Here is a 57,244-nt window from a genome sequence, read left to right as displayed (position 1 = left end):
GGTGGACCGGCATGCCATCCCGGGGCGACTGCGGCACACGCTTGTCAGCCTCGCCGGCCCGGCGACGAACGTGCTGTTCACGCTGGTGTTGGTGGCGGCGGTACGGATCGGCACCCAGTCGGGTGGCCCGGTGGAGTTCTGGGCCGGGGTGGCGCTGCTCGCCTTCCTCCAGCTCACCGCGAGCGTGTTGAACCTGCTGCCGGTGCCCGGCCTGGACGGCGGCAACATGATCCAGCCGTGGCTCAACCCGCAGTGGCGCAAGATGTACGACCTGTTCGCGCCGTACGGTTTCCTGCTGCTCTTCGCGCTGTTGTGGAATCCGCGCATCAGCGGCTGGTTCTTCGACGCGGTCTTCGCGGTCGGTGACCTGCTCGGTCTGCCCTCATGGCTCTACGCCGTCGGTCTCGACCTGATCCGGTTCTGGCAGAGCTGACCGGCGACGGGCGGTGCCGACCGGCCCGGCGACGGGCGGTGGAGCCGACCTGACCGGTCCGGTCGGCGCGTGGGTGCGCCGACCGGACCGGACCGGCGTCAGGGACGCTGTGCGGGGGACTCGGTCTTCGCCGGGTCCCGCTCGGTGACCGGCTCGACGATCTCGTCGATCGCCTTGAGCAGCGCGGAGTCGAGCTTCACCCCGGCCGCCTTGACGTTGTCGTGCACCTGCTCGGGGCGGGACGCGCCGATGATCGCCGACGAGACGTTCGGGTTCTGCAGGACCCACGCCACGGCGAGCTGGGCCATGCTGAGCCCGGCCTGCTCCGCGAGGGGCTTGAGCCGCTGCACCCGGGTGAGCACGTCGTCGTTCATGAACCGGGAGATGAAGCTCGCACCCGACTTCTCGTCGGTGGCCCGGGAACCAGCCGGCGGCGGCTGCCCCGGCAGGTACTTGCCGGACAGCACACCCTGTGCCATCGGCGACCAGACGATCTGCCCGATGCCCAGCTCCTCGCTGGCCGGCACGACCTCAGCCTCGATGACCCGCCAGAGCATCGAATACTGCGGCTGGTTGGAGACCAGCGGGATGTGCAGCTCCCGGGCAAGCGGGTGGGCGGCACGGAGCTGCTCGGCGGTCCACTCGGAGACACCGATGTAGTGCGCCTTGCCGGAGTGCACGACGTCGGCGAACGCCTCCATCGTCTCTTCCAGCGGGGTGCTGCTGTCGTAGCGGTGGGCCTGGTAGAGGTCCACGTAGTCGGTGCGCAGCCGGCGCAGCGAGCCGTTGATCGACTCCATGATGTGCTTGCGGGACAGGCCCCGGTCGTTGCGGCCCGGCCCGGTCGGCCAGTAGACCTTGGTGAAGATCTCCAGGCCCTCGCGACGCTCGTTCTGCAACGCCCGGCCGAGCACGTCCTCGGCCCGGGTGCCGGCGTACACGTCGGCGGTGTCGAAGGTGGTGATCCCCGCGTCGAGGGCGGCCCGGACGCAGGCGAACGCCGCGTCCTCCTCGACCTGTGAACCGTGGGTGATCCAGTTGCCGTACGAGATTTCACTGACCAGCAGGCCTGAACGGCCCAGGTGTCGGAATTCCATGTACCGACCCTAGCCCCGGTGGATCACCAGCGTCGAGCGGCGCTCAGAGCACCGGGTTGGCGTCGGTGAGCAGCCGATCGATCTCCGCCAACACCTCGGCGCGATCGCGGTGCACGAGGTCGATCAGTGGTTCGCCGCGCCGGTCCAGCGCACCCCAGCGCCCGCCGCTGCCGACCAGGAACGCCACCGGGTGGATGACCAGCCTCGGGTGGGTCGGCGGGACCAGCACCGCGCCGGTGCGGTCCACCACCCCGCGCCGGCCGGCCACGTCGACCACGGCGAGCCCCTCGTCGGTGAAGCCGTCGACCTGCTGGCCGTCGGCCAACTCGGTGACGAACCCGTGGTAGCGGGTGGGCACGACGATCCGGCCGGTCCGGTCGACCGCCCCCCACCCCTCGCGCCGAACCGCCGCCAACCCGCGGCGGAACGGTCGTACCTCGGCGAAGTTGGGCGCGACCTGCACCGCGCCGGTCGCGTCGATGGCCGTCCAACCGCCCTCGCCGACCACCCAGGCCAGGCCGTCGTTGAAGGGGTGCGCCGCCCGGTACGACGGCGGGATCACCGTCGTGCCGAGCAGGTTGATCAGCGACCACCGGTCGGTGTCCGGCCGGCGAACCCAGGCCAGCCCGTCGTGGAACGGCTGCGCCTCGGCGTACCGGGCGGGGATGACCACGTCGCCGTCCTGGCCGGTGTAACCCCACAGCGGCCCGTCCCGCTCCGGCACCGGGGGCCGGTCCCGGTCGAGCACCTCGTCCCGACCCCGGCGGTACGGCCCGAAGCCGTCGGCCGCTGCCCGGACGGCGACCGCGTCGAGGGCCACCCGGACCCGGTCCAGCAGTTCCGCGTCGCCGGCACCGCGCAGGTCGAGCGCCTGCTCGAAGTGCTCGCAGGCCTCCATGAGCCGTCCCTGGTCGTAACACGACCGTCCGGCGTGCTCGTGCAGTGCGGCCCGCAGCCGGTCGGGTAGCTCGATCGAGTTGGCCTGGGCGAAGAGTTGGTCAGCCTCGGCGAAGTTGCCACGCCAGCGCAGGACGTGGGCCAGCCGGGCCTGGGCCAACGAGGTCCGGCGCAGCTCGCCGGTGGCCTCGGCGTAGGTGAGGGCGAGCCGACCATCGGCCAGCGCGTCGTCCAGGTCGCCGAGGATCCGCGAGGCCACCGCCCGGAGGCTGAGCAGCCGGGCCCGGGCGCGGTTGTCGACCGCCGAGCCCAGCTTCTCGGTCAGCCGCCGCCGGATGGCCCGCAGGTCGTCCGGCTCCGTCAGCTCCTCGCGCAGGGTGACCGGGTCCAACCGCCAGCGGTACGCGGCGAGGACCTGCTCCGGGTCGCCCGGGTCGGCCAGCGACGGGCGGGTCGGCGCCGGTGGAGCGTTGCCGGGTGGTGCGGAGACGGGCGCGTCCTGCCCGCGCGAGCCGGTCCTCGGGCCGGGAACGTCGGGGGCGGGTGGTGCGGACGTCGGCACCACCGACGCCGGTGGCGCGGAGACGGGCGGCGCGTAGGTGGGCTGTGTCGGTGCGGGTGGCGCGGAGGTGGGCGGCGCGTAGGTCTGCTGTGTCGGTGCGGGTGGCGCGGAGGTGGGCGGCGCGTAGGTGGGCTGTGTCGGTGCGGGTGGCGCGGAGGTGGGCGGCGCGTAGGTCTGCTGTGTCGGTGCGGGCGGCGCGGAGACGGGCGGCGCGGAGACGGGTGCTGCCGACGTGGGTGTTGGGGCGATCGGCGGGGCGGAGACGGGTGGCTCGTAAGCCGGCTCTGTCGACGCGGGTGGTGCGGAGACGGGCGCGGGGGCGATCGGCGGTGCGGACACGGGCGGAGGCACCGACGCGGGCGGCGCGGAGACCGGTGCTGCGGACAGCGGTGGCGCGGAGACCGGTGCGGCGGAGGCGGGCGGCGCGGAGACGGGTGCCGCGGCGACCGGGGGCGCGGGCGCTGGGGGTGCGAAAATGGGCGTCAGGGTCGGCGGCGTGGGATCGGCCGGGACCGGCGGGGCCGAGACCGGTGCTCCCGAGACGGGAGAATCGTTGTCATCAGACATTGCGGACGGGGCCGGTAGTGCGACGTCATCCGACCAGTCGTCGGCTCGCGAGCCGTCCGTCGACCCGGTGGTGTCCGGACCGCCCTCGGCGTCGGACGGCCAGCCGTACGGTTCGGCGTCGTCAGTGGAGTCGTACGCATCGGGATCGGCGTTCCCGACCAGGTCAGCGGTGACCAACTGCTGCTCGGCGTCGGCGACGACCTCGGCCTGCTGGTGCGGCGTCGCGGTGGCAGGCGCGCCGGAGACGGGCCGATCGTCGTGTGCCGGTGCCGGTCCGACAGGTGTCTGCGCCTCGTCCTGCGGGTCGTCGGCTTCGGCGTCGACGCTCGGGCGTGCGGGCGGCGCGGAGACGGGCTGCGGAGTATCGGCCGCTGTCGAGGGGCCTCCGTGCTCGTCACTCGGATCGGGACGGACGTCGGTGGTCGGCGCCCACGGCTCCCGGCCCGAAGTGGTCGACGCCGCGGACGGGTCGGATGTCGGTGTGGTGGACAGGTCGAGATCGTTTGCCGTCGACTCGTCACCGGCCAACTCGGACGACTGCCGGTCGTCAGCGGCCGACTCGGACGACTGCCGGTCCGGCGCAGGCTCGCCCGGATCCGGGTCGGCGGCCTGAGCGGGGCTGAACCACGCCTCCGGCCCGCGGGTGCCCGCAACCTCGTCCGGGTCGCGAACCTCGGCGAGCGGCTCTTCTGAGGGTGGCGGCGGTACGTAGCGGCGCGGCGTGCCAGGGGCGAGCGGAAGTGCCGCGCCGGCGTCCCGCACCGGGGGCTCCGGGGCCGCCGCTGTCGGGGCGGGCGTGGTCGCCGTCGGCTTGGGGACCTGCCAGGTGGGCGGCGGCGCGACCGCCGGGCGGGCGTCCGCCGTCGGAGCCGTCCGGTCCGGCGAGTCCGGGCGCTGCCCCGAAACCGTCCGGTCCGGAGAGTGCGGCCGGTCCGTGGAGTGCGGCCGGTCGGGAGAGTGCGGCCGGTCTGTGGAGTGCGGCCGGTCCGTGGAGTGCGGCCGGTCCGTGGAGTGCGGCCGGTCCGTGGAGTGCGTCCGGTCGGGGGAGTGCTGCCGGTCTGGGGAGGGTGGGCGCTGCCCCGAAACCGTCCGGTCGGGGGAGTGCGGCAGCGGGCGGTGGTCGGTCGGCGTGGTGCTGCCCGACGGGTCATCGAACCGGCGGCGGTCCGCGGTCGGCTCGCCGCCGTGCCGCTGGCCCGTCGGGCGGTCCGTGGAGTCCGGGCCGGGGTAACGCGGCGGTGCGGCGGGGTGTGCGCCGACGGGCGGCGGCGGTTCGGTCGGTGTCCGGCGCTCCGGCGGAGGTGGCACCTCCGAGCGCGGGTCGGAGGTCGGCGGGTCCACTGGCGCGGGCAGGTACTCCAGCCGGAGGCGTGCGGCGGGTGGGCCCGAGACGGGCACGGCGGAGGCGGGGGAAGCCGGAGCGGCCGAGACCGGAGCGGCCGAGACCGGTCGGTCCCGGTTGGGCGCAGCGGGGGACACAGGTGACGGCGGCGCCATCCGCTCCGGGGCGACCGGCGGGGCGTGACCGGCCGTCGACGGGGCGGTGGCGGCCGGGCGTACCTGTCGCTCCTCGTAGCGGGGTGGGGTGACCGCCGGCCGCTCGGGTCGCGCGTCCGGCCGCGACGGGACACCCGGCTCGACGCCGCGGTGTGGGTCCGCGGTGCGGTGCGGTTCGGTGCGCTGGCCGGGCTCCCGGGTGCGGTCCGGTCGGACCGGGCCCGGCGGCGGCCAGGGCAGGGTGCCGTCCGGCCGTTGGCCGGGCTGCGGCCGAGGCTCGCGGTAGGGGTTGTCGTGCGGCCGCTCCTCGCGGTACGTGTGCTCGCGATGTCCGTCCTGGCGGTACGCGTCCGGGCGGGCCTCCTCGCGGGGGCGCCGGTCCGGGTACGCCTCGGCGCGGGCCGCTGTCTCGCGGGGCTGCTGTCGGTGCGCGTCGCTGTCGGGCCGGCGCCGATCCTCGTCGCGGCGGGGATGGTCGGGCATCTCCGGCTCGGGCCGGTGCCGTCGTCCACCGTTGGGCGACGGCGGCGCGCCGGCCCCCTCGTCCGCGCGGTAGCGCCGCTCCGGGCGGCGAACGTCGTCGGCGGGCTGGTCCGGGTAACCGTCGGCGCGGTATCGGGTGCGGCCGTCGACGGGTGCCCACCTGTCGACTCCGTCGGCGACCCGGTCGTCGGCCAGCCGGCCGTCGTGGTCCCTTGTGGGTCGTGCGCCGTATCCGTCGACGGGGTGGCGGTCGTGACCGGCTGCCGGTCGCTCGTGCGTACCGCGCCGACGTGGTGCGTCGTCGGGCTCCGGCATCCAACCGGAATCGGAGCGGGGCGCGGGGGAGACCGGTGGCAGGCCAGGATGACCACGCTCCCGGTCGGTGGGCTCCGGCCGCTGGCGGCGGCTGTCGTACCGCTCGGACGGGGGCTGGTCCTGGTGCCAGGCGGCCTCCCGCGCGGGTCCTCGCTCCTCGACGGGGCGCCGGTCGGACCAGGCGGTACGCCGGTCCGACTCGGGGGAGCGGCGTTCGTCGCGCCGGGGCGGTTCGGGTAGTGGCCGACGGTACGGCTCGTGGTCGTAGGTGCGGGGGTTGGCGCTGTCGTTGCGGCCGTGGGTGGACGCGTCGGCGGAGCGCGCGTCGCTGCGGGGCCGGCCGTAGGTCGGTGTCTCGCCCGGCTCGTCATCCGGCCAGGAGCGGTTGTGGACCGCCGGTTCTTCCGGCGGTTCGTCGGCCCAGGACCGGCCGAGGTAGGTGCCGTCCGGGCGGGTGGGCGCGAGTGGTGGCACCTCGGCTCGGCCGGTCACCGTCGCCCGGCCACGCGGTGGCGGCTGGTGGACCACACCGATGTCGCCGGGGTAGCGCTGGCCGGGGAACTGGGGGTGCCACTCGGTGGTCGGTTCGACCACCCAGGACGGCTCGTTCGGGTCTGACCACCGGTCGGCGTAACGGCCGCTCATCGGCCGCGTCCGGCCACTCGGCCGACTCTCGCCGGAGGTGAGCGGTGCGCAGCCGTAGCCGGGTGATCGCCGGGCGTCCGGTCGCCGCCTGCCACGCCCCGGTGGCCGGCTCGCGTCCGCTCGCTCACGGCGTTGTCACCTCGTTGCAAATTGTCGTGCTGGGGCCTCACGTGCCGGTCAGGTCGCCTGCGCCGGCAGGCCGTGGCTGCGGATGGAGGGTAACGGCGTGGGCTCGCTCACCGCCACTGTGGTGCCGCCCACGGGTGCAAACGTTATCCCAATGGTTTCGGACATTTGGTCCTATAACCCAATCTGGTCTCCGACCCTACCCCATGGGACGGTCGGCTGGCTCGGGCCGATCGTCGCCCCGGGTCAGGGATGCTCCAGGATGAGGACGGCGAACGTGCCGGGAGCGAGCGCCTCGTAGCGGTGCGGGGCATCGCCGGGGAACGCCGCGTAGTCGCCGGGTCCGAGTTCGACAGGGGCCGTGTCGGGGCCGACGCGTAACCGGCCGGCGGCGACCACCACGTGTTCGGTGCTGCGCGGAGTGTGCCCGTCCGCGGCTCGGGCCGCGCCCGGCTCCAGCGCGATCAGGTAGACGTCCCGGCGCAGGTGTGCCGCCCCGGCGCTGAGCAGTGTGCCGGCGAAGTCGGCCTGCTCGGAGCGGACCTGGGGCCCGTCCCCGGCCCGGATCACCCGTACGGCGTGGTCGGCGGGCTCCACCAGCCGACTGAACGGCACGCCGAGCGCCACGCCCAGCGCCCAGAGCGTCTCCACGCTCGGGTTGCCGGTGCCCGACTCCAGTTGGGAGAGGGTCGACTTGGCGACCCCCGCCCGGCGGGCCAGCTCGGTGAGCGAGACGCCCACCCGTTCCCGCTCCCGGCGCAGGGCTGCGGCGATGGTGGCCAGCGGGGCGGCCGGTTCCGGAGGCATGCGTTCGCTCCATCGGGTCGGCGTTCGTTGTGGCGAACAGCGGCAGCCTGTCCAGCAGGATGAACCCTGCGTACGGTACAACGAACAGCGCCCGCTCCGAGGCCGCACGGCGGGCTTGCCCCCGGCCCGCCCACCAGCATCACCTCGGCAGTGCGCGGGTCGTCCAGCTACGGCGAAACCGCTGCCGCCGGGGACGCCGGGGACAGCGGTTCGCTGACGGTGCGGAGGTGGGAAGTCGGCGTCAGACCTTGTCGCCGAGCTTCACCTGCGGGGCCGGGGCGCGCATCCGCCGGAAGGTGATCGACCGCATGACCGCGTAGAGGTAGAGCGAGCCCATCCGCTGGTCGGTCTTCGGGAAGCGCTCCCGGACCAACCGGCTGATCTTGCGGCAGATCAACACCGAGTCGACGACCACGCCCAGGGCCAGCGCGCCCCAGAGCACGTTGGAGATCAACCGAACCAGCGGCGGCATGGCCGCGTTCGACCCGATCAGCACGATCAGCGCACCGCCGAAGAACCAGGTGCCGACGGTACGCCGGGAGTCGACCACGTTGCGGGCCAGCAGCCGCTCCGGACCCCGGTCGCGCGGGCCGCCCTCACGGCGGAACTCCGACGCGGCGTCGGCGCGCAGTTGGCGACGACGCTCCCGCTCCTCCTCCTTGGTGAGGGGGCGGCTGGGGCCGGCCGGGCGGCGACCCACGGTCGGCCGCTTCGGCGTCTCCCGACCCTTGGCCGGGGTGTAACCCCGGGCACGCTCGGCGGTCTCCTCGGTGGTCACCGAGGAGACGGCCTCGTCGACGAGGTCGGTGGACTTGCGGCGAAAGAGCGACGGCACGCGGCAAGGGTAGCCAACGACCAGCGCCCGGTGCACATCGCGGTGCACCGGGCGCTGGGAGGGGTGTTCGGGGTTACGGACGTTCGGCGTGCGCGCCCAGGTCGGCGAGCTTCGCCTCGAAGTCCTCGTAGCCCCGGTTGATCAGGTCGACGCCGTACACCCGGGAGGTGCCCTCGGCCGCGAGCGCCGCGATCAGGTGGCTGAACCCGGCCCGCAGGTCCGGGATGACCAGGTCGGCGGCGTGCAGCTTGCTCGGCCCGGCGATCACCGCGGAGTGCTTGAAGTTGCGTCGGCCGAAGCGGCACGGGGTGCCGCCGAGGCAGTCACGGTAGACCTGGATGTTGGCGCCCATCGAGTTCAGTGCCTCGGTGTAGCCCAGCCGCTGCTCGTAGACCGTCTCGTGGACGATCGACAGGCCGCGGGCCTGGGTGAGCGCGACGACGAGCGGCTGCTGCCAGTCGGTCATGAACCCGGGGTGCACGTCGGTCTCCAGCGCCACCGCGTTCAGCTCACCGCCCGGGTGCCAGAAGCGGATGCCGCCCTCCTGGCCCGGGTCGCCCAGCTTCGGCGCGCGCGCGTCGGTGACCTCGTACTCGCCGCCGACCGAGCGGAAGATGTTCAGGAAGGTCATCATGTCGGCCTGCTGCGCGCCGAGCACCTCGACGTGACCACGGGTGGCCAGGGCGGCGGCCGCCCAGCTCGCCGCCTCGATCCGGTCCGGGATGGGCCGGTGGGTGTAACCGTGCAGCTTCGGCACACCCTGGATCTCGATCACCCGGTCGGTGTGGACCTTGATGATCGCGCCCATCTTCTGCAGGATGCAGATCAGGTCGATGATCTCCGGCTCCACCGCGGCGTTGCGCAGCTCGGTGACACCCTCGGCCATGACCGCGGTCAGCAGCACCTGCTCGGTGGCGCCGACACTCGGGTACGGCAGGGCGAACTTGGTGCCGTGCAGCCCGTTCGGCGCGGACAGGTGCAGACCCTCCGGCCGCTTCTCCACCGTGGCACCGAACTCGCGCAGCGCCTGCAGGTGGAAGTCGATCGGGCGCGGGCCGATGTGGCAGCCGCCCAGGTCCGGGATGAACGCGTGCCCGAGCCGGTGCAGCAGCGGGCCGCAGAACAGGATCGGGATCCGGCTGGAACCGGCGTGCACGTTGATCTGGTCGGTGCTGGCGCTCTCCACGTTCGCGGGGTCGAAGACGAGCTCGCCGTCCTCGGCGCCGTCGGTGACCTTGACGCCGTGCAGGCCGAGCAGACCCCGGACCACCTCGACGTCGCGGATCTTCGGCACGTCGAACAACCGGCTCGGGCTGTCGCCGAGCAGCGCGGCGACCATCGCCTTCGAAACCAGGTTCTTCGCGCCGCGCACGCGGATCCGCCCTTCGAGCGGAGTGCCTCCGTGCACGACCAGGACGTCGTCGGTCAACGCAACCTCCAGCGCGTCGGTGCTGCCGTGTTGTTGGTGGGGAGCCTGAATGTTGTCGCTACCCCGAATGCGGCCAAGTTGAAACGGCCCGCGTATGTCGTCGCCCCGGCAGCATAGCCCTCGGTGACGAAAAAGGACTCGGTCAGATCGGCGTGTGTGGCATTAATCGGTGATCCGGCGCTTTTGCGTACCAAGGGCGCTACGGACCGTGATCAGGATGCCGCTGGCGGCGGGGTGTCCGCGCCGGGCAGGGCGAGCATCTGGTCCAGCGCCACCCGGGCGTGGTGAGCGGTGTCCGCGTCCACCGTGATCTGGTTGACGACCCGGCCCGCGACCAGCTCTTCGAGAGCCCAGACCAGGTGTGGCAGATCGATCCGGTTCATCGTCGAGCAGTAGCAGACGGCCTTGTCCAGGAACATGATCTGCTTGTCCGGGTGCGCCAGGGCGAGCCGGCGAACCAGGTTCAACTCGGTGCCCAGCGCCCACGCCGAACCGGCCGGAGCCGCCTCGACGGTCTTGATGATGTATTCGGTCGAACCCACGTAGTCGGCCGCGGTGACCACCTCGTGCCGGCACTCCGGGTGGACCAGCACGTTGACGCCCGGCACCCGCTCGCGGACGTCGTTGACGCTGTCGAGGGTGAACCGGCCGTGCACCGAGCAGTGCCCCCGCCAGAGGATCATCTTGGCGTCGCGTAGTTGCTCGGGGGTCAGCCCGCCACCGGGCTTGTGCGGGTCGTAGAGCACGCAGTCGTCGAGCGAGAGGCCCATCTCCAGCACCGCCGTGTTGCGGCCCAGGTGCTGATCGGGCAGGAAGAGCACCTTCGACCCCTGCTCGAAGGCCCAGTCCAGGGCCCGCTTGGCGTTGGACGAGGTGCAGACCACGCCGCCGTTGCGGCCGACGAAGCCCTTGATGTCGGCCGACGAGTTCATGTACGTCACCGGCACGGTCTGGTCAGCGATCCCCAGCTCGGTAAGCGTGTCCCACGCTGCCTCGACCTGGCCCAGCACCGCCATGTCCGCCATCGAGCAACCCGCCGCCAGGTCCGGCAGGATCACCCGCTGGGCGTCGGTGGTGAGGATGTCGGCGCTCTCGGCCATGAAGTGCACGCCGCAGAAGACGATGTACTCCGCGTCCGGACGGGCCGCTGCCTCCCGGGCCAACTTGAACGAGTCGCCTGTCACGTCGGCGAACTGGATCACCTCGTCGCGCTGGTAGTGGTGCCCCAGCACGAAGACCTTGCTGCCCAGCTTCGCCTTCGCGGCCGTGGCGCGGGCCACCAGATCCGGGTCGCTGGGCGCCGGCAGGTCGCCCGGACACTCGACGCCGCGCTCGGTGTCGGGGTCGCTGCCCCGGCCGAGCAGCAGCAGAGCCGTCGCGGTGTTGGAGGGTTCCAGCCAGGTCGAAGTCACGTAGCCCATGGTCCCACAGCGCGAGCGCGACGCAGCTTCCCTCGGTGTGGGCTGCCACACTGCTCGGCATGCGCGTGCTGCTCTGCCCGGACAAGTTCGCCGGCACCCTGTCCGCACCGGAGGTGGCCGCCGCGGTGGCCGACGGTTGGCGCACCGTCACCGACGGCGACGAGCTGCTGATCCGGCCGCTCGCCGACGGTGGGCCCGGCTTCGTGGAGGTGCTCGCCGAGGCCCTCGGCGGCCGGCGGTTGCCGGTGTCGACGGTCGACCCGCTGGGCCGGCCGGCCGCCGGTGAGATCCTGCTCACCACCGACGGCGCGACCGCCTATCTGGAGAGCGCCCAGGCCTGCGGGCTGCACCTGCTCAGCACCGCCGAACGTGACCCGAAGACCACCACCTCGTACGGGCTGGGCCTGCTGGTGGCAGCCGCGGTGGAGAGCGGCGCGCGGACGGTGGTGATCGGGCTCGGCGGCTCCGCCACCAACGACGCGGGAGCCGGAATGCTCGCCGCGCTGGGCGTGACCCCGCTCGACCCGGGCGGTGCCGCGCTGCCGTACGGCGGGGCGGCGTTGGCCCTGGTCGACGCCCTCGACGGCGTACCCCGGCTGCGTGGCGTCCGGCTGGTCGCGGCCACCGACGTGGACAACCCGCTGCTCGGGCTGCACGGCGCGAGCAACGTGTTCGGTCCGCAGAAGGGCGCCGACCGTGCGGACGTGCTGCTGCTCGACGCCGCGCTGGAACGGTTCGCGGAGGTGCTGGAGCGGGATCTGGCCGGCTGCCCGGCGGGGCTCGGCACGTTGCCCGGGGGCGGGGCCGCCGGTGGCATCGGCGCGGCCATCCTCGCCCTGGGCGGCGGCTGCGAGTCGGGAATCGGGCTGGTCACCCAGGCCACCCGCCTGGACGCCGCCCTGGACACCGTCGATTTGGTGATCACCGGTGAGGGGTCGTTCGACCACCAGTCGCTGCGCGGCAAGGTCGTCGCCGGGGTGGCCGGCGCCGCCCGCGACCGGGGGGTCCCCTGCGTGGTGCTGGCCGGGCAGGTGAGCACCGGCCGGCGGGAGGCCGCCTCGGCCGGGGTGACCGACGCGTACAGCCTGGTCGAGCACTTCGGTGGCGAGGAGCGCGGAGGGCTCGACGCCGCCCTGAGCCGGCCGGCGGCGGGGCTGCACGAGCTGGGCGCCCGGCTGGCCCGGCAGTGGAGCCGCTGAGGCCGTCGACAGCTCACCACCGGGGCCGACCTGCGGCGGCGATCACGCCACGCGGGTGAGCCCGGCCGGGGCGGCGTACGATCGGAACCGGACCACAACCGGGAATCACTGGACGGCGCACGGCGTTGGCCAGTGCGTCCGGACCCACACCGCGCAGGGAGACTTCCACGTGACCACGCCAGCGCAGACCGAGTCGACCGAGGCCCAGGCCCCTACTTCCGTCGTCCTCACCGACGTCGCGGCGCAGAAGGTCAAGGCCCTGATCGAGCAGGAGGGCCGCGACGACCTGCGGCTCCGCGTCGCCGTGCAGCCGGGCGGCTGCTCCGGCCTGCGGTACCAGCTCTTCTTCGACGAGCGTTCGCTCGACGGTGATGTCGTCACCGACTTCGGCGGTGTCGAGGTCGTCGTCGACCGGATGAGCGCCCCGTACCTGTCCGGCGCGACGATCGACTTCGCCGACCGGATCGACGCCCAGGGCTTCACCATCGACAACCCCAACGCGGGCAACTCGTGCGCCTGCGGTGACTCGTTCAACTGAGTCACAGCACACACACAAGCATCGGCGGGGCCGTCCTTCGGGACGGCCCCGCCGTCGTGCTGACTGGGAGCGGTCCCGAAGCGCCGCTGGCGGGCCGGTTACCGGGTGTCCGACCGACGGGACACAGGCACCGTCGGATTGCCGGGCCGGTAGGCTGACCGCGCCCTGCTCCCGACCCCGAGGGTTGACATGAAGATCGCCGTGACCGGCTCGATCGCCACCGATCACCTGATGAGCTTCCCCGGTCGCTTCGCCGACCAGCTCATCGCCGATCAACTGCACAAGGTGTCCCTCTCCTTCCTGGTTGACGATCTGGTGCTCCGTCGCGGCGGTGTGGCCGCCAACATCTCCTTCGGCATGGGGCAGTTGGGCCTCCGCCCGGTGCTGCTCGGCGCGGTGGGCGCGGACTTCGCCGACTACCGCTCCTGGCTGGAGCGCCACGGTGTCGACTGCGACTCCGTGCACATCAGCGAGGTGGCGCACACCGCCCGGTTCGTCTGCACCACCGACACCGACATGTGCCAGATCGCGTCGTTCTACGCCGGCGCGATGAGCGAGGCCCGCAACATCGAACTCGCCCCGGTCGCCGACCGGATCGGCGGACTGGACCTGGTGCTGGTGAGCGCCAACGACCCCGAGGCGATGCTGCGGCACTCGGCCGAGTGCCGCACCCGCGGGTACGCGTTCGCCGCCGACCCGTCGCAGCAGCTCGCCCGGATGCCCGGCGAGGACGTGGTGGCGCTGATCGAGGGCGCCGAGTACCTGATGACCAACGACTACGAGAAGTCGCTGTTGCAGAGCAAGGCCAAGCTGAGCGACGACCAGCTGCTCGACCTGGTCAAGGTGCGCGTCACCACGCTGGGCAAGCACGGTGTGGAGATCGCCGGGCGGGGGATCGACCCGATCCACGTACCGATCGCGCGGGAGATCCGGGCGGTCGACCCCACCGGTGTGGGTGACGGCTTCCGGGCCGGGTTCTTCACGGCGCTCTCCTGGGGGGTCGGCCTGGAACGGGCCGCCCAGGTCGGCTCGCTGCTGGCCACGCTCGTCCTGGAAACCGTCGGGACCCAGGAGTACGAGGTCCGCCGCGACCTGTTCGTCAAGCGCCTGGCCGAGTCCTACGGCGACGAGGCTGCCGACGAGATCCGCCCCCACCTCCTGCCCTAGCTGTTCAGCGCCGAGCAGCACCGACGTGCCGTGCTGCTCGGCGTCGAACGCCGGGACGCGGACGTCAGTGTGAGCGGCGGACGTCGTAGGCGGGGCCGTCGGGTCCGTCGACCGATCCGAGGAACTCCTGACCGCGCATCCGGCACCAGGCGGGGATGTCGACAGCCGCCGCCGGGTCGTCGGCGAGCACCCGGACCACCGTGCCGACCGGCACCTGCGGCAGCCGCCGGGCCGCCGCGATCACGGGCAGCGGGCAACGCTGCCCCCGACAGTCGATCACTTCGTCCGGCATCGTCACAGTCCCACCACCCCAGCCTCGGCTCGCAACTCGGCGACGATCCCGGGCAACTCGCCGAGGAACCGTTCGACGTCCGCCTCGGTCGTCTCCCGATGCAGGCTGACACGTACGTTGCCGTGCGAGAGCACCCCCATCGCCTCCAGCACGTGTGACGGCCGCAGCGTGGACGACGTGCAGGACGAACCGGACGACACGGCGAAGCCCCGCCGGTCCAGCGCGTGCAGCAGCGCCTCCCCGTCGACGTACAGGCACGAGAAGGTGACCAGGTGGGGGAGTCGGAGCACAGGGTCGCCGACCACCTCCACGTCGGGCACCTCCACCGCTACCCGCGTCCGGATCCGATCCACGAGCGCGGCCAGCCGGGTCGCCTCGGCCGCCGCGTCCGCAGCCGCCGCCCGCAGGCTCGCCGCCGCCGCGACCACCGCCGGCAGGTTCACCACCCCCGGGGTACGCCCACCCTCCCGCTCGTCGGCCGGCCAGGGGGACTCCCAGCGGGTGCCCTTGCGCACCACCAGCACCCCCACGCCGGGAGGGCCGCCCCACTTGTGGGCGCTCGCGCTGAGCACCGACCAGCCGGCGGGCACTGGCACCCGGCCGACCGACTGCGCGGCGTCCACGTAGAGCGGCACTCCCACCTCGGCGCAGGCGGCGGCCGCCTCGGCGACCGGTTGCACGGTCCCCACCTCGTGACTGGCGGTGATCAACGCGGCCAGCGCGACTCCGGGCGCGCGGACGGCGGCCGACCACGCGGTCAGGTCCAGCCGGCCCAACCGGTCGACCGGCACGCCGGTCGCGGTCCCACCCGCCGCCGCGTGTCGCTCCGCAGCGTGCAGCACCGCCGAATGCTCGATCGCCGAGTGCACGAGCGCCGACCCGACCCGGTGCCGGGCCGCCAGGCCGCCGAGCACCGCGCCGTGCGCCGCGGTCGTACCGCTGGGGGTGAAGGACACCTCGTCGGCGCGGACGCCGAGCGTCAGCGCGGTGGCCTCGCGGGCGGCGTCGAGCAACTGTCGGGCCCGGCGGGCCTGGGCGTAGAGCTTGCCCGGGTCGGCCCAGCCGTCGTCGAAGGCGGCCAGCAGCGCCTGCCGCGCGACCGGATGCATCGGCGCGGCGGTCGCCGCGTCCAGGTAGACCGGGGATGCGCTCACAGATCGACACGCTATCGCGGCGGTATGCCGATCATCCCCCCAATGGGGGGCGGACAGTGACCCCACCACGGCCGAGTCCGTCATGGTCGAGTAATCTGCGACCGTCGGTGACGCCTTTGCCGCCGGTGCTGACGAAAGACGCACCGCGGCGCGCTAGGGAGGCAGGACCAGGTGGTCGCAAGGAGTTCGGAGGTACGGCCGTCGGCCGTACGGCACAGCGCTTCGCCAGGGGTCGGTGGACGCCGGGGGCGTGGTGCTGGTCGGTTGGCCGGGCTCGGTCTCAGTGGCGTGGCGCTGCTGGTCCTGCTCACGGGCTGTGATGTGGGCCAGGCGTTTGACGGCTTCGGGTGGCCGCAGGGCGGCATCTCGGCGGAGTCCAAGCGGATGTACGACCTGTGGATCGCCTCCTGCATCGCCGCGCTCGCGGTCGGCGTCTTCGTGTGGGGCCTGATCTTCTGGTGCGTCGTGCGCTACCGCAAGCGTGGCAACGCGCTGCCGGTGCAGACCCGCTACAACCTGCCGATGGAGTTCCTCTACACCATCGCGCCGATCCTGATCGTCTCCGTGCTCTTCTACTACACGGCGATCGTGCAGACCGACGTCGACAAGCTGTCGAAGAACCCGGACGTCACGGTCGAGGTCGTCGCCTTCAAGTGGAACTGGCAGTTCAACTACCGCGACGGTCAGGGCACGGAGGCCCGCACCACGGCGTCGACGCTCGGCACCAGCGAGGTCATTCCGGTGCTGGTGCTCCCGACCGGCCGGTCCATCCGCTTCGAGGAGACCAGCCGCGACGTCATCCACTCGTTCTGGGTGCCGGAGCTGCTGTTCAAGCGGGACGTCATGCCGGGCAAGATCCGCAACGTGTTCGAGGTCTCCAGTCTGGACGCCGAGGGCGCCTACGTCGGGCGCTGCGCCGAACTGTGCGGCAGCTACCACGCGTTCATGAACTTCGAGCTGCGGGTGGTCTCGCCGGAGAAGTACGACCAGTTCCTGGCTGCCAAGCAGAGCGGCAAGTCGACCCAGGACGCGCTGGTCCAGATCGGCGAGGAGCCGTACGCGGAGACCACGCAGCCGTTCGACACCCGGCGGACGCAGGACAACTTCAACCCGGACAAAGTTCCGGCCCGCACGGGAAGCTGAGGCAGCCGCATGAAGACCGAGTGGCGTATCTTCCTGATCATCGCCGGGTTCCTCTTCGGTGCCACCATCCTCTACGGCACGTGGACCCACGGTGAGTCCGGCCGCGTCGAGTGGGTGGGCACCGTGGCCCTGCTGCTGTCGTTCCTGCTCTGCTCGATGTGCGGTGGCTTCTTCTGGTTCGTCTCCCGTCGCATCGACCTGCGCCCGGAGGACCGCCCGGACGCCGAGATCGCCGACGGCGCTGGTGAGGTCGGCTTCTTCAGCCCGGGCAGCTACTGGCCGTTCGGTCTGGCGCTGGCCGCCGCGATCGCCGCGCTCGGCCTGGTGTTCTGGCAGTTCTGGCTGATCGGCGCCGGTCTGGTGGCTGTCGTCTTCGCCGCCTGCGGGCTGCTGTTCGAGTACTACAGCGGCACCCGGCGCACCGCCGAACACTGATCCACCCGGTCGCCGTCGCGACCGACCCGTACGCCACGAAGGCCCGCGTCCCCCTGGGGAGCGGGCCTTCGTCGTGGCGCGACCCGGGCGCTGTCGGCGGTGCGGTGCGGGTACCGGGGGTGCCGGTCGGTGCCGGGGGTGCGGTGCGGGTACCGGGGGTGCCGGTCGGTGCCGGGGGTGCGGTGCCGGGGGTGCGGTGCCGGGGGTGCGGTGCCGGGGGTGCGGTGCCGGGGGTGCGGTGCCGGGTGCGGCGGTGCCGATGCCGTCCGGTGCGGCGAGTTTCAGGCGGCGTGGCGGTGGCTGGGCTGGTGGCGTCGGCGCTCGGCCAGCCGGGTGACCGGAGAGGTGAACGTGGCGATCACCACGGCGGCGCCGCAGCCGGTGCAGATCAGCTCGGGACAGTCGGTGTCGTGGCCGTCGACACAGGGCGGCACCTCGAACAGTGCCACGCTCTCGCAGACATCGCAGTAGAGCTCGCGGTGCGACACGGGTGTCTCCTTCTCACTCCGGATGAACCGCCCCCGGATGCGACAACGATGCACACCGGAAGCGGAGAACCACTCGCCTGTAGTTTTCCACCCGGGTCCGACAAATCTTCGCTGGGCGCTGGCCGGAGGCCCGCTGCCGGCTCGTCGCCGTCGCCGCCGTACGGGCCACGCTGCATGGTCCACTCGGCATCACTGAACTCGCGGTATCCAAGGCCGACGGACACCGCGGATTCAAGGATCCCGAGTCGATCATGGGCCGGAGACGGGGTTGGACGGCGGACGGGTTGGACGGCGGACGGGCGCGGGCACGGTCGGGGGGTGGCGGCCAGCGGAGGGTGACGCGTCAGACCGGTGCCGGTCCGAGGGCGGCGGCGGTCTTGATCCAACGGTCCAGGGTCGCGGCGGCCGCGCCGGAGTCGATCGACTCGGCCGCGCGGTCCATGCCGGCGCGGAGCGCCTCGGTCAGGTCGCCGTCGAGCGGCCCCTGGGTGGCAAGCGCCGCGGCGGCGTTGACGAGCACCGCGTCCCGGACCGGACCCGTCTCGCCGGCGAGCAGGCGACGGGCCACAGCGGCGTTGTACGGGGCGTCACCGCCCCGCAGGTCCTGGAGGGTGGACCGGGGCACTCCCAGGTCCGTCGCGTCCAGCACGGCCTCGCGTACGGTGCCGTCCTGCGCCACCCAGACGCGGGTCGGTGCGGCAGTGGTGAACTCGTCGAGGCCGTCCTCGCCGCGCATCACGATCGCCGAGTCGCCGCGGGCGGCGAACACGCTCGCCATCACCGGGGCCATCCGGGCGTCGAAGCAGCCGACCGCGCCGGAACGGGGGCGGGCCGGGTTGGTCAGCGGGCCGAGGAAGTTGAAGAAGGTGGGCACCCCCACCTCGCGGCGGATCGGGCCGGCGTGCCGCATACCGGGGTGGAACCGGGCCGCGAAGCAGAACCCGATGCCCGCCTCCTCGACGCAACGGGCCACCTGTTCGGGGCCGAGGTCCAGTGGGATGCCGAGGAACTCCAGCAGGTCGGCAGTGCCGCAGAGGGAGGAGGCGGCCCGGTTGCCGTGCTTCACCACGCGGACACCCGCGCCCGCGACCACGAGCGCGGTCATCGTGGAGATGTTCACCGTGTGGGCGAGGTCACCGCCGGTGCCGACCACGTCGAGCGCGGTGCGGCGAACCTCCTCGGGAAGCACCACCGGCACCGAACGACCAAGCATCGCCTCGACGAGACCGGCCAGCTCAGCCGGGGTCTCTCCCTTGGCCCGCAGGGCGATGGCGAAGCCCGCGATCCGCGCCGCGCTCGCCGAACCGGTCATGATCTCGTCCATCGCCCAGGCGGTGTCGGCGGTGGACAGCTCCTCGCCGTGCAGCAGCGAGTTGAGCAGGTGCGGCCAGGTCCGATCGCCCATGGCGGGCCTCCCGAGCGTGCGAAGTGCGGGTGGGCTGGAACGGGCGCCGGCGGATCCGGCGCCGCGACGGTGCCGGATAGCTGGGGGACGTCAGGCGGGTGCGTGCGTCCGCAGCAGCTCGGCCACCGTGCCGCCGGTGGTCACCGGGTCGAGCGGGTGCACAAGCGTGGCGTCGACCTCGGCGTACGCGGCGAGCCATCGGTCGGCGGCGCGGGCGATCACCAGGCAGGTCGGGGGAGCGTCGTCCCGGTCGTCCTTGATCTGCCGGGCGATGCCGATGCCGCCACCCGGGCTCGCCTCACCGTCGAGCAGCAGCAGGTCGATCTCGTAGTCGTCGACCAGCCGGATGGTCTCCGCGTAGGTCGACGCGTCGACGAACTCGATCTGCAGACCGGGCGCGGGCCGGGTGCCGACGGCCATCCGCATCCGATCACGGACCTGCGGGTCGTCGCTGTAGAGCAGAACGGTGCAAAGACGCTCACTCATGCCGGCACTCCGCTTTCACCTCGGTAGCTGCCCGCCGATCGTACCGGTCGGCGTGACGTAGCCGACATCCCGCCCGGCGTCACGGGTTGGGGCGTACCGTCCGGGCAGCTCAGGCGGGCGCGGCGTCGGCGGCGCGCTCGCGGGCCTCCTGGCGGTCCAGCTCGCGGTCCACCCGGCGGGCCTCCCGCTCGGACTGCTTGACCCACTGCACCACGAGCACCGCGAGCATCGTCACACTGACGAACTCACCACCGGCCCAGAGGATGCCGCCGGCGACCACCTGGTCCGCCCGGGGGTCGGACCAGCCCAGGTTGAGCGACGGGTACCAGTCGCCGCCGAAGAGTGTGGTGCTCTGCATGATGGTGAGGCCGAGCACTGTGTGGAACGGCACCGAGAGCAGCATCAGCAGCGCACGCGCCGGGTACGGCCAGCGGCCGGGCAGCGGGTCGAGGCCCAGCAGCGGCCAGAAGAACACGCAGCCGGTCATGATGAAGTGCGCGTGCACCAGCTCGTGTGCCCAGGCGTGTTCGAGGGTGAAGCGGTACAGATCACTGAAGTACAGCGCGAACGGGTTGACCACGAAGATGGCGAACGCCACAAGCGGGAAGCTGTAGACCCGGGCGACACGGCTGTGCACGATCGCCAGCAGGCGCTTTCGTGGCCCGACCGGCAGGGTGCGCAGGGCAAGCGTCATCGGCGCGCCGAGCGCCAGGAAGATCGGCGCCACCATGGACAGCACCATGTGCTGGATCATGTGCACGGACAGCAGCGCGGTGTCGTACGCGTGCAGCCCGCTGACCGTGACCAGCGCGATGCCGCCCAGGCCGGGGCCGAGGAAGAACACGGTGCGGGCGATCGGCCACCGGTCGCCCCGCAGGCGCAGCCGGTACACCCCGTAAAGGTAGAGGCCGGCGGCGAGCACCAGGCCGAGGGCCAGCCAGCTGTCCAGCCGGGTCTCGGTCAGCACCGCGCCGACGGTGAACGGCGGCGGGGCCGAGGTGGCGGCGAAGATCGGATCGACGTGCAGCACGCTTTTCAGGCTAGGCCAGGCGAACCGGACCCTGACGCTCGGGCCACGGAAGGCGCAGGTTTGCCACCCCGCTGATCGCCGGCCCCGGTCAGGGGCAATAATGACGGCGTGACTGCGGCCCCAGCCATTGACAAGAGCCGGATCCACTCTCTGACCCGACCGAACATGGTCAGCGTCGGGACGATCGTGTGGCTCTCCAGCGAACTCATGTTCTTCGCGGCGCTGTTCGCGATGTACTTCTCGATCCGCGCGGCTGCGCCGGAGCAGTGGGAGAAGCACACCGAGGCGCTGAACATCCCGTACGCGACCACCTTCACGGTGATCCTCGTGCTGTCCTCCGTGACCTGCCAGCTCGGCGTCTTCGCGGCGGAGAAGGGCGACGTGCACGCGCTGCGGCGCTGGTTCACCGTGACCTTCGTGATGGGCCTGATCTTCGTGCTCGGCCAGCTCAACGAGTACCGGCACCTGGTCGAGGACGGCATCAAGATCAACGGAGACGGGTACGGGTCGGTGTTCTACCTGACCACCGGCTTCCACGGCCTGCACGTGACCGGCGGTCTGATCGCCTTCATCATCTTCATGGTCCGTACGACCATGGGCCGGTTCACTCCGGCGCAGGCGACCTCGGCGATCGTCGTGTCGTACTACTGGCACTTCGTCGACGTCGTGTGGATCGGGCTGTACGCCATGATCTACTGGCTCCAGTGATCTTGCGCGTCACATTCTGCGCTGCTGCTCCGTCCCCTGAGACAGGTCCAACCGGTTAAGGACACCGCTCATGACTTCTGACAACGACCGCCGACGCGGTCTGCTCGCGCGGTTGCGCGAGCGGCCCGCCGCGCGCAGCAGGGGCCGCCGCCGGCTGGGCGCCGCGGTCCGGCTGATCGCCGCGCTGATGCTCGCCGGCGGCGCCTACACCGTCTTCGCCCCCGGTGCCCAGGCGCAGGACAACCCGCAGCTGACCGGCGCCGCCGCCGAGGGCAAGGCGCTGTTCGACGTGAGCTGTGTGACCTGTCACGGCCGCAACGCCCAGGGTGTCGAGGGTCGCGGGCCGAGCCTGATCGGCGTCGGCGCGGCCTCGGTCGAGTTCCAGGTCAGCTCCGGGCGGATGCCGCTGGCCCGCCAGGAGGCCCAGGCCCACCGCAAGCCCCCCGTCTTCACCGACGAGCAGACCCGTCAGCTCGCCCAGTACATCCAGGAGTTGGGCGGCGGCCCGGTCGTGCCCGCGGGCGACGACCTCCGCGAGGACGGCAACGTCGCCTCCGGCGGTGAGCTGTTCCGGATCAACTGCTCGCAGTGTCACGCGTTCGGTGGTGGCGGCGGCGCACTCTCCTCGGGCAAGTTCGCCCCGAGCCTGCACCCCGCGACCGACCGACAGATCTACGCGGCGATGTTGAGCGGCCCGCAGAACATGCCGGTGTTCGGCGACAACCAGCTTCGGCCGGAGCAGAAGGCCGACATCATCGCCTACATCCAGGAGACGCTGAAGCACGACCAGGACCCGGGCGGGTTCAACCTCGGGCGGTACGGCCCCTCCACCGAGGGCCTGGCGATCTTCCTGGTCGGCATCGTGGCGCTCGTGTTCGCCAGCCTGTGGATTGCGGGCAAGTCGTGACCGAGCGGATACTCCTAATCAGCGCTGTGGTGCCGCTTGGCGCCACCCGTAGCGAGGTGACGGCATGAGCACCCACACCGAGCACCAGGCCCCGCAGGGCCGGGAGCCGCTCGACGTGAACGACCCCAAGCTGACCCGGTTCGACATCGTTCGTGAGGGCGCGCGTCGGGACGACATCGAGATCGTCCACTACGAGCCGCAGGTGCTGCCCGGCACCAAGGCGGAGCGTCGGCTGACCCGGGTGGTCGCCGGCTTCTTCCTGCTCACCGGTCTGGCCGCGACCGCCTTCCTGGCCATCTACATCTGGTGGCCGTGGCAGTACGAGCCGGGCCGTGGCGGCGACAAGTGGTACACCCCGCTGCTGGGCGCCACCCTCGGCATCGCCCTGCTCGCCGTCGGCTTCGGCATCCTGACCTGGGGCAAGAAGTTGCTGCCCAAGGAGGTCTCGATCCAGGACCGGCACGAGGGGCAGGTCGACTCCGAGGGCCGCACCATCACCGGCCAGACCATGCTCTACATGGCGGACGAACTGGGCGTGAAGCGTCGCCCGCTGCTCGGCATCTCGGTGCTGGCCGGTCTCGCGCCGGTCGCCGCGGTCGCCGCCGCGCCGCTGGTCGGCGGTCTGATCTCCCAGCCGCACAAGAACAACCAGATGTTCACCACCGGGTTCGCCTCGGCCGAGGGCGGCGAGCGGATCCGCCTGGTGCGCGAGGACGGCCGGCCGGTCCGCCCGGCGGACATCAGCAGCGGTGGGCAGCTGACCGTCTTCCCCGGCATCGAGCACGGTGTGAGCAACCGACACGCGGACTCGCCGACGCTGCTGATCCACCTTCGGGACTCCGACGCGCAGGAGTCGCGTCGGGCCAACGAGCGGATCGGTCACGGCGACTACATGTGGGGCAACTACGCCGCGTTCTCCAAGGTCTGCACGCACGCCGGCTGCCCCGCCAGCCTGTTCGAGCAGCAGACCAACCGACTGCTCTGCCCGTGCCACCAGTCCCAGTTCCTGATCACCAACAACGCCAAGCCGGTCTTCGGCCCGGCCAGCCGGCGGTTGCCACAGTTGCCGATCGAGGTGGACTCCGAGGGCTTCTTCGTGGCGAAGTCCGACTACACCGAGACCATTGGGCCTGATTTCTGGGAGCGGCCATGAAGCGTCGAAAGTTCGACCTTGCGGCGACACCGGGCAAGGCCGCGGTGGGAGTGGACGACCGCTTCGCGGTTGCCACCCCGCTGCGCAAGCTGCTGAACAAGGTCTTCCCTGACCACTGGTCCTTCCTGCTCGGCGAGATCGCGCTGTTCTCGTTCATCGTGCTGCTGCTGACCGGTGTCTTCCTCACCTTCTTCTTCGAGCCGGCGATGACCGAGGTGGTCTACGACGGCAGCTACGCGCCGTTGCAGGGCACCCCGATGTCCGCCGCCTACGCCTCCAGCCTGGACATCTCGTTCGATGTCCGTGGCGGTCTGGTGATGCGGCAGATGCACCACTGGGCGGCGCTGCTGTTCATGGCCGCGATCGTCGTGCACATGCTGCGGGTGTTCTTCACCGGTGCCTTCCGCAAGCCGCGCGAGACCAACTGGATCATCGGTTCGCTGCTGTTCTGGGTCGGCTTCCTGGCCGGCTTCACCGGCTACTCGCTGCCGGACGACGGCCTGTCCGGCACCGGCCTGCGGATCGCCTCGGCGATCATGCTGTCCATCCCGGTGATCGGCTCCTGGGTCACCTCGTCGATCTTCGGTGGCGAGTTCCCGGGCACGATCATCATCAGCCGGTTCTTCATCGCCCACGTGCTGCTCATCCCGGGTCTGCTGGTGGCGCTGATCAGCGTCCACCTGGGCCTGGTCTTCAAGCAGAAGCACACCCAGTGGCCCGGCCCCGGCCGGACCAACAACAACGTGGTCGGCGAGCGGATGTTCCCGCGGTACGCGCTGAAGCAGGGCGGCTTCTTCATGGTCGTCTTCGGCGTCATCGCGCTGATGGGCGGTCTGTTCCAGATCAACCCGATCTGGCTGTTCGGCCCGTACGAGGCATGGGTGGTCTCGGCCGCCAGCCAGCCCGACTGGTACGTCATGTTCCTCGACGGGTCGACCCGACTGATGCCGGCCTGGGAGATCACCATCCCGCTCGGCGACCACTACGTCATCCCGCCGCTGTTCTGGCCGACTGTCGTACTGCCCGGCATCCTGGTGGGCCTGTCGACGATGTACCCGTTCCTGGAAGCCCGGCACCTCAAGGACCGCAAGAGCCACAACCTGCTCGAGCGGCCCCGCGACGCCCCGGCTCGCACCGCCGTGGGTGCCATGGCCGTCGCGTTCTACGTCGTGCTGACGCTCTCCGGCGCCAACGACGTGATCGCCGACAAGTTCCAGATCAGCTTGAACGCGATGACCTGGGCCGGCCGGATCGGTCTGCTGGTGGTCCCGCCGATCGCGTACTACGTGACGTACCGGCTCTGCCTGGGCCTTCAGCAGCACGACCGGGAGGTGCTGGCGCACGGCGTGGAGACCGGCATCATCCGGCGCCTGCCGGACGGTCGGTTCGTCGAGGTGCACCAGCCGCTCAGCGCGTCGAACGGGCACGCGGACGGCCACGGCCAGCTGGATTACGTCGGCTGGGTCGTGCCGAAGAAGATGAACCGGCTGGGGGCGCTCGGCCCGGCCATCCGGGGCTTCTTCTACCCGATCGAGAAGCCGGTCGAGGCGCCGGTCTCGCCGGGGCACCCGCCGGTCGAGGCCCGCCCCGAGCGCGAGGAGATCGGCAGCGGCGAGGGCCGCCGCTGACCGCCCGAACGCACCGTTACGTGGCGCCCGCCGGATCCCGGCGGGCGCCACGTCGTATGGGCACCCCCCGACCCATCCGGCCAGGAGTCGGACGGCCACGGCGGGACCGGTAGACCCCGCGCGACGGGCGATCGCAGGAATAACCCCGGTGAGCCGGGTATCCGTGCGGTCCAACGTCTCAAGGGGGGGAAGCATGTTGGGTATCAAACGCCTCGGCCTGTTGGCCGCACTGGTACTGGTCGGGGTCGCGCCGGCTGCGGCCGCGCAGGCCGCGGCACAGCCGTCGACGCAGGACACCCAGTACCTGCAGGCAATACACCAGGTCAACCTGTTCGAGATCACCGCCGGTGACCTGGCTCAGCAGAAGGGCCAGGACCAGGGGGTCAAGGACCTGGGCGCGATGCTGAAGACCGACCACACCCAGCTGGACCAGACGGTGCAGCAGACCGCGTCCCAGCTCGGGGTGGAACTGCCGAACGAGCCGAGCGCCGATCAGCAGGCGGTCATCGACAAGCTGAACAACGCAAGCGGTGCGGAGTTCGACCGGCTCTGGGTGACAAGTGAGCTGGCCGGCCACGTTCAGGCCATCCAGGCCACCCAGACGGAGATCTCGCAGGGCTCCGAGCAGTCGGTGGTCCAGTTGGCCCAGACGGCCCTGCCGACGCTGCAGGCGCACTACGACGAGCTGGTGCAGCTCGCCAACAAGCTGGGCATCCCGGTTCCGCAGACCAGCGCCAGCGGTACGCCCAGCCCGGGCGGCACCGGCACCGAGTCCCCGGCTCCGGGTGGCACCGGCACCGAGTCGCCGGCTCCGGGTGGCGGCACCGAGTCCCCGGCTCCGGGTGGCGGCACCACCGAAACGCCGGCTCCCAGCATGAGCTGACGTAGCGACAGCAGACGGCCGGTCCACCCGTGCGGGTGGACCGGCCGCCGCGCGTGCGCGCTGTCAGTCGGCGCTGGCGAGGCCGATCGCGAACGCCTCCTCCAGGTCGTGCTGGGAGTACGCCCGGAACGCGATGTGCGACTCGGTGTTGAGCACGCCCGGCACCTTGGAGATGCTGCCGGCGATGACCTGGGCGATCTGGTCGAACTCGCGGACCCGGACGATGGCGATGAGATCGACGTGCCCGGCCACCGAGTAGACCTCGCTGACGCCGGAGAGGCTGGCCAGGGTCTCCGCCACCTCGGGGATCGCGTCGGTGGCACAGTCGATCAGCACGATGGCGGTGATCACGGGACAATTCTCCGTTCGTCGGCGTCGTCGCCCATGCTAGATGTTCCCGGGTGGTCAGGCGTCCTGCCCCGTCCTCAGGGCCACTCAGCCGTTGGTGGCTGCCGCAACCGTGCGTCCGTCCCCAGTCCGGATCACGCCGCGGAGCTGCTCGCCGTCCGGCACGACGGCACCGGGCCACACCACGGTGCGGAACACGTCGCCGTCCACCCGCGCGCCCGCGCCGACCACCGACTCCACGCAGCGGCCGGTCACCGTGGCGGACGGGTCGACGAGGGCGCTGCCGCCCGCGGCGTGCAGGTTGGCCGCCAGGTAGTCGGCGGGGGTGCCGGTGTCGTAGAAGGTGCCCGGGTAGGGCATCACCTCCAGCGCACCCGCCGCCTCCGCCGGACGCCAGATGGCGCGGACCAGGTCGGAGAAGACGACAGGCAGATCACGGACCAGCCGCCAGGGCAGCAGCGAGAAGCCGGTGAAGCAGTGCCCGGCGAAGGTGCCCGGTGCCGCCGGGTCCGCGGCGGGCTGACCGAGCAGGCGTACGGTGTGCCCGTCCCACCCGTCGAGCAGAGCGGCCACGTCCGGGCCCGGCGAGGCAGCCGGGTCGGCGAGGTACGCGTCGGCGTTGCCGACCAGCACCGGCCGCCCGTCGATCCAGTCCCGCAGGTTGGCCACCCCGCCCGCGGTGCCCAGCGGGTCGCCCGGCTCGACGGACAGGTGTGCGCGGTCGCCGACGTGCGCGACCACCTGGTCGCCGAGATAGCAGGCGTTCACCGCGACCCGGGCGGGGCCGACCAGGCCGAGCCCCGCGACCCGGGCCAACGCCCGATCCAGCAGCGGAACGTTGCCCACCGGGCAGAGCGCCTTGGGCACCCGTTCGGTGAGCGGGCGCAACCGGGTGCCCTCACCGGCGGCGAGCACCACCGCGCACAGCTCCGCCGGCACGGAAGCCGTGCCGGTCATGGCAGGTCGTCGGGGATCGGGGGCGGGAACTGCCCGGCCAGCGGCCCGATGTCGTAGTAGGCGAGCAGCCGGGCGGTCGGCCAGGTCAGCTTGGGCAGGTCGTCCAGCGGGTGCCACGCGGCTTCGAAGACCTCCGCGCCGTCGACCGCCAGTGCGGTGTCGGACGCCGGCACCTCCGCCTCGAAGACCATGTCCACCCAGCCCTTGGCGTGCACGATCGCGTTCGGCACCGCCGGACGTAGCCGGGACGGCGGGAGTCGGATGCCGGATTCCTCGAACAGTTCGCGGGCCGCACCCACCACCGGGGCCTCGCCGCGGTCCAGGAGGCCGGCGGGCAGCGACCAGCCCTTGCCGGGCGGTTGGCGCAGCATCAGCAGCCGCCCCGCGCCCGGTGCCTCGGAATCGCGGACCAGGGTGACCGCACCGACGATGTACTTCGGCATCGCCAGCTTGACCAGGCGCCGCCGCACCGGCAGCGGCAGCCGGTAGAAAGCCTGGTAGAAGATGGCCCGACCGGTGGCGCGGGAACGGGGGATCATGACCCCAGGCTAGTGGTCACGAATGTCCCTCGGACGCGCCGGGCCGGCCCGGTCACTGCCGATGGTCGACCAGGTCGATGAGCTGGCGTACCACGGTGTCCGGTTCGATCACCCGGTCGAAGACCGCGACCAGCAGGGTCTCCAGGTCGGGATAGCCCAACTCCTCGGAGAGGCGCAACAGCGGCAGGTCACTGGCGAGGCCGCGGTTGTGCTGACGCAGGGTCAGCCCGATGGTGGCCCGACCGAGACGGACCTTGTCGCTGATCGTGATGCCCGGCTCGGTGTGCTCGGCGAACCACCTGTTGATCTGCATCTGCGCGTGCGGCGACTTGACGAAGCTCAACCACTCGCGGCGGGGGCCGCGCGAGGCGACACCGGCCTCGAACCCGTTGTCGCCGTCGTTCTCGGTGAAGATCTCCACCACGTCGCCCTCGTCCAGCTCCGAACTCAGCGGGGCCAGCCGACCGTTGATCCGTGCCGCAAGACATCGGTCGCCGCGTTCGTTGCCCAGCTCGTACGCGAGGTCGACAGGGGTCGCGCCGCCCGGCAACACGATCTGCCGCCCCTCGGCGAACACCTGGATCTGGCCCTCGGCGAGGTCGCAGCGCAACGACTCGAGGAACTGCGCCGGGTCGGCGGCGTCCGGCTCCCAGTCGAGGACCCGGCGCAACCAGTCCAACTGCTCGGCGCGGGCTGCGGCGCTGCTGCTTCCCGAGCGGGGGAAGCGGAAGTCGGCGGCGATGCCGTACTCGGCGGAGCGGTGCATCTCCTCGGTGCGGATCAACACCTCCACCGTGCGGTCCTGCGGGCCGCAGACGCTCGTGTGCAGCGAACGGTAGAGGTTGTTCTTCGGTGAGGCGATGAAGTCCTTGAAACGGCCGGGGATGGGTCGCCAGGTGCCGTGGATCGCGCCCAGCGCGGCGTAACAGTCGGTGGCCGGGCCGTCGACGACCACCACGATGCGGGGCAGGTCGAACGGCGCGGTGTGGCCGCCGGCGATGGTGTCCTTCCAGATCGAGTAGAGGTGCCGGGGGCGGGGGCTCACCTCGGCGTCGACCCGGCTGCGCTTCAGCGCGACCCGGGCACGGGTGACGACCGCGTCGAGGTACGTGTCCCAGCCCGGCCGGTCGTGCACGTGCCGGGCCAGCCGGGCGTGCTCGTCCGGCTCCAGGTGCAGCAGCACCACGTCGTCCAGCTCGCGCTTGAGGGTCTGGATGCCCAGTCGGTCACAGAGCGGGACCAGCACCTCCTGGGTCTTGCGGGCGATGCGCTCCCGCGACGACGCCGAGCGCACCCCGAGGGTGCGCATGTTGTGCAGCCGATCGGCCAGTTTGATGATCAGCACCCGGACGTCCTTGGCGGCCGCCACGATCATCTTGCGGATCGTCTCCGCCTCGGCGGCCTTGCCGTAGAACGCCTTGTCGAACTTGGTCACCCCGTCGACCAGGTGGGCCACCTCGCCGCCGAAATCCTCGGAGAGCGCCTGGAGGGTGTAGCGGGTGTCCTCCACGGTGTCGTGCAGCAGCGCCGCGACCAGGGTGGTGGTGTCCATGCCCAGCTCGGCGCAGATCTGCGCCACCGCGAGAGGGTGGGTGATGTACGGCTCACCGCTCTTGCGGAACTGCCCGCGGTGCATGTTTTCCGCGATCGTGTACGCCCGTCGCAGCACCGCGGGGTCGGTGCCGGCGTGGATGCCCCGGTGGGTGCGAACCAACTGGGTGACCGGGTCGGAGTCGGTGGTCGGCCAGCTCAGCAACGACCGTAGTCGGCGGGCGAGCGGCAGCTCACTCGGCTGTGTCGGCAGGGCGCCCCCCAGGGCGGCGCCGTGTCCGGCGTCGACGTCCACGAGGGACACCTCCTCACCCCGGCTCCGCGACGCCGTGACCCGGCGGCGGGAGCAGGCCCACGAATCGGGCAGGACTGCACTTCTCTAACAGCCTAAGCGAGTCGACGTAGTCCGATCGGTCAGTTGGTCATGAGCGTTCGGTCGAGAGTTGGTGGGACGCGCCGTTCTCGGCCTTCGCCAGCAGGTCACGGAACCGCCCCGCGCCGCCCACCGGGGAGGACCAACCGGAGGACATCTCGACCAGTCGGGTCTCCGGTCGCTCCAACCAGGACAGGATCCGCTCGGACTCCTCGGCGGTCGCCGCCGGCACCGGGCCGTGCCCGCCGGCCACCGTTTCGGCAGTGGCCCGGATCGCGGCCAGCGTGGGTCGTGGGTGCACGCCGGGCGGGGACACCCCCGCGCCGGCCAGCCGGCCGTGGCGCACCAGCGCCAACTCCCAGCCGCCCCGGGCGGTCGGACGGGCCGCCGCCAGCTCGACGATCCCGGTCAGCGCGGCCAGCCGCTGCATCCGCACGGTGGCCCGCAGCACCGCCGCCAGCCGGGACCGCACCACCGCGGCCTCCTCGTAGCGCTGGTCGGCCGAGAGCACGTCGATCCGGGCGAGCAGCGCGTCCACCACCGGCTGCGGGTCACTTGTCGTGGCGGTGCGGAAGGGCCGGGCCGCGCTGTCGTCGTACTCCTCGGGGGTGATCCTGTGCTCGCAGGGTGCCGGGCAGCGACCCAGCTCGGCCAGCGCGCAGGCCGGCGTGACGGTGCGCAGCGAGAGCCGGTGCGTGCACTGGCGCAGTGGCACCGCGTCGTGGAAACCGGCGGCCGCCAGCTCCGCGGCCCGCCGGGAGGTGAACGGCCCGAGGTACGCGGTGTCGGTGGGGGCGAGGTCCCGGACGATCGAGAGCCGAGGATAGGGGCCGTCGGTCAGCTTGAGCCAGACCATCCGCTCCGGGTATTTCGACCGCCGGTTGTACGGCGGGGCGTGCGCGGCGATCAGGCGCAGCTCGCGGACCTCCGCCTCCAACGAGTGGGCACACTCCACCGCCTCGACCCGCTCGGCCGCCGCGAGCATCTCGGAGATCCGCGCCCGCTTCTCGCCGGCGGTGAAGTAGCTGCGCACCCGGGTGGCGATGTCGACGGAGGTGCCCACGTAGAGCGGTCGGTCGTCGGCGGCCCGGAAGATGTAGACCCCGGGGACCTTGGGCAGCCCCTCGGCCAGGTGCCGTTTGCGACGTTGCGTCGGGGTGACCGCCCGGGCGAACTCGATGGCGTCGCCGACCGTGTCCACCCGGTGCCCGCCGAGCCGACCGATCAGCCCGTGCAGCACGTCGACGGTGGCCCTCGCGTCGTCCAGCGCCCGGTGCGTGGGTTGGGTGGCGGTGCGGAAGTAGGCGGCCAGGGTGCCCAGCTTGCGGTTGGGCACCTCGTCGCGGGTCAGCACCCGACGGGCCAACGCCGCCGTGTCCAGCACGCGGGGGTTGGGCCAGCGGTAGCCGTGCTTCACGCAGGCCGCCTTGAGAAAGCCCACGTCGTAGGGGGCGTTGTGGGCCACCAGCACCGCGTCGGCGATGAACTCCAGGAAGCTCGGCAGCACCTGCTCGATCGGCGGCGCCGGCACCAGCATCGCCTGGGTGATGCCGGTCAGCACGGTGATGAACGGTGGGATCGGCTGCCCCGGGTTGACCAGGGTGGCCAGCTCACCCAGTTGCTCACCACCGCGCACCCGGACCGCGCCGATCTCGGTGATGCCACCGCCGTCCGGCGCACCGCCGGTGGTCTCCAGGTCGACCACCACGAAGGTGGTCGCGTAGAGCGGCAGCGCCGGGTCCACCCCGCCCACCGCCGGGTCGAGACCGGCAAGTGACTCCTGGACGTACTCCGCCTGTGCCATCGCCGGCACGCTAGCGCGTCGGTCCGACACTCGCGTCGCAGCCGCCTCACCAGTCACCATGGGGCTAGGATGAGAGATCGGCTCACTCACCGGGCGGTGGGCCCGGTCGCGGTGGGAGACTTGCCACATGCCCCTCACCGAGCCGTCCGACGACCACCTCCCGCAGGAGGATCTGGTCGCGCTCGACGGTGCTGCGGGCAACCCGGACGACAACGTAGTCAGCGCGACATCCCACGCATCCGGCGCGACGGTGGCCGGCGACGGCGGGGCCGGCGAGCCGGAGCCGACGTTGCCCGAGCCGGTCCGGCAGCGGATCGTGACGCTTACCGCCACCGTGCTGCCCACCCTGCCCTCCGACGAGGTGCCGGTCCCGTTGCGTCGGGTGGCCAAGTTCGCCCCGAACCGGCGGGCCCGGCTCGGCGCACCGGCCATCGCCGCCCAGCTCACCGCCGACCCGCTGTTCCGGCAGCGGGTCACCGCCCGGGTCCTGGCCGACGCCGGCGACCTCGGGGCCGCCGTCGTCGAGGGCACCGCGCCCGCCGCCGCCGACCCGGTCGAGGTCGCCGCGCTGGCCTACCTGGCCCGCCCGCGCGGCTGGCGGGAGCTGATCGACGCCAGCGGTGCCGCCGTGCGTGCCGAGGCGGACAGCGCGGTCGTCGCCGAACTGGTCCGGGAGGCCGAGCAGCGGGCCACCCGCGCCGAACACGACCGGGCGGTGGCCCGGGTCGAGGCGGAGAAGCTACGCGACGAGCTGGCCCGCGTCCGGGAGGAGCTGGGTCAGCTCCGTGAGGAGTCCCGGCAGGTCGCCCGCACCCTCCGGGAGACCCAGGCCCGCGAGCGCAAGGCCACCGAACTGCTGGCCACCGAGCGTGGCCGGGCCGCGCGCGCCAGCGCCGACGTCGACGCCGAGCTGCGCCGCGCCCGCGCCCGACTGGCCGAGGCGGAGGCCGCCGCCGGGGTGGCCCGGGCCAGCGCCAAGGAGGCCCGCTCGGTCGACGACGCCCGGCTCTGGCTGCTGCTGGAGACCATCGGCCAGGCCGCCGTGGGCCTGCGCCGCGAGCTGGCGCTCGACCCGGTCGACAAACTCCCCGCCGACTTCGTCGCCGACGCGTTCGCCGAGCAGCCGGGCACCGCTCCGGCCAGCCCCGCCGCACGTGCCCGCGACACCGACGACCCGGCTCGGCTCGACCAGTTGCTCGCTCTGCCCCGGGCGCACCTGGTGGTGGACGGCTACAACGTCACCAAGCGCGGCTTCGGCGAGATGTCCCTGGAACAGCAGCGCAAACGCCTGATCACCGGGCTGGGCGGGATCGCCGCGCAGACCGGCGACGAGGTCACAGTGGTCTTCGACGGTGCCGAGCGGATGCACGGGCTGCCGCCCGCGCCGCGCGGCGTACGGGTGCTCTTCTCCCGCAAGGGCGAGACCGCCGACGAGCTGATCCGGCGGCTGGTCCGCGCCGAGCCCGCGGGTCGGCCGGTGGTGGTGGTCTCGTCCGACCGTGAGGTCGCCGACGGGGTGCGCCGGCACGGCGCCTACCCGCTGGGCGCCGACTCGCTGCTACGGCGGCTCGCCCGCTCCTGACGCCGTCCGCGGGCGCTGTGATCGACACGGGTTTCATGATGTCGGGGTGTCCAACCACTTGGGACGGTCGGATTTCCTGCAAATCGAGTCGATCTCGCCCTCGCCGACCGGTCGAACCGTCTTCCTGTCGTATCCGAGGGCTAGCGTGGCCGCCGTCGCCGATGGGAGGACGTTCGCCATGACCCAGGACAATGTCAAGGTCTTCGTCGACAGAGACCTGCGAGGTGCCCGGTTCAACAGGTCGACCTTGGCCGGTGCGGTGATGCGCGGCGTCGATGTGAACGGCCTGGACATCGACGCGCCGTGGCTCGCCGAGGGCACGCTCCTGGTCAACGGCGTCGATGTTGCGCCGCTTGTCGAGGCCGAGCTCAACCGACGATTCCCCGGGCGCGACCTCAGGCAGGCCACGGACCCGGAGGGCCTTCGTCTGGCGTGGGCGGCGCTCGAAGCGGCCTGGGCGTCCGCAGTCGACCGGGTCCGGTCCATGCCCCCGGGCGCGGTCGACGTCTCGGTCGACGGCGAGTGGTCGTTCGCGCAGACCCTGCGTCATCTCGCGTTCGCAGCCGACACCTGGCTGGGCAAGTCGATCCTGCGCCTGCCGCAGCCCTTCCACCCGCTCGGCCAGCCGAACGTCGAGTACGAGACCGACGGCTTCGACATGTCGATCTTCGCCGCCGAGCAGCCGACGTTCGCCGAGACCCTGGAACTGCGGGCCGAGCGGCAGGCGATGGTGCGCGACTTCGTCGCGGCCGTCACGCCGGACCTGCTCGCCGAGCCTCGGCCGGCCGCCTGGTGGCCCGAGCAGCAGGTGTCCGTCCTGCACTGCCTCCACGTGATCTTCGACGAGGAGTGGCAGCACCTCCGCTTCGCCCTGCGCGACCTCGACGCGCAGGACTGAGGCGGCGGCCACCGGGCCGGGTCGCGGCTGACCGCCCTCGGCTCCGGCTGGTTGCGGTGTCCGGGCACGCGAGATCGGGAATGTCGGGGTGTCCGACCGGTCGGGATACCCCGATATCGCTGATCTGGAGGGGGTCTCGCCCCCAAACGGATGGTCGGACGCGGTTTCTGTCGTACCCGGTGGTTAGCGTCGATGTGACCGACGGTGCTCGGACGGCGACGGCAGGGTGCGCCGACCGTGCGTCGCGAGCGATCAGGAGGCGTGATGCTCATCGACTGCGACGGGTGCGCGAGGCGGGACGCCGGCTGTTCCGGCTGCCCGCTCACCGCCCTGTTCGACGAGACGTCCCCGGCCGCCGGGCTGGTCGCCGCCGAGGTGGAGGCGATCGAGGTGCTCGCCCGTGCCGGTTTCGACGTGGAGGTGCTGGCCGCGCCCGCGCGTTCCGGTGCGGCTCGTGGCCGTGCCGTCCGCCGGATCGCCTGAGCGCGACACCGTGCCCGGGAGCGGGCTTCTCGCGGACCATAGGATGAGCGGTCACGGCGGGAGGAGCGGCGCAATGAGCGGGGTGGGACGGCACGACGGCGGGCTCGTCGGAGCCGCGCTCGTCGGCGCGGCCTGCGGCGGCGCTGTGTCAGGCGGCGCTGCGTGCGGTGGTTCTGCGCACCACGATTCGGTGTGCGGCAGCGGCGACACGGCGCGCCGCACGGCGGTGTCCCGTTGACCCCGCGCGGGTGGGCGCTGCTGACGCTCGCCGGGTTGACCATCGCGCTGGTCGTGGTCGCCGCGCTGGTCATCCCGTGGCACCGACCGCCGGCCCCGCGGGCCGACCAGCTCGCCGCGCTGCGTGACCTGCCGGCCGAGCAGGTGGTCAAGGGTCGGGAGTTCCGCGCCGCGCTGCGTCCCGGCGGTTACACAGCGCTCGCCGTGGGGCTGCTTGTCGCTCTCGCGCTCGGGCTGACCCCGCTGGGCAGCCGCCTGGTCGAGCTGGTGGGCCGGCCGTTCGGGGGGCACTGGGCCGCGCAGGCGGTGCTCGGCGGGCTGGCCGTGATGCTCGTCGCCGACCTGGTGACGCTCCCGTTCGCCGCCTGGCGCCAGAGCGTGCTCACCCGCTACGGGTTGAGCACCAACGGCTGGAGTGGCTGGGCGGTCGACCTGCTCAAGTCGTACGCGGTCAGTGCGGTGATCGGCGCGGTGGCGCTTGTCGGCTTCTACGCGGTGATCCGGTTCGCGCCGCGCTGGTGGTGGGCGTTCGGCGCGGGGGGTGCGGCTCTGCTCGTGGTGCTGCTGTCGTTCGTGCTGCCGGTGCTTGTGGAGCCGGTCTTCAACAAGTTCACCCCGATGGAGCAGGGTCCGCTGCGTACCGAGCTGATGAGCATGGCCGCCCGCGACGGGGTGCCGGTGCGCGACGTGCTGGTCGCCGACGCTTCCCGGCGCACCAGGGCGGTGAACGCGTACGTCTCCGGTCTCGGACCGACCCGGCGGGTGGTCGTCTACGACACGCTGCTGCGCGAGGCGACCCCGGCCGAGGTGACAGCCGTGGTGGCGCACGAGTTGGGGCACGCGAAGGACTCCGACGTGACGGTGGGCACGTTGACCGGGGCGCTGGGTGCCGCGGCCGCCGTGGTGGCGCTCTACCTGCTCGGCTCGTGGGCGCCGCTGCTGCGGCTGGCCGGCGTCGACTCGGTCGCCCAACCACGCGCCTTTCCGTTGCTGCTGGCACTCGTCACGGTGGCCGGGTTGGTCGCCACGCCGGTGCAGGCGCTGATGTCGCGACGGGTGGAGGCGCGGGCCGACGCGCACGCGCTCGCGCTGACCCGTGATCCGCAGGCGTTCGAGTCGATGCAGCGCCGGCTCGGATCGGTGAACCTCGGCGACCCCGATCCGCCGCGCTGGGAATACCTCTACTCGGCCTCGCATCCGTCCACCGTCGAGCGGATGGCCGCCGCCCGCGCGTACGCCCGGGAGGCTGGCCGATGAGCCGCACGCTGTTGATCACCAACGATTTTCCGCCCCGTCCGGGCGGCATCCAGTCCTTCGTGCACAACCTCGCGGTGCGGCAACCGGCCGGCTCCGTGGTCGTCTACGCGTCGAGCTGGCGTGGGGCCGCGAAGTTCGACGCCGACCAGCCGTTCGAGGTGATCCGGGAGCGCACCCGGGTGCTGCTGCCCACCCCGTTGATCGCCCGCAGGGCGGCGCGGTTGGCACGTGCCTACGACTGCGACACGGTGTGGTTCGGTGCGGCGGCCCCGTTGGGGTTGCTCGCCGCCGGCCTGCGTCGGCGGGCCGGCGTACACCGGGTGGTGGCGCAGACCCACGGCCACGAGGTTGGTTGGGCGGCGCTGCCGGCGGCCCGGCCGGCGCTGCGGCGCATCGGTCGGGGGGTGGATGTCACCACCTACCTCGGCGAGTACACCCGCAGCCGGTTGGCGCGCGTGCTGGACGGGGTGACCGAGCTGCGCCGGCTCGCCCCTGGGGTCGACGTGGACACCTACCACCCGACCGTGGACGGCGAGCAGGTCCGGGCCCGGCTCGGGCTGACCGACCGTCCGGTGGTGGTCTGTGTGTCCCGGCTGGTGCCGCGCAAGGGCCAGGACATGCTGATCCGGGCACTCCCGGAGATCCACCGCCGGGTGCCCGAAGCGGCACTGCTGATCGTCGGCGGTGGGCCGTACCGGGCGACCCTGGAGAAGCTGGCCCGGCAGACCGGTGTGGAGCGGGACGTGGTGTTCACCGGCTCGGTGCCGTCGGCCGAGTTGCCGGCGCACTACGCGGCGGGCGACGTCTACGCGATGCCGTGTCGCACCCGCAACCGTGGCCTCGACGTGGAGGGGCTGGGCATCGTCTACCTGGAGGCGTCCGCGACCGGCCTGCCGGTGGTGGCCGGCGACTCCGGGGGCGCACCGGACGCGGTCCGCGAGGGGGAGACCGGTTACGTCGTCCGCGGGCGGGATGTGGCGCAGCTCGCCGACCGGGTCGCCCGGCTGCTCGCCGATCGGGACCTGGCCCGCCAACTGGGTGCTGCCGGCCGGGCCTGGGTGGAGCGGGAGTGGCGCTGGGAGGCGCAGGCGGAACGGATGAGAGCGCTGCTCGCCGGCTGAGCGCCGCCCGCGTTCAGCTCTCCCGGGCCGGCGCGTAACTCGGCCGTGCTCAAGCCCTTCCACGTGGGGTCGCTGGCCCATCCGCAGTGCGGTACCGACGGTCAGCTTGGTGACGTTGTACAGCAGGGGCACGTGTCCCCGTAGCCGGCCGCTGTCCAGCAGGTCGTGGCGGAACATCAGCTCGAACATGCCGCGGTGGGCCGCCGCGAAGCCCAGGTACGTCCGGGCCAGCGCGGTCGATCGGGTACGAGGGCGACGTGGTCCAAATGGTCGACGTGCCCGTTCCCTTGTCGGTGAGCCTGCTCCGTGTCCTCGTCGGCCGTCCGGTTCAACCGCCGGCGTGTGGTGGCCTGCCGGGCATGGTCGGAATGAGGGTGATGCCTGTGAGTCATCAAGATGACTCACAGGCATCACCCTCAACGCAGTCTCCGAACGCCGGGCTCATCCCGTGCCGCGGGATGTCCCGGTGACCCCGAGCCCGGTGACCCGAGAGAGCTAGCGGGTGGCCGGGTGAGGTGGTGATGGGTGACTCCAACTACGGGCAGGCCAGTCCAAACGGACAACCCTTGCAATTCGGGATCGCCCGCTCGTGTGATCCACTCTGGCTTCGTGAAGTCGGGGTGTCCTGGCGCCAGGGATGCCCCGACTTCACGAACAACGAGTCGATCATTCTCGTCAGCCCCCGGTGGGCCAGGTGAAGCGGGCCGGGGCGGGCACGCGCCGAGGGTGTGCAGGGCCGGGGTGGGTGGTGGAGACCGGGAGGCTCAGCGGATGCGGGCCAGGATCCGGTCGGCGGGGGCCGGGCGGCCGAAATGCCAGCCCTGGCCGGCGTCGCAGCCGATCGCCCGTAGCCGCTCGGCCTGCCCGGCGGTCTCCACGCCCTCGGCGGTGACCGTCAGGTCCAACGCGTGCGCCAGCGAGACCAGCGAGGCGAGGATCCGCTCGTCGGTGCGACCGACCGAGGGCGAACGCAGACCGGCCACGAACTCCCCGGCGACCTTCAGTTCGGTCACCGGCAGGTCCCGGAGATAGGCCAGGTTGCTGTAGCCGGTGCCGAAGTCGTCGATGGCGATCCGGACCCCGAGGTCGGCCAGCACCCGCAGGGCGCGGACCGGTTCCTCGGCGGTGCTCATCATCGTGCTCTCGGTGATCTCCAGTTGGAGCCGCTCCGGCGGCAGGCCGGTCTGCCGCAGGAGCGCGCGGACCTCCTGCACCAGGCCCGGCCGATGCACCTGGCGTACCGCCAGGTTGACGCTGACGAACGGTGCGGCGACGCTACCGGCCGCCCAGGCTTCCGCCTCGCGGCAGGCCTCGGCCAGCACCCAGCCGCCCAACTGGATGATCAGGCCGGTCTCCTCGGCCAGCCCGATGAACTTGTCCGGACGCAGCACCCCCAACTCCGGGTGGCGCCAGCGGACCAGCGCCTCGACGCCGACCAGGCTGCCGTCGCGTAGTGAGGTCAGTGGCTGGTAGTCGAGGTAGAACTCGCCCCGCTCCAACGCCGCCGGGATGGCCGCGGAGAGCGCGTACCGGGCCAGTTCGCGTTGGTTGCGCTCGGCGTCGTAGAGCGCCCAGCGCGCACCGCCGGCGGACTTCGCCCAGTGCAGGGTGCTGTCCGCGGCGCGCATCAGGTCGGTGGGGTTGGCTCCGGCCACCTGACGCTCGACGATGCCGATGCTCGCCGAGATCTGCAACTCGTGCCCGTCGACAAGCGCCGGTGCCCGAACCGCGGCCAGCGCGGTCTCGGCCAACGCCACCATGTCGTCGGTGCCGCCGGTGCGTTGCACCAGGATGACGAACTCGTCCCCGCCGAGCCGGGCCACCAGGTGCTCACCCACCGCCTCGCACAGCCGCTCGGCCACCGTGACAAGCAGCCGGTCACCGACCTGGTGCCCCAGGGTGTCGTTGACGATCTTGAAGCGGTCCAGGTCCAGGAAGCACACCCCGACCCGCTGTGCGCCCCGGCCGGGTTCGTCGAGCGCCGCGGTGAGCCGCTCGGTGAACAGCGTCCGGTTGGGCAGGCCCGTGAGCGGGTCGTGGGTGGCCTGATGTCGGAACCGTGCCTCGCTGGCCCGCAGCGCCCGCTCGGCCTGCGTCCGCGCCCTCATCGCGGCCCGGCGGATGGCCTCCTGCTCGTCGAGGGTGCGGTCGCGCAGCGCGCGGGCGTAGCCGGTCGCCACGGCCGCCAGCAGCCGGGCCATCCGGTCCTCGACCTCCTCGGCCACCAACCCGAGGTCGCGCACCAACCGAAGCTGGATGACCTCGACGGTACGACCCAACCCCTCCGCGGAGGCGATGTGCGCGGCGACCAACTCGGCACCGACCCGGTGCCCGGCACGCAGGTCGAACGGCTCCGTGAGCAACGCGCCGGCCAGTTGCCCGGTGAGCCGGTCCAGCATGGTCTCCAGTTGGGCCTGGGTCATCGGCAGGTAGCTGGTGCCGGAGACCGCCTTCGCCCAGGCACGGGCGAACGTGCCCGGACGGGAGGCCGCCTCGGGCGGCTCAGCCACCGAGTCGCCCGACGCCGCCCATGAAGACCGCGCGTTCGGCGTCCTCCGCGCTCTCCGGGGTGTCCGGTCGCCACTGGGGCACCCACACCACGCCGGGGTCGAGCAGCTCGAATCCGTCGAAGAGCGCGGTCAGCTCAGCCCGATTACGTATCCACAGGGGATTGTCGGTGCGCTGGTAGACCCGCTCCGCCTCGGCGCGTTCGTCGTTGCTGCGCCCGTCGTCGCTGGCCTGCGACAGCACCAGATAGCTGCCGGGGGCCAGCGCGTCACGCAGGGTCCGCAGCAGCTCGGCCGGTCGGTCGTCGTCCGGGACGAAGTGCAGGACGGCCACGACCATCACGGCCACCGGTTGGCTCAGGTCGAGCAGCTTGCGAACATCCGGGTGGGCCAGGATCGCCTCCGGGTGCCGCAGGTCCTCCTGCACCACCACCGCCCGCTCGTTGCCGGCGAGGATCTCCCGGCTGTGCGCCACCGCCACCGGGTCGACGTCCACATAGACCACCCGTGACTGCGGGTCGAGCCGCTGGGCGATCTCGTGCACGTTGCCGACGGTCGGGATGCCCGAGCCGATGTCCAGGAACTGCCGGACCCCGGCCTCGGCAAGGTGGTGCACGGCCCGGCGCAGGAACGCACGGTTGGCCTGGGCCATCAGCGGCGCCTCCGGCACCGCCGCGACCATCGCCTGCGCCGCGGCGCGGTCCGCTGCGAAGTTGTGCGAGCCACCGAGGTAGTAGTCGTACATCCGCGCGACACTCGGGCGCTCGATGTCGATGGTGTCGGGTGCCCAGTCCGGCCGCTGCATGCGATTCACCCCTCGAGTCCGCGACGCGGGCGTCGTCGCCCGCGCGGGTATTGTGCACCCGCCACGCACGCCAGACCATAGCGTGCGAGAGGTTGCTCGCCGACGTTGGTCGATGCGCGACGGTCCGCGCTTGCCGAAGCTGGCGCGGACCGTCGGTCGTGATGTCCCGCTGTACGAGCGGGGGCCGGTCAGAACTTCGGCGCGTCCGGTGCTTCGAGCAGGCCGAGCCGCAGAGCGGTCATCAGCGCCTGGGCCCGGTTGGCCGCGCCGAGCTTCTCGTAGAGCTTGGAGATGTGCGTCTTGGCAGTGGACTCGCTGACGAACAGTTGCTTGGCGATGCCGGCCACGCTCATTCCGTCGGCGAGCAGCCGCAGCACCTGCCCCTCACGGGGCGACAACTGCGGACCGGACGGCGCGAGCCGGCGCTTCATCGCCTCGGCCAGGTCGGCGGCGGTGAACGCGCTGGGGGAGGAGGCGGCGTGCCGCGCGGCGGCCACCACCTCGTCGGCCGGGGCGGTCTTCGGCACGAAGGCGCTCGCACCGGCCTCCAGGGCACCGAAGAGCTGGTCGTCGCCCGCGTACATGGTCAGCACCACGATGCCCATCGACGCACTTGACTTGCGCAGCGCGCGGGTGGCCTCCAGGCCGCTGCCGTCGGGCAGCCGCAGGTCCATGATCACCACGTCCGGCTGTAGGGCGCCGGCCTGGCGTACCCCCTCTGCCGCCGTGGCGGCCTCACCGACGACCTCGAACTGCCGGTCGCGCTCGAAGGCGTGGCGCAGGCCCTTACGAATCAGGTCATGATCGTCAACAAGGAGGACCTTGGTGCGGGTCGCCGGTGTCGGACTTGTGGTCATCCTCGGGTTACTCCCCTTCTGGTGCTGCGCTGTCGCGCACGTTATCTCGGCGGGACGAGGTGCCGACAACCACGGCCACGGTCGTGCCACTGGGTTGCCGCGGCCTGATCTCCAACCGGCCCCGGATACGTTCCGCCCTCTCGGCCATGATCGCAAGACCGTACCGTCCGTCGGGGCGCTGGTCAGCCATCCCCTGACCGTCATCCGACACTTCTATTTGCGCGTACGGGGGGTCGACCTCGCACGTGACCCACAAATTCGAGGCACCGGCGTGCTTGCGCGCGTTCGTCACCGCCTCCTGGGCGATGCGCAGCAACTCGGCCTCGGTGGCGGCCGGCAGCCGGGCGGTGGACTCGTCAAGCGAGAGGTGCACCCGCAGCCCGCCGGACGCGCCGACGGTGCGCGCGTACTCGGCGATGGCCGCGGCCAGCCCGCCCTGCCGGTCCACCTCACTGCGCAGCTCGAAGAGGCTCAACCGCAGCTCGGTGATCACCCGGGTCACCTCGCCGCGCAGCGTGCGCAGGGCCTCGGCGGTCTCGTCGGCGTCGTCGAAGACGGTGGCCATGGCGTTGTCGATGCCGTAGCCGACCATCACCAACTCCTGCGCCACCCCGTCGTGGATCTCCCGGGCCAGTCGCTGCCGCTCCTCGTTGGTGGCCAGCGAGCGGACCTCGTCGAACAGCAGCGCCGCCTCCAGCCGCAGCGCGGCCGGCCGGGTCAGCCCGGTCACCCGGGACACCACCGGCGGCGGGTACGCCTGCGCGACGTCCGCCTCCAGCACCACCAGCCCCACCGTGCGCACCCCGGCGACCAGCGGGACGATGAGCGCCGACACGTCCCCGCCCCGGTGTGAGCGCGACTGCGAGCGGGCGGCCGTCGTGGCCTGCTGGCTGGCCCAGGCGTCGGCGATCGCCGAGTCCGCGTCCAGGGTCGTCTCCCAGTCCACCCGGTCCACGCCGGCCTGGGCGAGCACCACGAGCCGGCCCCCGCCGCTTGCCGACAGCACCGCGCCCCGGTCCGCCTGGGCCACCGTGCGCAGCTCCTCCAGCAGGTGCTCGGAGATGCCGCCCGGGTCCAGGGTCGCGCCGGGCAACTGTCGGGCCACCGTCCGAAGTTGGGTCAGCAGCCGGGTCGCCTCCGCGTACGGCTGGGGCTTGCCCTCCCCGCGGACGGCCATCACCCGGTGCAGGGTGCCGGCGGCGTAGAGCCCGAGCGCGGCGAGGATCAGCCACTGCGCGCAGACCGCGAGGTAGCCCGGCTGGCCGAGCTGGAGCCCGCCACCGACGGTGGTGAGCGCACCGCTTATCAGCAGGGTGGCGGCGGTGACCGCGAGCAGGGCGGCGCCTTCGCGGAAGCGGCGGCGCAGCGCGGTGACGGTAACCGGGACCGCCAGGTAGGGCAGCACCGCCGAGGCGCCGAGCCCGTCGACGGTGCCGATCGACGCCACCGCGGCCACCTGGCTCGCGGCCAGGCCCAGCACCACCACCTCGGCCACCCGACTCAGCGGGGCGACCAGCCGGTGCTGGGGGGCCAGCAGGGACGGGAGCCCGGCCACCGCCAGCAGCGCGATCCACCACAACTGGGTGACGTCGCGGGTGGCGAAGAGGGTCAGGACGGCGATGAGCGCCAGCATCACCAGGCGGGCGGCCGCGGCGAGGGGATGCGGGTGCGGTGCGGTGGCTGTGGATGCGGGCACGTGACGGATGGTAGTCAGCCTCGGTAGATGTCGGCGATGTCCGCCGCGTACGTCTTGTGGACGACCTGGCGCTTGACCTTGAGTGACGGGGTCAGCTCGCCGGTCGCCTCGGTGAAGTCGCGGGGCAGGACCCGGAACACCTTGATCGCCTCGGCCTTGGAGACGGCCTGGTTCGCGGTGTCGATCGCGGTCTGGATCTCCCTGCGCAGGGCCTCGTGCTCGCGGAGCTGCTCGACCGGGGTGTCGGCGGGCATCCCGGCGCCCTCCAGCCAGGCCGGCAGCGCCTCCTCGTCGACTGTGACGAGCGCCGCGATGAACGGCTTGCGGTCACCGACGACGACGCACTGGCTGATCAACGGGTGCGCCCGGACCAGGTCCTCAAGCACCGCCGGGGCGACGTTCTTGCCGCTCGCGGTGACGATCAGCTCCTTCTTGCGCCCGGTGATGCTCAGGTAGCCGTCGGCGTCGAGCTGGCCCAGGTCGCCGGTGCGGAACCACCCGTCGGTGCTGAGCGTCTCGGCGGTCGCGGTCTCGTTGCGCCAGTAGCCCTGGAAGACCAGGTCGCCGGAGATCAGGATCTCGCCGTCGTCGTCGATCCGCACGGTCACGCCGGGCAGTGGGCGCCCGACGGTGCCGATCCGGGTGCCGGCGGGCAGGTTCGCCGCGGCGGCGGGCGAGGTCTCGGTCAGGCCGTAGCCCTCCAGGACCGTCACGCCGATGCCCCGGAAGAAGTGACCGAGCCGGGCGCCGAGCGGGGCACCCCCGGAGATGGCGTCGCGGCACCGCCCACCGAGCGCGGCGCGCAGCTTGCCGTAGACCAGCCGGTCGAAGACCACGTGCTGGGCGCGCAACGCCAGACCCGGTCCGCCCGGGGTCTCCAGAGCCTCGCTGTACGCGATGGCGACCTGCTCGGCGCGGGCGAAGACGCCGCCCTTGCCGTCGGCCTCGGCCTTCTGCTTGGCCGCGTTGTAGACCTTCTCGAACACCCGGGGTACGGAGAGCACGAAGGTCGGCCGGAACGCCTGCAACTCGGCGACCAGGTTCCTGGTGTCGGCGCAGTGGGCCATGGTGGCCCGCGCCTGCACGACACCGATCTGGATCAGCCGGGCGAAGGCGTGTGCCAGCGGGAGGAAGAGCAGGGTGGACGCGCCGGCGTTGAACAGGTTCGGCAGCACCGGCACCGCGTTGGCGATGTCGGCGTACATGTTGCGGTGGGTGAGCACGCAGCCCTTGGGGCGGCCGGTGGTGCCGCTGGTGTAGATGATGGTGGCCAGGTCGTTGGCGCCGACCGCCTTGCGTCGCCGCTCCACCTCGGCCAGCTCGACAGTGGCGCCGCTCCGGACCAGCTCGTCGACCCCGCCGAGGTCGATCTGCCAGACGTGGTCCAGCTCGGGCAGCCGGTGTCGGACGCCGGCGATCAGGGCGGCGTGCGCGTCGGTCTCCACCACGACGGCTACCGCGTTGGAATCCTCGATGATCCAGGCGGCCTGTTCGGCGCTTGACGTCTCGTAGATCGGCACGGTGACCGCTCCGACGGTCCAGATCGCGTAGTCCAGCAGCGTCCACTCGTAGCGGGTGCGGCTCATCAGCCCGACCCGGACACCGGGTTCGATGCCGGCGGCGATCAGTCCACGGGCCACCGCGGCCACCTCGTCGCGGAACTGCCGGCAGGTCACCTCGGACCAGGTGGTGACGGTGCCTTCGGCGCCGGGGGTGGGGCGGGCGAACTGGACGGCGTCGGGCGCGATCTCGGCGTTGTCCCAGACCGGATCGGTGAGGTTGGCCGCGTCGCCAACGGTGATGATCGGCGGGACGGAGAACTCGCGCACCTGCACTCCTTCGTGCTCGCACTGGCCGGGCCGGCCACCGCCGACGGACGGTGGCTGTGTCGAAACCTACCCGGTGAGCACGGGCACACTGCCAACGCCCGGCGCTGTCCCGACCCGCCGTGGACCTCGGCGGCGCGGCGGGGGCGGCGCGGCGTGGAGGTGCGGCCCGCCGGGTAGCCTCCCCCCATGGCGGACTCCTCCACCCAGTCGATCATCATCGGTGCCGCACCGGACCGGGTGACGGCGGTCATCTGTGACTTCGCGGCCTACCCGGAGTGGACCGACGCGGTCCGCAGCGCCGAGGTCGTCGAGGAGTACGAGGACGGCTACGCCAGCCAGGTGCGCTTCACCATCGACGCCGGGGTGATGGCCGACGAGTACGTGCTCGCCTACGAGTACGCCGAGGACCTCTCCCGGATCGAGTGGCACCTCGTCGCTCCCTCGAAGATGCAGAAGTCCCAGCGGGGTTCGTACGACCTGGTGGGTAACCCGGACGGCAGCACGACGGTGACCTACACGCTGGAGGTCGACCTGTCGGTGGGGATGCTCGGGATGTTTCGCCGCAAGGCCGAGAAAATGATCATGGATACCGCGTTGAAGCAGCTCAAGCGCCGGGTAGAAGCAACCGGTGCGGCGCAGTGACGGGTCCGGTGGCACGGTAGAGGAGCCGAGGGTGGGCGGAACGGATCCGGGTTCGGCCCGGGAAGAGGCGGAGCGGCTGGTCGCCACCCTGCTCGCGGGGGCGCGGCTGGCCTCCGCCGGCTCGGCGGGCGGCGCGTTCGGCTCGCTGGGCGGGGTGTTGGCCGGTGTCCTCGGTCACAGTGTCGACCCGGACGGGCGTCCCGGCGCCGGCGGTGCTTTCGCCACCGGATCGGCCGAATGCTGCGTCTGCCCGGTCTGTCGGGGCATCGCCGCGTTACGCGACCCAAGTCCGGAATTCGCCGAACGGCTCGCGACCGGCGCCGGTGATCTCGCGGCGGGCGTGGCCAGCCTGCTCCGCGCGTTCTCCCCGGCGCAGCCGCCCCCGACGAACCCCTCCGGTTCGACAGCCGCACCTTCCGCCGCGACGCCGTCGGCACCCGCCGCGAACACCGACGATGTGCTCCCCGAGCAAGCCCCTGGCGACCCGTCGAGCGCGACCGGTGGCGAACACGTGTGGCGCGATGCCACCCGCAGCGGGCATGATTCTCAGCCGGCGCCGGAGCGGGATGTCTGGTCGGTCGCCACCCGGACGGCGGACCCACTCGCCCCGGCCGCCGTACCACCCGTCGACGACGCCGGGCCGGCGACCGTACCGGCACCGACCACTCATCCCGCGGTGCCCGCTTCGCGGGTGCCGGACGACACCGGAGCGCAAGCACCGGGCGACGGCGCCTGAGCGCGGGACATCCCGACCCGGACCGGCATGCCGCCGGGACACGGGCCGGACAGTAGAGGGGAGCGGCAGCGGTGACGCTGACCATCGGAGTCGACGTCGGTGGCACGAAGGTGGCTGGCGGTGTCGTGGACGACACCGGCACGGTCCTCGTGCAGACCCGACGGGACACCCCCGCCGATGACGTCGGCAAGACCCGCGACGTCATCATCGAGTTGGTCGGCGAGCTGGCGACCGGGCGGACGATCGAGGCCGTCGGCATCGGTGCGGCCGGCTGGATCGACGCCAGCCGCTCGACCGTGCTCTTCGCCCCCAACCTGGCCTGGCGGGACGAACCGCTGCGGGAGTACGTCAGCGAGGCCGTCGGCCTGCCGGTGATCGTGGAGAACGACGGGAACGTGGCCGCCTGGGCCGAGTTCCGCTACGGCGCGGCCCGCGACGCCGACGACTCCATGATCATGTTCACCATCGGCACCGGTGTGGGTGGCGGCATCGTCCTCGGCGGCGACCTGATGCGCGGCGCGCACGGCATCGCCGCGGAGCTGGGCCACATGCTGGCCGTGCCGGACGGGCACCAGTGCGGCTGCGGCCGGCTCGGCTGCATCGAGCAGTACGCCAGCGGCAGCGCCCTGGTGCGCTTCGCCCGAGCCGGCGCCCGGCAGGAACCCAACCGGGCCACCGCGCTGCTCGACCTGGCCGGCGGCGAGGCCGAGGCGATCACCGGCCCGATGGTGACCGCCGCCGCGCAGGGTGGCGACCCCGTCTCCGCCGAGGCGTTCGCGCAGATCGGCCGATGGTTGGGCACCAGCCTCGCCGACATGGCGCAGATCCTCGACCCGCAGACCCTGGTGGTTGGCGGCGGTGTGATCGACGCCGGTGACCTGCTGCTCGGCCCGACGCGCCGCTCGTACCTCGACGCGCTCGCCCAGCGTGGTCGCCTGCCGGTGGCCGAGGTGCTCCCGGCGGAGCTGGGCAACAGCGCCGGGGTGATCGGCGCCGCCGACCTGGCCCGCCGGATCTGAAGCGGGCGGTCCGGGATGGGTGTGCCGCTGCGCGTCGTGTCGTACAACATCCACAGCCAGCGCGACGACACGGCCGCGCTGGCGGCGGTGGTCCGGGCCGCGCGGCCGGACGTGGTGATCGTGCAGGAGGGGCCGCGCCGGTTCCGGTGGCGGCAGAAGTCCGCCACGCTTGCCGAGTCGTTCGGCCTGGTGGTGGCCGCCGGCGGGCTGCCCGCGCTCGGCAACCTGGTGCTGACCAGCCTGCGGGTGCAGGTGTTGGGCACCCGCTGCCAACGCTTCCCGCTGACCCCCGGCCGGCACCTGCGCGGCGCCGCGTACGCCGACTGCCGGGTCGGCGACGCCCGCTTCACCCTCGCCGGCTCACACCTGTCCACCGACCCGGCCGAGCGCCCCGGGCAGGCCGCCGAGTTCAAGCGCGGCCTGGACGCGGCCACCAGCCCGGTGGTGGCCGGTGCGGACCTCAACGAGGGCCCGGACGGGCCGGCGTGGGCCACCGTGTCGCGCGGGTTGACCGACACCGCGGTGGCCGCCGACCGCGCCGACCGGCTCACCTACTCCTGCGCCGACCCGCGGGGGCGCATCGACGCGCTCTTCGTCGACCCGCGGATCACCGTCGTCGACTACGACGTGGTGGACACGCCGCAGACCCGCCGGGCCAGCGACCACTTCCCGGTCCTGGTCGACCTGCTGCTGCCCACCACCGGCTGACCCCCGCCCCGGCTCGACAGTCGACGCGTCCGGCTCAGGACTGGACATCCGGCCCGGTTGTGGAGAGGATTTCGCGGCGACCGGCACGCCTGCCGTACCAAAAGGAGATGTCCCGGTGTCCACCTCCACCGACCACGGCCGGCCCGACCCGGAGGCGACCTCGCCCGCGCGCGGCGGCGACGGTCGCCCGGTCTCCGACCGGGGTGACACGGTCTGCGTCATCGGGGCCGGTGCCAGCGGCCTGACGGCCATCAAGAACCTGCGCGAGCACGGCTTCGGCGTGGACTGCTACGAACGGGAGACGGGCGTCGGCGGCGCCTGGAACTGGCGGCACGACCGCAGCCCGGTGTACGCCAGCACCCACCTGATCTCGTCGAAGCCGTTCACCCAGTTCCCGGACTTCCCGATGCCGGACTCCTGGCCGGACTACCCGCACCACAGTCAACTGCTGTCGTACTTCGAGCGGTACGCCGACCACTTCGACCTGCGCTCGCACATCTGGTTCGGCACCGAGGTCATCCGCGTCGAGCCCGCCGAGGGGGACCGGTGGGACGTGACCACCCGCTCCACCGGCGGGTACGGCCCGGAGCGCACCTCCCGGTACGCCGCCGTGGTGATCGCCAACGGCCACAACTGGTCGCCGAAGCTGCCCCGCTACGAGGGCCTGGAACAGTTCCGCGGCGAGATCATGCACGCCTCGTCCTACAAGGACCCGGCGCAACTGCGCGGCAAGCGGGTGCTCGTGGTCGGTGCCGGCAACACCGGCTGCGACATCGCCGTCGAGGCCGCCCAGCAGGCGTCGCGGTGCTGGCACTCCACCCGGCGCGGCTACTGGTACGCGCCGAAGTACGTGCTCGGCCGCCCCGCCGACCAGGTGAACGACAGCCTGCTGGCGCTGCGCGTGCCCCTGCGGGTGCGGCAGTGGCTCTACCACTGGACGCTGCGGTTGACCGTCGGCGACCTGACCCGGTTCGGCCTGCCCAAGCCCGACCACCGGGTGTACGAGACGCACCCGATCGCGAACAGTCAACTCGTCTACTACGTGGGCCACGGCGGGATCGGCCCGGTGCCGGACATCGCCCGGTTCCACCCCTACGCCGTGGAGCTGGCCGACGGCCGCGAGATCGACCCCGAGGTGGTCATCTTCGCCACCGGCTACCTGCCGCGCTTCGAGTTCCTGGACGCGTCGGTGTTCGGCGACAGCGCCGGGGCGGGCCGGCCCACGCTGTGGCTCAACGCGTTCACCCCGGGGCACCCGACCCTCGCCGTCGCCGGCCTGGTGCAGCCGGATTCCGGGTTGTTCACCCTGTCGCACTGGCAGACGGTGCTCTTCGCCCGACTGTTGCAGGCCCGCCGGGACCGACCGGAGCGGGCCGCCGCGTTCGCGTCCCGGGTGCGTGAGCGCGCCGGGGAGCGTTACTCCGGGCAGGTCAAGGAGAGCAGCCGGCACTGGTTCGAGGTCGGCCACGCCGACTACCTGCGCGCGGTCCAGCGCGCGCTTGTCGACCTGGAGGGCAAGTGAGCCGGCCCGGCAGTCGCGAACGGAAGGCAGACAAGTGACTGAGCTGCGGATCATGCGGGGCCGGGAGTGGTCGCGTCCGGTCCGACCGGCCCGGCGGGAGGTGCTCAGCGCCGTTCCCGAGGCGGAGGAGGGGCGACCTCCGCTGCTCTTCGTTCCCGGGTTCGGCCACGGTGCGTGGGCGTTCGCCGAGCACTGGTTGGGTCACGCCGCATCGCGGGGTTTCCCGGCGTACGCGCTGAGCCTGCGCGGGCACGGTGGCAGCGAGCCGGCGCCGGAGGCGACGCTGCGCGCGTACGCGCACGACGTGGTCCAGGTGGCCGCGGGCCTGCCGCGCCAGGCGGTGCTTGTGGGGCACGGTGCCGGGGCGCTGGTGGTGGCACACGCGTTGGCCCGTTATCCGGCCCGGGGGGCGGTGCTCGTGGCACCGGTCTTCGGCGGTTGGGGAGTGCTGGGCGCGGCGTTGCGCCGCAACCCGGCGGGCACGTTGCCTGCGGTGTTCGGTGGGCCGTTGCGGCTCAACCGTGGGCAGTTGTTCAGCCGTGACTTGCCCGACGAGGAGGCCCGGCGGTACGTCGGACGACTCGGCCGGGCGGGCCGGCGGGCGCAGTGGGCTCTGCTTGGTGAGCCGGAGGCCGAGCCGGCGGTGGGTACGCCGCCGGTGCTGGTGCTGGGCAGCCCCGACGACCGGGTGGTGCCGGCGTCGACGTTGACCCGGGTGGCCCGCCGGTACGGTTCGGCCCCGCTGCTCTTTCCCGGCATGGGCCACGACCTGATGCTTGACGTGCGGTGGGCGGAGCCGATCGACGCGATCCTGGACTGGCTGGAGAAGGAGCCCACGGCGGCGCACTGAGCACCCGGGTCGGCCGCGCTCGGCGACCAACCCGGGGACGCGGCTCAGCCGCTGGTCTGTCGGGTGACCGAGCTGGCGGTGGGGGTGGCGGGTCGCGGCACCCGAGCGTCGTCGGCGGAGGTGCCGGCGTCCGGGTCGGCGGCGCCGGGGTTGGTGTCGGTGCTGGTCAGGCGGCTGACCAGGGCGCCGCGCTCGTCAAGCGCGCTCAGGTAGGAGCGGGCCCAGGCCCGGATGTCGTGCTCCTCCAGGTGGGCACGCATGGCCCGCATCCGTTGCGTGGTGTCGGCCGGGCTGGCCCGCAGCGCGGCGCAGAGGCCCTGCTTGAGCCCCTCCAGGTCGTGCGGGTTGACCAGGTACGCCTGGGACAGTTCGGCGGCGGTGCCGGCGAACTCGCTGAGCAGCAGGGCGCCCGTGTCGTCCACCCGGGCGGCCACGTACTCCTTGGCGACGAGGTTCATCCCGTCGCGCAGCGGGGTCACCGCCATCACGTCGGCGACCCGGTAGAGCGCGGCCAGCTCGGCCCGGTCGAAGGGCTGGGTGAGGTAGTGGATCGCCGGCTCGCCGACCCGGCCGAACTCGCCGTTGATCCGGCCCACCTCGCGTTCGATCCGCTCACGCAGGATCTGGTACTGGCCGACACGTTCCCGGCTCGGCATCGCGACCTGCACCAACACCGTGTCGCGAACCTTGACGTCGCCGCTGGCGAGCAGTTCGCTGTACGCCTTGAGGCGCTGTTCGATGCCCTTGGTGTAGTCCATCCGGTCCACGCTGAGGATGACCTGCCGGGGGTCGCCGAGGTCCTGACGTAGTCGGCGGGCTCGGGCGGCCACGTCGGGGCGGGCGGCGAGCGCGCCCATCTCGGCGGTGTCGATGGAGACCGGGAACGCGCCGATGCGGACGACCCGGTCGTCGATGCCGATCCGCCGGTCGGTGGCCGGCAGATCCAGCACCCTGGTCACCAGTTGGGCGAAGTTGTGTGCCGCCTGCACCCGCTGGAAGCCGACCAGGTCGGCGCCGAGCATCCCGCGCAGCAACTCGGCCCGGCGCGGCAACTGCATGAAAAGCTCCGGCGGTGGGAACGGCACGTGCAGGAAGAAGCCGATGCGCAGGTCCGGACGGAGCGTGCGCAGCAGGCCGGGGACCAGTTGCAGGTGGTAATCCTGGACCCAGACCACCCCGCCCTGCTCGGTCACCGCGGCGGTCGCCTCGGCGAAGCGTTGGTTGACCCGCTGGTACGCCTCCCACCACCGCCGGTGATGCTGCGGCTGCTCGACGGCGTCGTGGTAGAGCGGCCAGAGGGTGGCGTTGGCGAACCCCTCGTAGTGGTCGCGCAGGTCTTCCGGGCTGAGCGCGACGGTGTGCATCCGGACACCGTCCACGTCCGGTAGTGCGGGGGCCGGCCCGGTGCCGCCCGCCCAGCCGACCCAGGTAGCGGGGGTGTGCCGCAGGAGGGGGTGCAGCGCGCTGACCAACCCACCTGGGCTGCGCCGCCACTCGCAGGCCCCGTCGGGCGCCTGACTGTCGTCGATGGGGAGGCGGTTGGCCACCACCACGAGGGAACTCTGTCGCATCTCGGGCATTCCGATCAGCAGAGGACTGACCGCCACGAGCAAGGGAAAACCGGTCAGTCAGCGGGGGAAGTGACGTACAGCGGTATTCCTACTGACAGTAAGTTACACCACTGTTACGCCCTCGGCGGGTCGGGCGTCGTCCCGGGATGCGGGCCAGGATCAGACGACGGCGCCGTTGTCCGGGTCGTCCTCGTCCTCGTCGCCGGGGCGCAGCCGCCAGATCAGCGTGACGAAACCGGCCAGGATGCCGGTGAACCCGAACAGGGTGACCGCCGAACGGTCCACCGGGAGCAGCGACGGGAAGAGGAAGAGCACGAACCCGACGACCACACCGAGCACACCGATCACCGCGTACTTGCTGACCCGGGGCAGCGGCGGCGGCGGGGGCGGGTGGTAACCCTCGTCGTCCTCGTCGTCGGGCAGGTCGGCCCCGAAGGTGTCCAACCCGTCAAGCAGCGACGGCTCGTCCGGCCGGGTGCCGCGCCCCACGGAGATCCCGGAGATGTCGGTGGCGGACGGCAGCCGGCGGGTGTCGGTGGCGGTCGGACCCGGCTCGTCGGTCCCCGAGCGGGCCAGCGGGCCGGTCGTCGGCTCGTCCCGGGCGTCCCGTTCGTCCACGTCCTCGGAGGCCGGCCACGGGTGGTCACCGACGGTGGAGGAGGTGTGGAAGCCGGCCACGATCCGCGCCCACTCGGCGTCGATGTCCGGTTCGTCGCGGGCGGGCGGCTGCTCCGGAGTGGTCTCGTCGGCGAGCTGGGTCAGATAGTCCCGTGCGGTGCTCAGGTGTGAACGGTCGACGTAGAGCCGGTCGACCGGCCGGGCCGGAACGGTGGTGGTGCGGGTGACCGGGTTGAGGTCGGCGGAGGGTTGCAGGTAGGCGGCGATCCCACCGGCGGCCAGCACGTCGAGCAGGTGCTCGCCGACGCGCGGATCGACGTCGCCGACGACGGCGTACTCGTTCGCGTCGAGCCCGTTGTCCCGCCGTCCCCGGCGGGCACCACCCGCTGACACCCGGACATCCCCCTTAAGCGCCTCGCGGCGCGACCCTCGACGCCCGTCCGCACGCCGTGCTCTGAATCGTGACACGTCAGGGCATGGTTCCGGGAGTGCGTTGTGTCGCGTCTTCCAAAGTCACGGCTGCCGCCGCAGGTCGCGACCGGGGTCCTTTGTCCGTTCTTGCGCGACAAGCGCCATCTCGGTGATCGTTGGCATTCGGGCGGCGGGTCGTGGCTCAGCACGCCACCGCCGGCCCGGTCGGGCTGATCGGCCGACCGGCCAGGGCGAGCAGGCCGGGGGTGTCGTTGCGCAGCGCGAAGGTACGTACCTCCGCGCGGGTCGCCCGTGCGCCTGCCGGGTCGCCGGCGCGGGTCAGCTCCGCCGCCGCGAGCGCCAGCGCCAACACCCGGTCGCTGACGTCCGGGATCCGCCCGTAGGTCTCGGCGGCGGCCAGGTGCAGCTCGGCGGAGCGCCGGTGGTCGCCGTCCGCCGCGGCCACGGCCGCCGTCACGGTCCGCAACGCCGCCTCCGACCAGGGCGTGCGGTGCCCGACCCGGCCCAGCATCGTGCGGACCCGCACCGCCGCGCTCCGGCCGCTCAGGGCCGCGGCGTACGCGGCCGCGGCGATCCACTCGCCACTGGCCAGGGCCGGCACCGCCGACCAGCACCTGTCCAACTCCTCGATCAGCTCCGCCGCCTCGGCGTCGCGCCCCTGCAACGCCCGACACAACGCGGCCATGCTCAGCATCGTCCAGAGCAGCCGGTGGAACCCGCTGCGCCGCGCGGTGTCCAACGCGTCGGTCAGGTCGTCCGGGTCCTCGTCGTCGCGCAGCACCAGCAGACAGCAGCGCAACCCGCGCACCTGCATGTCCCAACTCCCGGTGGGCGTGTCCACGAACGCCTCCGCCGCCGCGAGGAGCCGGCCGAAGTCGCCGTCGAACCAGGCGCGCATCGCCTCCGCCGAATAACTGGTGGTCAGGGTCTGACCGCTCGCGGTCCGCGCCGGCGCGGCCGAGAGCAGGGCGTCGGACCGCAGCCAGTCGCCCTCCTCCCGGATCGCCCAGGCGAGGTTCTGGGTGGCCCGGGGCAGCGCCAGCAGTTGACCGGTCCGGGCGAACTCGACGATCGCGTGCAACTCGTCCAGGCCGACCCGGTCCCCGGACTGGTAGCGGGCGGTGGCCGCGGTGATCCGGGCGTTGGTGCGGGTCTCGGTCAGGCCCAACTGCTCGGCGATCTCGGCCGCCGTGTTCGCCGCTGCCACGGCCGGGTCCCGCTCGTAGTTGAGCATGTGCAGCCGGCCCATTTCGGCGTACGCGTCCGCCTTCTGCGGAGTGTCCGGTAGTGGCTCGAACAGCTGCACCGCGCGGTCCAGGCAGGCCAACGCGTCGCCGCGGTCGGCCCGCAGCCAGGCGGCCTGGCCGAGCAGCGTCCACGCCCGGGCGGCGCAGGCGTTGTCGCCGTGCGACAGCAGCCGGTCGGCGAGCGTGTGCACCTGCTCCGGCCCGCCGCCGGAGAGGAATGCGTTGCCGTCCCGGTAGAACGAGATCTCCGTGCTCAGCAGCTCCAACTGGAGCCGGCCCACCGGGTCACTGTCGTCGGCCAGGCCGAGTGCCCGGCCCGCGTGGCTGGCCGCCGCGTCCAACCCGTGCAGCGCGTACGCCCGTCGGGCCGCCCGGTGCAGCGCCTGCCGCGCCGGCCCGGCGTAGCGCCGCACCTGCATGCCCAGTGAGCGGGCGATCTCGTGCGCCGCCCAGCGGTGGTGGGCGAGCACCTCGGCAAGGTCGGTGTCGCGGGAGTGTGACAGCGCGTCGAGCCAGTCGGCGGCCCGCTCGTGCCGGGCCACCCGCTCGGTGCGCGGCAACCGCTGGTAGCAGACGTCGCGGACCAGCACGTGGCGGAACCGGAACTCGGCCTGCCCGGCCATCGTCGACGCGACCTGCTCGTGGACGAAGTCGCGCTGTTCGAGTCGGCGCAGCGAACGCTCGACCGACTCGACCTGTTGCCCGAGCGCGGTGGCGACCGCGCCGGGCCAGAACTGCACCCCGACCACGGACGCGGCCAGCAGCACCGCGCGGTCCTTGGCGTCCAGCAGGTCCACCCGGTTGGCGATCACCGCGTGCACGCTCTCCGGCATGGTCAGCTCGAGCTGCTTGTCCAGCGACCACCCCCGCCCCGACTGGCGCAGCGCCCCCTGCTCGATAAGCATCCGGACGTACTCGTGCGCGTAGAGCGGGTTGCCGCCGGCCACCTCGATCAACGGGGTCAGCATGTCGGCGGAGAACGCCGCCTGGCCGAACAGGTGCGCGTACAGGGCGGCGATGCCGGTGTCGCGCAGTGGCGGCAGGGTGATCGTCACCGAGCCGGTGATCGTCCCGGCCCAGCTCGGGTCCCGGTCGACCAGTTCCGGGCGGGCGGTGCAGAGCAGCAGCAGCGGTACGTCGCGGGCCGCCGCCCCGAGCAGCTCCACGAAACGCAGCATCGCGTCGTCGGCCCAGTGCAGGTCCTCGAAGACCAGCACGGTGGGACGCTGGGCGGCCAGCGCCAGCAGAAAGCGACGCCACGCCGACTCCGCCTCCTCGGCCGGCAGCGGCGTGCCGGGTAGCCCGACGAGCGGGCGCAGCGCGTCCACCACCCGGTCCCGTTCGCCCGGGCCGATCAGCTCGCCCACGGCGGCGGCCAGCCGCTGCGCGGCGCTGGTGGCCGGGTCGGTGTCGAGGATGCCGGCCTCGGACTTCACGATGTCGGCGAGCGCGGCGAAGGTGACGTTCTCCCCGAACGGCGGGCAGCGCCCGGTGCGCCAGGTCAGCGGCTCGTCGACAAGCCGGCCGGTGTGCCGGTAGAGCTCCCGCAGCAGCCGGCTCTTGCCGATGCCGGCCCGACCGAAGATGGTGACCACCTGCGGTCGCCGGTCGCGCAGCGACCGGTGCAGGGCGTTGACGAGCATCCCCAGCTCGTGTTCCCGGTCGACAAGCGGTGTGGTGTCCGGCTCCCGGTCGGTGGGTTGGCGACGCAGCGGGGACAGGGCGAGCCACACCTCGGTCGGCGACGACCGGCCGCGCAGGGTGACCGGGGGCTGCTCCTCGTAGCGGATCGCGTCCGTGGTGAGCGCGTGGGTGGTGCCACAGACCAGCACCCCACCGGGTGGCGCGACCGACTGCATCCGGGAGGCCGTGTTCACCACGTCGCCGGCCACGATGGCCTGTCCGCCGTCGCGCGCGGCGGCCACGTCGACAAGTGCCTCGCCGGTGGCCACCCCGACCCGGAACCGCATCTCGGCACTGCCGGTCGGCGCGAACCGGGTGAGCACCCGTTGCAGCTCCAGACCGGCCCGTACGCAGCGCAGCGCGTCGGTCTCGGTGGCGATCGGGGCACCGAAGAGCGCCATCACCGCGTCTCCGATGTACTTCTCCACCACCCCGCCGTACTGGCCGACCACCCGGCGGGCGGCGGAGAAGAACCCGGTCTGCATGCCACGGACCTGCTCCGGGTCGGTGCGCTCGACGTACGGCGTGAAGTCGATCAGGTCCACGAAGAGCACGCTCACCCGGCGGCGGTCCTCCTGGGGGGTGACCGTGGCCGGTCGGTCCGCGCCCGGTCGGGGCGATCCGCAGGACGTGCAGAACGTGACGTCCGAGGCGAGTGGGCGCAGGCAGTGCGGGCACACGGCGCCCAGCTCGGCGCCGCAGCCACCGCAGAAGCGGTCCCCTTCGGCGGCCGTGCGTCCACAGCGTCCACACTGCGCGGCGATGACATCCCCCAGAGGTGAACGGGTCGACGCCGATGGCGCCCCCTGACCGGGATTATCGCCCCCGTCGACCGCTGTCAGGTAGCGGCCTGTTGGTTTGTGGACAGTCACCGAGGGTGCTGACCGACTAGATTCAGGCGGCCAGATATCGATCAGGGACCAGAGGGGGAGAGGTCAATGGTGTACGTCAAGCTGGAGAGCGACTGGACCGACGGCAACGGGGTCAGCCACTCCGCGGGCGACTCGGTGGACGTCGACGCCGCCACGCTCGCCACGTTGCAGGCCGAGGGCATCGTCAGCGAGCAGGTCCACGGCCCGGGTGGCGACGGCAAGGGCCCGGACAAGTGGGCCGGGCCGGGCAGCTCCGGGGTGTGACCCCACGCCGATGACGCCGAAACGGCCGGGTCGCCCGCTGGCGACCCGGCCGTTTCGTGCTGCTCGTGAGGTGTCAGCGGTCGTTCATGCCGGCGCGGCGCCGTAGCGCTGCCACGTCGGTCACCACGATCCGGCGGCCCTCCGTACGCAGCCAGCCGCGGCTGGCGAACGAACCGATCGCCTGGTTGACGCTCTGCCGGGAACCACCGGCCATCTCGGCCAGTTGACTCTGGTTGAGCTCGATCGTGATCATCGGCGCCTGGCTCTCGCCGGCCAACCGGACAAGTGTCTTGGCCACCCGACCCGGCAGGTCGAGGAAGACGTGATCGGCGTTCTGCTCGGTGAGCCGGCGGATCAGCCCGCCCAGCGACCGCATCACCGCGTCCAGGATGCGGGGGTTGGAGTGCACCAGCTCCATGAACGCGCCCCGGGAGAGCGCGAGCGCCGCGCAGTCCTCGATGGCCTCGGCCGAGGCCGACCGGGTGGACGCGTCGAGCAGGGAGACC

At 72.3% G+C, this 57,244-nt stretch carries 49 protein-coding genes (2 of these 49 only partly in view); 23 read left to right on the top strand and 26 right to left on the bottom strand.

The annotated features are described in order from the left end of the window. Window positions 1-433, top strand: the 3' portion of a protein-coding gene (locus AB0F61_RS20615) for a site-2 protease family protein (protein WP_357811970.1). Its footprint begins 365 nt before the window's first position; only the last 433 of its 798 coding nucleotides appear in the window; its start codon lies beyond the left edge, outside the window; its stop codon occupies window positions 431-433. 98 nt (window positions 434-531) lie between these two features. On the opposite strand, the gene AB0F61_RS20610 is transcribed toward AB0F61_RS20615, so the two are convergent. From AB0F61_RS20610 to nadA, 6 genes are all read right to left on the bottom strand, one after another. After that, the gene (locus AB0F61_RS20610; RefSeq protein ID WP_357811937.1) at window positions 532-1,530 is read right to left on the bottom strand and encodes an aldo/keto reductase family protein; all 999 of its coding nucleotides are present in this window, start codon (window positions 1,528-1,530) and stop codon (window positions 532-534) included. Window positions 1,531-1,573: 43 nt separating this feature from the next. Next, window positions 1,574-6,496, bottom strand: coding sequence for a WG repeat-containing protein (locus tag AB0F61_RS20605; protein ID WP_357811935.1), 4,923 nt, complete (start codon window positions 6,494-6,496; stop codon window positions 1,574-1,576). Window positions 6,497-6,868: 372 nt separating this feature from the next. Next, window positions 6,869-7,429: an XRE family transcriptional regulator gene (locus AB0F61_RS20600; RefSeq protein WP_357811933.1), complete on the bottom strand. Its 561-nt coding sequence runs from the start codon at window positions 7,427-7,429 to the stop codon at window positions 6,869-6,871. A gap of 241 nt (window positions 7,430-7,670) precedes the next feature. After that, window positions 7,671-8,264: a DUF3043 domain-containing protein gene (locus tag AB0F61_RS20595; protein ID WP_357811931.1), complete on the bottom strand. Its 594-nt coding sequence runs from the start codon at window positions 8,262-8,264 to the stop codon at window positions 7,671-7,673. Window positions 8,265-8,337: 73 nt separating this feature from the next. After that, window positions 8,338-9,693, bottom strand: a complete 1,356-nt coding sequence (gene murA, locus AB0F61_RS20590) for a UDP-N-acetylglucosamine 1-carboxyvinyltransferase (protein ID WP_124820727.1) — start codon at window positions 9,691-9,693, stop codon at window positions 8,338-8,340. A gap of 212 nt (window positions 9,694-9,905) precedes the next feature. After that, window positions 9,906-11,105 carry a quinolinate synthase NadA gene (nadA, locus tag AB0F61_RS20585; protein WP_357811928.1) on the bottom strand — a complete coding sequence of 400 codons (1,200 nt, stop codon included), beginning with the start codon at window positions 11,103-11,105 and terminating at the stop codon, window positions 9,906-9,908. Between the two features lie 68 nt (window positions 11,106-11,173). Between nadA and AB0F61_RS20580 the strand changes: the two genes are divergently transcribed. The 3 genes from AB0F61_RS20580 to AB0F61_RS20570 all read left to right on the top strand — a co-directional run bounded on the left by AB0F61_RS20580 (window position 11,174) and on the right by AB0F61_RS20570 (window position 14,018). Then, window positions 11,174-12,313, top strand: coding sequence for a glycerate kinase (locus AB0F61_RS20580; protein WP_357811967.1), 1,140 nt, complete (start codon window positions 11,174-11,176; stop codon window positions 12,311-12,313). Window positions 12,314-12,482: 169 nt separating this feature from the next. Then, on the top strand, window positions 12,483-12,851 hold the full coding sequence (gene erpA / locus AB0F61_RS20575; protein ID WP_007463211.1) for an iron-sulfur cluster insertion protein ErpA: 369 nt from the start codon (window positions 12,483-12,485) through the stop codon (window positions 12,849-12,851). Window positions 12,852-13,040: 189 nt separating this feature from the next. Next, a complete protein-coding gene (locus AB0F61_RS20570) occupies window positions 13,041-14,018 on the top strand; it encodes a carbohydrate kinase family protein (RefSeq protein ID WP_357811926.1) in 978 nt (325 codons plus the stop codon). A 64-nt stretch (window positions 14,019-14,082) separates the two neighbouring features. Here the strand turns inward: AB0F61_RS20570 and AB0F61_RS20565 are convergent, their stop codons facing one another. Together AB0F61_RS20565 and AB0F61_RS20560 are read right to left on the bottom strand one after the other, a co-directional pair. Then, the gene (locus AB0F61_RS20565) at window positions 14,083-14,316 is read right to left on the bottom strand and encodes a sulfurtransferase TusA family protein (protein ID WP_355032384.1); all 234 of its coding nucleotides are present in this window, start codon (window positions 14,314-14,316) and stop codon (window positions 14,083-14,085) included. Then, entirely contained in the window at window positions 14,313-15,464 is a 1,152-nt protein-coding gene (locus AB0F61_RS20560) for an aminotransferase class V-fold PLP-dependent enzyme (RefSeq protein WP_357811923.1), read from the bottom strand. The genes AB0F61_RS20565 and AB0F61_RS20560 overlap by 4 nt, the downstream gene beginning before the upstream one ends. A gap of 171 nt (window positions 15,465-15,635) precedes the next feature. On the opposite strand from AB0F61_RS20560, the gene coxB reads away from it, so the two are divergent. Both coxB and AB0F61_RS20550 read left to right on the top strand, forming a co-directional pair. Next, window positions 15,636-16,607 (top strand): cytochrome c oxidase subunit II, encoded by a 972-nt coding sequence (gene coxB / locus AB0F61_RS20555; RefSeq protein ID WP_357811921.1) that lies wholly within the window; start codon window positions 15,636-15,638, stop codon window positions 16,605-16,607. A gap of 9 nt (window positions 16,608-16,616) precedes the next feature. Beyond that, a complete protein-coding gene (locus AB0F61_RS20550) occupies window positions 16,617-17,042 on the top strand; it encodes a cytochrome c oxidase subunit 4 (protein WP_357811919.1) in 426 nt (141 codons plus the stop codon). 281 nt (window positions 17,043-17,323) lie between these two features. Here the strand turns inward: AB0F61_RS20550 and AB0F61_RS20545 are convergent, their stop codons facing one another. From AB0F61_RS20545 to AB0F61_RS20530, 4 genes are all read right to left on the bottom strand, one after another. Then, the gene (locus AB0F61_RS20545; RefSeq protein ID WP_357811917.1) at window positions 17,324-17,530 is read right to left on the bottom strand and encodes a hypothetical protein; all 207 of its coding nucleotides are present in this window, start codon (window positions 17,528-17,530) and stop codon (window positions 17,324-17,326) included. 343 nt (window positions 17,531-17,873) lie between these two features. Continuing rightward, a complete protein-coding gene (gene trpD, locus AB0F61_RS20540) occupies window positions 17,874-18,935 on the bottom strand; it encodes an anthranilate phosphoribosyltransferase (RefSeq protein ID WP_357811914.1) in 1,062 nt (353 codons plus the stop codon). Between the two features lie 90 nt (window positions 18,936-19,025). After that, window positions 19,026-19,421, bottom strand: coding sequence for a hypothetical protein (locus AB0F61_RS20535; protein ID WP_357811912.1), 396 nt, complete (start codon window positions 19,419-19,421; stop codon window positions 19,026-19,028). A 109-nt stretch (window positions 19,422-19,530) separates the two neighbouring features. Continuing rightward, window positions 19,531-20,460, bottom strand: a complete 930-nt coding sequence (locus AB0F61_RS20530; RefSeq protein WP_357811965.1) for a cytochrome c oxidase assembly protein — start codon at window positions 20,458-20,460, stop codon at window positions 19,531-19,533. Between the two features lie 99 nt (window positions 20,461-20,559). Between AB0F61_RS20530 and AB0F61_RS20525 the strand changes: the two genes are divergently transcribed. The 5 genes from AB0F61_RS20525 to AB0F61_RS20505 all read left to right on the top strand — a co-directional run bounded on the left by AB0F61_RS20525 (window position 20,560) and on the right by AB0F61_RS20505 (window position 25,730). After that, a complete protein-coding gene (locus AB0F61_RS20525) occupies window positions 20,560-21,159 on the top strand; it encodes a heme-copper oxidase subunit III (RefSeq protein ID WP_124820713.1) in 600 nt (199 codons plus the stop codon). Between the two features lie 70 nt (window positions 21,160-21,229). Next, complete coding sequence (locus AB0F61_RS20520; RefSeq protein ID WP_357811910.1) at window positions 21,230-22,066, top strand: cytochrome c; 837 nt, start codon at window positions 21,230-21,232, stop codon at window positions 22,064-22,066. A gap of 64 nt (window positions 22,067-22,130) precedes the next feature. Next, window positions 22,131-23,219: a Rieske 2Fe-2S domain-containing protein gene (locus AB0F61_RS20515; RefSeq protein ID WP_357811908.1), complete on the top strand. Its 1,089-nt coding sequence runs from the start codon at window positions 22,131-22,133 to the stop codon at window positions 23,217-23,219. Next, window positions 23,216-24,847 (top strand): cytochrome b N-terminal domain-containing protein, encoded by a 1,632-nt coding sequence (locus AB0F61_RS20510; RefSeq protein ID WP_357811906.1) that lies wholly within the window; start codon window positions 23,216-23,218, stop codon window positions 24,845-24,847. The genes AB0F61_RS20515 and AB0F61_RS20510 overlap by 4 nt, the downstream gene beginning before the upstream one ends. 193 nt (window positions 24,848-25,040) lie before the next feature. Then, complete coding sequence (locus AB0F61_RS20505) at window positions 25,041-25,730, top strand: DUF4142 domain-containing protein (RefSeq protein ID WP_357811904.1); 690 nt, start codon at window positions 25,041-25,043, stop codon at window positions 25,728-25,730. Window positions 25,731-25,793: 63 nt separating this feature from the next. Here the strand turns inward: AB0F61_RS20505 and AB0F61_RS20500 are convergent, their stop codons facing one another. The 5 genes from AB0F61_RS20500 to AB0F61_RS20480 all read right to left on the bottom strand — a co-directional run bounded on the left by AB0F61_RS20500 (window position 25,794) and on the right by AB0F61_RS20480 (window position 31,302). Then, window positions 25,794-26,081 carry an Lrp/AsnC ligand binding domain-containing protein gene (locus tag AB0F61_RS20500; RefSeq protein WP_357074810.1) on the bottom strand — a complete coding sequence of 96 codons (288 nt, stop codon included), beginning with the start codon at window positions 26,079-26,081 and terminating at the stop codon, window positions 25,794-25,796. Window positions 26,082-26,165: 84 nt separating this feature from the next. Next, the gene (locus AB0F61_RS20495; RefSeq protein ID WP_357811901.1) at window positions 26,166-27,035 is read right to left on the bottom strand and encodes a sugar phosphate nucleotidyltransferase; all 870 of its coding nucleotides are present in this window, start codon (window positions 27,033-27,035) and stop codon (window positions 26,166-26,168) included. After that, window positions 27,032-27,574, bottom strand: coding sequence for an NUDIX domain-containing protein (locus AB0F61_RS20490; RefSeq protein WP_357811899.1), 543 nt, complete (start codon window positions 27,572-27,574; stop codon window positions 27,032-27,034). The genes AB0F61_RS20495 and AB0F61_RS20490 overlap by 4 nt, the downstream gene beginning before the upstream one ends. Window positions 27,575-27,626: 52 nt before the next feature. Continuing rightward, entirely contained in the window at window positions 27,627-29,420 is a 1,794-nt protein-coding gene (locus AB0F61_RS20485; protein WP_357811963.1) for an HD domain-containing protein, read from the bottom strand. Window positions 29,421-29,547: 127 nt separating this feature from the next. Next, window positions 29,548-31,302 (bottom strand): DEDD exonuclease domain-containing protein, encoded by a 1,755-nt coding sequence (locus AB0F61_RS20480; protein WP_357811897.1) that lies wholly within the window; start codon window positions 31,300-31,302, stop codon window positions 29,548-29,550. Between the two features lie 127 nt (window positions 31,303-31,429). Between AB0F61_RS20480 and AB0F61_RS20475 the strand changes: the two genes are divergently transcribed. From AB0F61_RS20475 to AB0F61_RS20455, 5 genes are all read left to right on the top strand, one after another. Further along, window positions 31,430-32,884 carry an NYN domain-containing protein gene (locus AB0F61_RS20475; RefSeq protein WP_357811894.1) on the top strand — a complete coding sequence of 485 codons (1,455 nt, stop codon included), beginning with the start codon at window positions 31,430-31,432 and terminating at the stop codon, window positions 32,882-32,884. A gap of 178 nt (window positions 32,885-33,062) precedes the next feature. Continuing rightward, window positions 33,063-33,782, top strand: coding sequence for a DinB family protein (locus AB0F61_RS20470; protein ID WP_357811892.1), 720 nt, complete (start codon window positions 33,063-33,065; stop codon window positions 33,780-33,782). 264 nt (window positions 33,783-34,046) lie between these two features. Beyond that, window positions 34,047-34,265 (top strand): hypothetical protein, encoded by a 219-nt coding sequence (locus tag AB0F61_RS20465; RefSeq protein ID WP_357811890.1) that lies wholly within the window; start codon window positions 34,047-34,049, stop codon window positions 34,263-34,265. 234 nt (window positions 34,266-34,499) lie between these two features. Continuing rightward, on the top strand, window positions 34,500-35,759 hold the full coding sequence (locus AB0F61_RS20460) for a M48 family metallopeptidase (protein WP_357811961.1): 1,260 nt from the start codon (window positions 34,500-34,502) through the stop codon (window positions 35,757-35,759). After that, window positions 35,756-36,880 (top strand): glycosyltransferase family 4 protein, encoded by a 1,125-nt coding sequence (locus AB0F61_RS20455; protein ID WP_357811888.1) that lies wholly within the window; start codon window positions 35,756-35,758, stop codon window positions 36,878-36,880. The genes AB0F61_RS20460 and AB0F61_RS20455 overlap by 4 nt, the downstream gene beginning before the upstream one ends. Before the next feature lie 764 nt (window positions 36,881-37,644). On the opposite strand, the gene AB0F61_RS20450 is transcribed toward AB0F61_RS20455, so the two are convergent. The 5 genes from AB0F61_RS20450 to AB0F61_RS20430 form a co-directional block, all read right to left on the bottom strand. Continuing rightward, on the bottom strand, window positions 37,645-39,303 hold the full coding sequence (locus AB0F61_RS20450) for a bifunctional diguanylate cyclase/phosphodiesterase (protein WP_357811959.1): 1,659 nt from the start codon (window positions 39,301-39,303) through the stop codon (window positions 37,645-37,647). A 79-nt stretch (window positions 39,304-39,382) separates the two neighbouring features. Further along, a complete protein-coding gene (locus AB0F61_RS20445) occupies window positions 39,383-40,192 on the bottom strand; it encodes an SAM-dependent methyltransferase (protein ID WP_357811886.1) in 810 nt (269 codons plus the stop codon). Window positions 40,193-40,380: 188 nt separating this feature from the next. After that, window positions 40,381-41,049 (bottom strand): response regulator transcription factor, encoded by a 669-nt coding sequence (locus tag AB0F61_RS20440; protein ID WP_007072219.1) that lies wholly within the window; start codon window positions 41,047-41,049, stop codon window positions 40,381-40,383. 7 nt (window positions 41,050-41,056) lie between these two features. Then, window positions 41,057-42,745 (bottom strand): GAF domain-containing sensor histidine kinase, encoded by a 1,689-nt coding sequence (locus AB0F61_RS20435; RefSeq protein ID WP_357811884.1) that lies wholly within the window; start codon window positions 42,743-42,745, stop codon window positions 41,057-41,059. Between the two features lie 14 nt (window positions 42,746-42,759). Next, complete coding sequence (locus AB0F61_RS20430) at window positions 42,760-44,574, bottom strand: long-chain fatty acid--CoA ligase (protein WP_357811882.1); 1,815 nt, start codon at window positions 44,572-44,574, stop codon at window positions 42,760-42,762. Window positions 44,575-44,760: 186 nt separating this feature from the next. On the opposite strand from AB0F61_RS20430, the gene AB0F61_RS20425 reads away from it, so the two are divergent. The 6 genes from AB0F61_RS20425 to AB0F61_RS20400 all read left to right on the top strand — a co-directional run bounded on the left by AB0F61_RS20425 (window position 44,761) and on the right by AB0F61_RS20400 (window position 50,051). Next, window positions 44,761-45,216, top strand: a complete 456-nt coding sequence (locus AB0F61_RS20425; protein ID WP_357811880.1) for an SRPBCC family protein — start codon at window positions 44,761-44,763, stop codon at window positions 45,214-45,216. Window positions 45,217-45,247: 31 nt separating this feature from the next. Next, window positions 45,248-45,952 carry a hypothetical protein gene (locus AB0F61_RS20420; RefSeq protein WP_357811877.1) on the top strand — a complete coding sequence of 235 codons (705 nt, stop codon included), beginning with the start codon at window positions 45,248-45,250 and terminating at the stop codon, window positions 45,950-45,952. 71 nt (window positions 45,953-46,023) lie between these two features. After that, entirely contained in the window at window positions 46,024-46,971 is a 948-nt protein-coding gene (locus AB0F61_RS20415; RefSeq protein ID WP_357811875.1) for an ROK family glucokinase, read from the top strand. 15 nt (window positions 46,972-46,986) lie between these two features. Further along, complete coding sequence (locus AB0F61_RS20410) at window positions 46,987-47,679, top strand: endonuclease/exonuclease/phosphatase family protein (RefSeq protein WP_357811872.1); 693 nt, start codon at window positions 46,987-46,989, stop codon at window positions 47,677-47,679. Between the two features lie 115 nt (window positions 47,680-47,794). Then, on the top strand, window positions 47,795-49,201 hold the full coding sequence (locus tag AB0F61_RS20405) for an NAD(P)-binding domain-containing protein (RefSeq protein WP_357811870.1): 1,407 nt from the start codon (window positions 47,795-47,797) through the stop codon (window positions 49,199-49,201). 52 nt (window positions 49,202-49,253) lie between these two features. Continuing rightward, the gene (locus AB0F61_RS20400; protein WP_357811957.1) at window positions 49,254-50,051 is read left to right on the top strand and encodes an alpha/beta fold hydrolase; all 798 of its coding nucleotides are present in this window, start codon (window positions 49,254-49,256) and stop codon (window positions 50,049-50,051) included. Window positions 50,052-50,095: 44 nt separating this feature from the next. On the opposite strand, the gene AB0F61_RS20395 is transcribed toward AB0F61_RS20400, so the two are convergent. The 3 genes from AB0F61_RS20395 to AB0F61_RS20385 all read right to left on the bottom strand — a co-directional run bounded on the left by AB0F61_RS20395 (window position 50,096) and on the right by AB0F61_RS20385 (window position 56,366). Then, window positions 50,096-51,622: a trehalose-6-phosphate synthase gene (locus AB0F61_RS20395; RefSeq protein WP_357811955.1), complete on the bottom strand. Its 1,527-nt coding sequence runs from the start codon at window positions 51,620-51,622 to the stop codon at window positions 50,096-50,098. Between the two features lie 159 nt (window positions 51,623-51,781). Continuing rightward, window positions 51,782-52,633, bottom strand: a complete 852-nt coding sequence (locus tag AB0F61_RS20390; protein ID WP_357811868.1) for a DUF308 domain-containing protein — start codon at window positions 52,631-52,633, stop codon at window positions 51,782-51,784. A 220-nt stretch (window positions 52,634-52,853) separates the two neighbouring features. Next, complete coding sequence (locus AB0F61_RS20385; protein WP_357811953.1) at window positions 52,854-56,366, bottom strand: adenylate/guanylate cyclase domain-containing protein; 3,513 nt, start codon at window positions 56,364-56,366, stop codon at window positions 52,854-52,856. A gap of 174 nt (window positions 56,367-56,540) precedes the next feature. Between AB0F61_RS20385 and AB0F61_RS20380 the strand changes: the two genes are divergently transcribed. Continuing rightward, on the top strand, window positions 56,541-56,738 hold the full coding sequence (locus AB0F61_RS20380; protein WP_357811866.1) for a hypothetical protein: 198 nt from the start codon (window positions 56,541-56,543) through the stop codon (window positions 56,736-56,738). A gap of 73 nt (window positions 56,739-56,811) precedes the next feature. On the opposite strand, the gene AB0F61_RS20375 is transcribed toward AB0F61_RS20380, so the two are convergent. After that, window positions 56,812-57,244, bottom strand: partial view of a Crp/Fnr family transcriptional regulator gene (locus AB0F61_RS20375; RefSeq protein WP_007463121.1) — the 3' portion only. Its footprint extends 260 nt past the window's final position; only the last 433 of its 693 coding nucleotides appear in the window; its start codon lies off the right edge, out of view; its stop codon occupies window positions 56,812-56,814.

The sequence above is a fragment of the Micromonospora sp. NPDC023888 genome (assembly GCF_040639415.1).
Lineage (GTDB): Bacteria > Actinomycetota > Actinomycetes > Mycobacteriales > Micromonosporaceae > Micromonospora.
The sequence above is the reverse complement of the archived record's forward strand: the minus strand, read 5'-3'. Positions and strand labels throughout refer to the sequence as shown.

Excerpts from the sequence above, each read along its gene's own strand:
- AB0F61_RS20610 (WP_357811937.1), bottom strand. The coding sequence starts at position 1,530 with ATGGAATTCCGACACCTGGGCCGTTCAGGCCTGCTGGTCAGTGAAATC.
- AB0F61_RS20605 (WP_357811935.1), bottom strand. The coding sequence starts at position 6,496 with ATGAGCGGCCGTTACGCCGACCGGTGGTCAGACCCGAACGAGCCGTCC.
- AB0F61_RS20600 (WP_357811933.1), bottom strand. The coding sequence starts at position 7,429 with ATGCCTCCGGAACCGGCCGCCCCGCTGGCCACCATCGCCGCAGCCCTG.
- AB0F61_RS20580 (WP_357811967.1), top strand. The coding sequence starts at position 11,174 with ATGCGCGTGCTGCTCTGCCCGGACAAGTTCGCCGGCACCCTGTCCGCA.
- AB0F61_RS20570 (WP_357811926.1), top strand. The coding sequence starts at position 13,041 with ATGAAGATCGCCGTGACCGGCTCGATCGCCACCGATCACCTGATGAGC.
- AB0F61_RS20550 (WP_357811919.1), top strand. The coding sequence starts at position 16,617 with ATGAAGACCGAGTGGCGTATCTTCCTGATCATCGCCGGGTTCCTCTTC.
- trpD (WP_357811914.1), bottom strand. The coding sequence starts at position 18,935 with ATGGGCGATCGGACCTGGCCGCACCTGCTCAACTCGCTGCTGCACGGC.
- AB0F61_RS20535 (WP_357811912.1), bottom strand. The coding sequence starts at position 19,421 with ATGAGTGAGCGTCTTTGCACCGTTCTGCTCTACAGCGACGACCCGCAG.
- AB0F61_RS20520 (WP_357811910.1), top strand. The coding sequence starts at position 21,230 with ATGACTTCTGACAACGACCGCCGACGCGGTCTGCTCGCGCGGTTGCGC.
- AB0F61_RS20515 (WP_357811908.1), top strand. The coding sequence starts at position 22,131 with ATGAGCACCCACACCGAGCACCAGGCCCCGCAGGGCCGGGAGCCGCTC.
- AB0F61_RS20510 (WP_357811906.1), top strand. The coding sequence starts at position 23,216 with ATGAAGCGTCGAAAGTTCGACCTTGCGGCGACACCGGGCAAGGCCGCG.
- AB0F61_RS20505 (WP_357811904.1), top strand. The coding sequence starts at position 25,041 with ATGTTGGGTATCAAACGCCTCGGCCTGTTGGCCGCACTGGTACTGGTC.
- AB0F61_RS20495 (WP_357811901.1), bottom strand. The coding sequence starts at position 27,035 with ATGACCGGCACGGCTTCCGTGCCGGCGGAGCTGTGCGCGGTGGTGCTC.
- AB0F61_RS20490 (WP_357811899.1), bottom strand. The coding sequence starts at position 27,574 with ATGATCCCCCGTTCCCGCGCCACCGGTCGGGCCATCTTCTACCAGGCT.
- AB0F61_RS20480 (WP_357811897.1), bottom strand. The coding sequence starts at position 31,302 with ATGGCACAGGCGGAGTACGTCCAGGAGTCACTTGCCGGTCTCGACCCG.
- AB0F61_RS20475 (WP_357811894.1), top strand. The coding sequence starts at position 31,430 with ATGCCCCTCACCGAGCCGTCCGACGACCACCTCCCGCAGGAGGATCTG.
- AB0F61_RS20470 (WP_357811892.1), top strand. The coding sequence starts at position 33,063 with ATGACCCAGGACAATGTCAAGGTCTTCGTCGACAGAGACCTGCGAGGT.
- AB0F61_RS20465 (WP_357811890.1), top strand. The coding sequence starts at position 34,047 with ATGCTCATCGACTGCGACGGGTGCGCGAGGCGGGACGCCGGCTGTTCC.
- AB0F61_RS20455 (WP_357811888.1), top strand. The coding sequence starts at position 35,756 with ATGAGCCGCACGCTGTTGATCACCAACGATTTTCCGCCCCGTCCGGGC.
- AB0F61_RS20450 (WP_357811959.1), bottom strand. The coding sequence starts at position 39,303 with ATGACCCAGGCCCAACTGGAGACCATGCTGGACCGGCTCACCGGGCAA.
- AB0F61_RS20445 (WP_357811886.1), bottom strand. The coding sequence starts at position 40,192 with ATGCAGCGGCCGGACTGGGCACCCGACACCATCGACATCGAGCGCCCG.
- AB0F61_RS20440 (WP_007072219.1), bottom strand. The coding sequence starts at position 41,049 with ATGACCACAAGTCCGACACCGGCGACCCGCACCAAGGTCCTCCTTGTT.
- AB0F61_RS20425 (WP_357811880.1), top strand. The coding sequence starts at position 44,761 with ATGGCGGACTCCTCCACCCAGTCGATCATCATCGGTGCCGCACCGGAC.
- AB0F61_RS20410 (WP_357811872.1), top strand. The coding sequence starts at position 46,987 with ATGGGTGTGCCGCTGCGCGTCGTGTCGTACAACATCCACAGCCAGCGC.
- AB0F61_RS20400 (WP_357811957.1), top strand. The coding sequence starts at position 49,254 with ATGCGGGGCCGGGAGTGGTCGCGTCCGGTCCGACCGGCCCGGCGGGAG.
- AB0F61_RS20395 (WP_357811955.1), bottom strand. The coding sequence starts at position 51,622 with ATGCGACAGAGTTCCCTCGTGGTGGTGGCCAACCGCCTCCCCATCGAC.
- AB0F61_RS20380 (WP_357811866.1), top strand. The coding sequence starts at position 56,541 with ATGGTGTACGTCAAGCTGGAGAGCGACTGGACCGACGGCAACGGGGTC.